At 68.1% G+C, this 57,671-nt stretch carries 47 protein-coding genes (1 of these 47 running past the window's edge); 26 read left to right on the forward strand and 21 right to left on the reverse strand.

From position 1 onward, the window contains the following. Positions 1-504 precede the first annotated feature (504 nt). On the reverse strand, positions 505-732 hold the full coding sequence (locus tag SM447_RS27520; RefSeq protein ID WP_474575788.1) for a hypothetical protein: 228 nt from the start codon (positions 730-732) through the stop codon (positions 505-507). Between the two features lie 425 nt (positions 733-1,157). Here SM447_RS27520 and SM447_RS27525 point away from each other — a divergent pair, with 425 nt between their 5' ends. Then, positions 1,158-1,463 (forward strand): hypothetical protein, encoded by a 306-nt coding sequence (locus SM447_RS27525; RefSeq protein WP_474575789.1) that lies wholly within the window; start codon positions 1,158-1,160, stop codon positions 1,461-1,463. Positions 1,464-1,890: 427 nt separating this feature from the next. On the opposite strand, the gene SM447_RS27530 is transcribed toward SM447_RS27525, so the two are convergent. The 3 genes from SM447_RS27530 to SM447_RS27540 form a co-directional block, all read right to left on the reverse strand. Beyond that, positions 1,891-2,319, reverse strand: a complete 429-nt coding sequence (locus SM447_RS27530) for a hypothetical protein (RefSeq protein WP_474575790.1) — start codon at positions 2,317-2,319, stop codon at positions 1,891-1,893. A 348-nt stretch (positions 2,320-2,667) separates the two neighbouring features. Continuing rightward, on the reverse strand, positions 2,668-3,012 hold the full coding sequence (locus SM447_RS27535; RefSeq protein WP_474575791.1) for a hypothetical protein: 345 nt from the start codon (positions 3,010-3,012) through the stop codon (positions 2,668-2,670). A 365-nt stretch (positions 3,013-3,377) separates the two neighbouring features. Then, positions 3,378-3,977 carry a hypothetical protein gene (locus SM447_RS27540; RefSeq protein WP_474575792.1) on the reverse strand — a complete coding sequence of 200 codons (600 nt, stop codon included), beginning with the start codon at positions 3,975-3,977 and terminating at the stop codon, positions 3,378-3,380. 397 nt (positions 3,978-4,374) lie between these two features. Between SM447_RS27540 and SM447_RS27545 the strand changes: the two genes are divergently transcribed. Continuing rightward, positions 4,375-5,550 (forward strand): IS110 family RNA-guided transposase, encoded by a 1,176-nt coding sequence (locus SM447_RS27545; RefSeq protein ID WP_474575793.1) that lies wholly within the window; start codon positions 4,375-4,377, stop codon positions 5,548-5,550. A gap of 183 nt (positions 5,551-5,733) precedes the next feature. Here the strand turns inward: SM447_RS27545 and SM447_RS27550 are convergent, their stop codons facing one another. Further along, entirely contained in the window at positions 5,734-6,147 is a 414-nt protein-coding gene (locus SM447_RS27550; RefSeq protein ID WP_474575794.1) for a nuclear transport factor 2 family protein, read from the reverse strand. Positions 6,148-6,213: 66 nt separating this feature from the next. Between SM447_RS27550 and SM447_RS27555 the strand changes: the two genes are divergently transcribed. Further along, a complete protein-coding gene (locus tag SM447_RS27555) occupies positions 6,214-6,750 on the forward strand; it encodes a TetR/AcrR family transcriptional regulator (RefSeq protein ID WP_474575795.1) in 537 nt (178 codons plus the stop codon). Between the two features lie 299 nt (positions 6,751-7,049). Here SM447_RS27555 and SM447_RS27560 read toward each other — a convergent pair whose 3' ends face one another. Then, a complete protein-coding gene (locus tag SM447_RS27560) occupies positions 7,050-7,286 on the reverse strand; it encodes a hypothetical protein (protein ID WP_474575796.1) in 237 nt (78 codons plus the stop codon). Positions 7,287-7,616: 330 nt separating this feature from the next. Continuing rightward, positions 7,617-8,591: a DUF4238 domain-containing protein gene (locus SM447_RS27565; protein ID WP_474575797.1), complete on the reverse strand. Its 975-nt coding sequence runs from the start codon at positions 8,589-8,591 to the stop codon at positions 7,617-7,619. A gap of 448 nt (positions 8,592-9,039) precedes the next feature. Here SM447_RS27565 and SM447_RS27570 point away from each other — a divergent pair, with 448 nt between their 5' ends. The 4 genes from SM447_RS27570 to SM447_RS27585 all read left to right on the forward strand — a co-directional run bounded on the left by SM447_RS27570 (position 9,040) and on the right by SM447_RS27585 (position 13,829). Beyond that, a complete protein-coding gene (locus SM447_RS27570) occupies positions 9,040-9,723 on the forward strand; it encodes a hypothetical protein (RefSeq protein WP_474575798.1) in 684 nt (227 codons plus the stop codon). A 413-nt stretch (positions 9,724-10,136) separates the two neighbouring features. Beyond that, positions 10,137-12,296, forward strand: a complete 2,160-nt coding sequence (locus tag SM447_RS27575) for a LysM peptidoglycan-binding domain-containing protein (RefSeq protein WP_474575799.1) — start codon at positions 10,137-10,139, stop codon at positions 12,294-12,296. An 86-nt stretch (positions 12,297-12,382) separates the two neighbouring features. Then, positions 12,383-13,009, forward strand: a complete 627-nt coding sequence (locus tag SM447_RS27580; RefSeq protein ID WP_474575800.1) for an AfsR/SARP family transcriptional regulator — start codon at positions 12,383-12,385, stop codon at positions 13,007-13,009. A 319-nt stretch (positions 13,010-13,328) separates the two neighbouring features. Beyond that, positions 13,329-13,829 (forward strand): nitroreductase/quinone reductase family protein, encoded by a 501-nt coding sequence (locus tag SM447_RS27585; RefSeq protein WP_474575801.1) that lies wholly within the window; start codon positions 13,329-13,331, stop codon positions 13,827-13,829. Between the two features lie 145 nt (positions 13,830-13,974). Here SM447_RS27585 and SM447_RS27590 read toward each other — a convergent pair whose 3' ends face one another. Beyond that, entirely contained in the window at positions 13,975-15,069 is a 1,095-nt protein-coding gene (locus tag SM447_RS27590) for a DUF3885 domain-containing protein (RefSeq protein WP_474575802.1), read from the reverse strand. A 259-nt stretch (positions 15,070-15,328) separates the two neighbouring features. On the opposite strand from SM447_RS27590, the gene SM447_RS27595 reads away from it, so the two are divergent. Beyond that, positions 15,329-16,324, forward strand: coding sequence for a DUF1152 domain-containing protein (locus tag SM447_RS27595; protein WP_474575803.1), 996 nt, complete (start codon positions 15,329-15,331; stop codon positions 16,322-16,324). A gap of 53 nt (positions 16,325-16,377) precedes the next feature. Here SM447_RS27595 and SM447_RS27600 read toward each other — a convergent pair whose 3' ends face one another. Next, positions 16,378-17,055 (reverse strand): hypothetical protein, encoded by a 678-nt coding sequence (locus SM447_RS27600; protein WP_474575804.1) that lies wholly within the window; start codon positions 17,053-17,055, stop codon positions 16,378-16,380. A gap of 191 nt (positions 17,056-17,246) precedes the next feature. Here SM447_RS27600 and SM447_RS27605 point away from each other — a divergent pair, with 191 nt between their 5' ends. The 6 genes from SM447_RS27605 to SM447_RS27630 all read left to right on the forward strand — a co-directional run bounded on the left by SM447_RS27605 (position 17,247) and on the right by SM447_RS27630 (position 22,623). Beyond that, complete coding sequence (locus SM447_RS27605) at positions 17,247-17,720, forward strand: NUDIX domain-containing protein (RefSeq protein WP_474575805.1); 474 nt, start codon at positions 17,247-17,249, stop codon at positions 17,718-17,720. A 189-nt stretch (positions 17,721-17,909) separates the two neighbouring features. Beyond that, positions 17,910-18,515, forward strand: a complete 606-nt coding sequence (locus SM447_RS27610) for a class I SAM-dependent methyltransferase (protein WP_474575806.1) — start codon at positions 17,910-17,912, stop codon at positions 18,513-18,515. A gap of 589 nt (positions 18,516-19,104) precedes the next feature. After that, positions 19,105-19,566 (forward strand): GNAT family N-acetyltransferase, encoded by a 462-nt coding sequence (locus SM447_RS27615; RefSeq protein WP_474575807.1) that lies wholly within the window; start codon positions 19,105-19,107, stop codon positions 19,564-19,566. A gap of 293 nt (positions 19,567-19,859) precedes the next feature. Continuing rightward, the gene (locus tag SM447_RS27620) at positions 19,860-20,699 is read left to right on the forward strand and encodes a hypothetical protein (protein ID WP_474575808.1); all 840 of its coding nucleotides are present in this window, start codon (positions 19,860-19,862) and stop codon (positions 20,697-20,699) included. Between the two features lie 186 nt (positions 20,700-20,885). Then, positions 20,886-21,944, forward strand: coding sequence for a hypothetical protein (locus SM447_RS27625; protein WP_474575809.1), 1,059 nt, complete (start codon positions 20,886-20,888; stop codon positions 21,942-21,944). A gap of 190 nt (positions 21,945-22,134) precedes the next feature. Beyond that, the gene (locus SM447_RS27630) at positions 22,135-22,623 is read left to right on the forward strand and encodes an NUDIX domain-containing protein (protein ID WP_474575810.1); all 489 of its coding nucleotides are present in this window, start codon (positions 22,135-22,137) and stop codon (positions 22,621-22,623) included. Positions 22,624-23,619: 996 nt separating this feature from the next. Here SM447_RS27630 and SM447_RS27635 read toward each other — a convergent pair. Both SM447_RS27635 and SM447_RS27640 read right to left on the reverse strand, forming a co-directional pair. Continuing rightward, positions 23,620-23,847: a hypothetical protein gene (locus SM447_RS27635; protein WP_474575811.1), complete on the reverse strand. Its 228-nt coding sequence runs from the start codon at positions 23,845-23,847 to the stop codon at positions 23,620-23,622. Between the two features lie 86 nt (positions 23,848-23,933). Then, positions 23,934-25,013: an ArsR/SmtB family transcription factor gene (locus tag SM447_RS27640; RefSeq protein ID WP_474575812.1), complete on the reverse strand. Its 1,080-nt coding sequence runs from the start codon at positions 25,011-25,013 to the stop codon at positions 23,934-23,936. A 436-nt stretch (positions 25,014-25,449) separates the two neighbouring features. Between SM447_RS27640 and SM447_RS27645 the strand changes: the two genes are divergently transcribed. Then, complete coding sequence (locus SM447_RS27645) at positions 25,450-27,327, forward strand: NB-ARC domain-containing protein (protein WP_474575813.1); 1,878 nt, start codon at positions 25,450-25,452, stop codon at positions 27,325-27,327. Here SM447_RS27645 and SM447_RS27650 read toward each other — a convergent pair. After that, a complete protein-coding gene (locus SM447_RS27650) occupies positions 27,230-27,967 on the reverse strand; it encodes a class I SAM-dependent methyltransferase (RefSeq protein ID WP_474575814.1) in 738 nt (245 codons plus the stop codon). The two genes, SM447_RS27645 and SM447_RS27650, sit on opposite strands and share 98 nt — an antisense overlap. 357 nt (positions 27,968-28,324) lie before the next feature. Between SM447_RS27650 and SM447_RS27655 the strand changes: the two genes are divergently transcribed. Genes SM447_RS27655 through SM447_RS27670 form a run of 4 tightly spaced genes read left to right on the forward strand, consistent with a single transcriptional unit; the run spans position 28,325 to position 32,812 of the window. After that, a complete protein-coding gene (locus SM447_RS27655; protein ID WP_474575815.1) occupies positions 28,325-29,578 on the forward strand; it encodes a glycosyltransferase in 1,254 nt (417 codons plus the stop codon). A gap of 15 nt (positions 29,579-29,593) precedes the next feature. Further along, positions 29,594-30,670 carry a sulfotransferase gene (locus SM447_RS27660; protein WP_474575816.1) on the forward strand — a complete coding sequence of 359 codons (1,077 nt, stop codon included), beginning with the start codon at positions 29,594-29,596 and terminating at the stop codon, positions 30,668-30,670. After that, positions 30,660-31,559: an SAM-dependent methyltransferase gene (locus SM447_RS27665; protein ID WP_474575817.1), complete on the forward strand. Its 900-nt coding sequence runs from the start codon at positions 30,660-30,662 to the stop codon at positions 31,557-31,559. The genes SM447_RS27660 and SM447_RS27665 overlap by 11 nt, the downstream gene beginning before the upstream one ends. Before the next feature lie 23 nt (positions 31,560-31,582). Next, positions 31,583-32,812 (forward strand): glycosyltransferase, encoded by a 1,230-nt coding sequence (locus SM447_RS27670; protein WP_474575818.1) that lies wholly within the window; start codon positions 31,583-31,585, stop codon positions 32,810-32,812. A gap of 107 nt (positions 32,813-32,919) precedes the next feature. Here the strand turns inward: SM447_RS27670 and SM447_RS27675 are convergent, their stop codons facing one another. From SM447_RS27675 to SM447_RS27685, 3 genes are all read right to left on the reverse strand, one after another. Further along, the gene (locus SM447_RS27675; RefSeq protein WP_474575819.1) at positions 32,920-34,530 is read right to left on the reverse strand and encodes a tryptophan halogenase family protein; all 1,611 of its coding nucleotides are present in this window, start codon (positions 34,528-34,530) and stop codon (positions 32,920-32,922) included. 19 nt (positions 34,531-34,549) lie between these two features. Then, the gene (locus SM447_RS27680; RefSeq protein ID WP_474575820.1) at positions 34,550-35,833 is read right to left on the reverse strand and encodes a cation:proton antiporter; all 1,284 of its coding nucleotides are present in this window, start codon (positions 35,831-35,833) and stop codon (positions 34,550-34,552) included. A 151-nt stretch (positions 35,834-35,984) separates the two neighbouring features. Then, on the reverse strand, positions 35,985-36,752 hold the full coding sequence (locus SM447_RS27685; protein WP_474575821.1) for an SDR family oxidoreductase: 768 nt from the start codon (positions 36,750-36,752) through the stop codon (positions 35,985-35,987). A 272-nt stretch (positions 36,753-37,024) separates the two neighbouring features. Between SM447_RS27685 and SM447_RS27690 the strand changes: the two genes are divergently transcribed. Continuing rightward, positions 37,025-38,176 carry a nucleotide disphospho-sugar-binding domain-containing protein gene (locus tag SM447_RS27690; RefSeq protein WP_474575822.1) on the forward strand — a complete coding sequence of 384 codons (1,152 nt, stop codon included), beginning with the start codon at positions 37,025-37,027 and terminating at the stop codon, positions 38,174-38,176. 19 nt (positions 38,177-38,195) lie between these two features. Here the strand turns inward: SM447_RS27690 and SM447_RS27695 are convergent, their stop codons facing one another. Further along, positions 38,196-38,891 (reverse strand): response regulator, encoded by a 696-nt coding sequence (locus SM447_RS27695; protein WP_474575823.1) that lies wholly within the window; start codon positions 38,889-38,891, stop codon positions 38,196-38,198. After that, entirely contained in the window at positions 38,888-40,108 is a 1,221-nt protein-coding gene (locus tag SM447_RS27700) for a sensor histidine kinase (protein WP_474575824.1), read from the reverse strand. Before SM447_RS27700 ends, SM447_RS27695 begins: the two co-directional genes overlap by 4 nt. Positions 40,109-40,219: 111 nt before the next feature. Here SM447_RS27700 and SM447_RS27705 point away from each other — a divergent pair, with 111 nt between their 5' ends. From SM447_RS27705 to SM447_RS27715, 3 genes are read left to right on the forward strand one after another with little or no spacing between them, the layout of a single operon-like run. Further along, entirely contained in the window at positions 40,220-41,134 is a 915-nt protein-coding gene (locus tag SM447_RS27705) for an ABC transporter ATP-binding protein (RefSeq protein ID WP_474575825.1), read from the forward strand. A 1-nt stretch (position 41,135) separates the two neighbouring features. Further along, the gene (locus SM447_RS27710) at positions 41,136-41,984 is read left to right on the forward strand and encodes an ABC transporter permease (protein WP_474575826.1); all 849 of its coding nucleotides are present in this window, start codon (positions 41,136-41,138) and stop codon (positions 41,982-41,984) included. Positions 41,985-42,031: 47 nt separating this feature from the next. Then, positions 42,032-42,301, forward strand: a complete 270-nt coding sequence (locus SM447_RS27715) for a hypothetical protein (RefSeq protein ID WP_474575827.1) — start codon at positions 42,032-42,034, stop codon at positions 42,299-42,301. A 121-nt stretch (positions 42,302-42,422) separates the two neighbouring features. On the opposite strand, the gene SM447_RS27720 is transcribed toward SM447_RS27715, so the two are convergent. Genes SM447_RS27720 through SM447_RS27735 form a run of 4 tightly spaced genes read right to left on the reverse strand, consistent with a single transcriptional unit; the run spans position 42,423 to position 46,118 of the window. After that, complete coding sequence (locus SM447_RS27720) at positions 42,423-43,445, reverse strand: Gfo/Idh/MocA family protein (protein WP_474575828.1); 1,023 nt, start codon at positions 43,443-43,445, stop codon at positions 42,423-42,425. Between the two features lie 12 nt (positions 43,446-43,457). Next, entirely contained in the window at positions 43,458-44,870 is a 1,413-nt protein-coding gene (locus SM447_RS27725) for an NDP-hexose 2,3-dehydratase family protein (RefSeq protein ID WP_474575829.1), read from the reverse strand. 11 nt (positions 44,871-44,881) lie between these two features. Beyond that, positions 44,882-45,526: a dTDP-4-dehydrorhamnose 3,5-epimerase family protein gene (locus tag SM447_RS27730; protein WP_474575830.1), complete on the reverse strand. Its 645-nt coding sequence runs from the start codon at positions 45,524-45,526 to the stop codon at positions 44,882-44,884. Between the two features lie 19 nt (positions 45,527-45,545). Then, positions 45,546-46,118 (reverse strand): flavin reductase family protein, encoded by a 573-nt coding sequence (locus SM447_RS27735; RefSeq protein ID WP_474575831.1) that lies wholly within the window; start codon positions 46,116-46,118, stop codon positions 45,546-45,548. A gap of 486 nt (positions 46,119-46,604) precedes the next feature. Between SM447_RS27735 and SM447_RS27740 the strand changes: the two genes are divergently transcribed. The 3 genes in view from SM447_RS27740 to SM447_RS27750 are tightly spaced (at most 42 nt apart) and all read left to right on the forward strand, a layout consistent with a single transcriptional unit that may run on beyond the window. Continuing rightward, positions 46,605-48,419 (forward strand): fatty acyl-AMP ligase, encoded by a 1,815-nt coding sequence (locus SM447_RS27740; RefSeq protein WP_474575832.1) that lies wholly within the window; start codon positions 46,605-46,607, stop codon positions 48,417-48,419. Between the two features lies 1 nt (position 48,420). Continuing rightward, positions 48,421-48,681 (forward strand): acyl carrier protein, encoded by a 261-nt coding sequence (locus tag SM447_RS27745; RefSeq protein ID WP_474575833.1) that lies wholly within the window; start codon positions 48,421-48,423, stop codon positions 48,679-48,681. Positions 48,682-48,723: 42 nt separating this feature from the next. Next, positions 48,724-57,671: the 5' portion of an amino acid adenylation domain-containing protein gene (locus SM447_RS27750; protein ID WP_474575834.1), read on the forward strand. The gene runs 5,194 nt beyond the window's last position; 8,948 of the gene's 14,142 nt are visible here — the first part of the coding sequence; it begins with the start codon at positions 48,724-48,726; the stop codon falls past the right edge of the window.

Raw genomic sequence — 57,671 nt, forward strand, 5'->3', positions numbered from 1 at the left:
CCGGGTCCGACCCGACGAAGACGCGCTGCCACCGGGACTCACCCGCGAGTGACACCCAACGCCTGACCCGCTCGCGCTACCCCAGATGGAAAGCGCTCATTGGAGTCCGGAAACGCGTCCCCGCATGAACCGAGTACAGCGTCATCGAAGCCGAAGTCCTTTCCCGGCGGTCTCGCACTGGGTGTCGTGGACGCGCACCGGAAATGGGCTGGCCCTGTGGCGATGGTAGATCCTGCTCGGGGACAGCAGTGCGCTCGGTGCCGCGCCTGACGGTTGGACGGCACTGCATGCCGGTGGCGTGCTCGGCGAGCCGGCTGAAGGGGCGACCCCAAGCCGCTGCCTGGCGCGTGAAGGGCCTGTAGGGGATCCGTACTTCCGTGTGGCGTTGACCAGCGGCGACAACGCGGCCAGTCGGATTTGGGATGATGGTGCATTGTGTCGGCATGCAGACCCCGGCATCAACTCGACCCCACGCCCCAGTCACCCCCATCCTGAAGGGCAGGGTTAGTTTTTCCGCCGCTTCTGCTCGCTATGCCGTGTGGTGGCCGCCTGCTGCCGCCATGCGGCGGAACGAAGCACGATGGCTGCGGCCTCGATCTTGCGGCGTTGCTCGTCGCATGAGCCGCGCGGTAGTCGAGCCACCAATGCCCGCGACTCCCGCAGCAGTTCCAGCGCACTCGACTCTCTGCCCTTGCGCATCGCGACGAGCAGCCTTGCTAGGTTCGATTCCAAGCGATTCCGGATATCGCGTTCGTTGGTGGGCAGAGGGGTACGAGAGGCCGGGTTACCAAGAGGGCTGCGCGGTGGACGCAGGTCCCAGGTCAGGCCGCCGGAGGTGAGGCGGACACGCCGCGATCTCATGACTCGGAGTATTGCGAGTGGATCACCGTTTGGGGCTCCTCCGTTGGGAGCGTACCCTCCGCCGTACGCCCGGATTCGAACGCTCCGCCTAGAACGGCAGCCCGCACTCCATCCTTGCCGCCCCAGCTCATGGTGGGTGATCGGATTGGGAGCAATGAGATGATCTGAACGGCGCACAACCGCTCAACGGCCTTGAACGTCAACTGGGTCGAGCCGGAGCAATAGTCGGACTTGTGGCTGAACGATCTTGGTTGGGTGGCGGTGGTGGTGATGTGGGTGGCGGGGTCGGGTGCCGGTTGTTCGACGAGCTTGCCGCGTTCGAAGCACGCGCCGGCGCGGACCAGGGCGACGGGCGGCTGCACTGGAAGATGCGCCACCTCGTTGAGTTGGCCGCGGGACGCCGGTTTCTCTGGGTCGACGACGAGATCACCGACGCCGACCGGACCTGGGTAGCGGCAGACCGCAGCGCTCCCGCGCTCCTGCATCGTGTCGACCCACGCCGTGGCCTCACCGACGCGGACTACAGCGCCATCGCTTCATGGCTGTGCAGGACGCCTCTATCACGTAGCGGCCAAACGGACATCGCGCGCACCTCAACGTAGGCTATGCGCAGGGATGAAGAGAGAGGGAAGCAGAACCAGAATCCGCAAAACGCTGAGAAGGCGGCGCCCCACGAACTGCTCCACCACGTAGGTGTCGAGAGTGGAGCACCGCCGAACGATCAGCCGCTATAGCAACGGGATTGACGCTGACAGCGTCGGACCCGGTTGGGTTTTGGTTTGTGTTGCCCCCGACACACACCCGATGCCAACACGCCAGGTCAAGCTCGATTTCGAGGTGGTGACCTTCGAGGCGACTCGAACCCCAACGCTGCACGCGTCGTCGCAATCGCGAGAGGGCGGTCGGGCAGACGCGGAGCCGTTGGGAAGGGCGGGGCCGTCGGCGGTGGTGGGGGATGGGTCCGGCAAATCCGGGTGCCGTCTTGGTTTGATTCATGGCTGTCGGCCGACTATGCGCTCCCGCCAGGTTTCAGCAGATCCAACAGTAGAGCGAGCTCTTTGTTCGTGCTGTGTTCGCTGCCAAGGCGGCGATCTCACCGACAAGTTCACGGGCGAGGTCGTTGTCGATGGCTTCGCCTTCCTGGGATCGCGTCTCGATCCATCGCTCGGTAGCCCTGTCCAGCGTCTCGTCACCAGCGTCGGCCAGTGCCTTCGTGAGTTCGGAAGGGACGAGCGGGACCAGAGGGGCGTCGGCGCCGCTGACGACGTCGGGGCCGCTGCCGGCTGCGAGTTCATCGACGTCGCGATCGGTCAGGAGGCCCTCCCACTCCTCAAGCGCCGACCAGACGTCAAAGTTGCCGTACGTCGCCGAGGCAAAGGCTGGCCCAGGACTGCTATCCGCTACGCCGGCTGCAGCGGCACTATCGGCAGCAACGAAGAACTTAATGATCGAGCTCACGGACCGGTTGTGCTACACGCCCAGCTGACCGGACTCAGAGGCGCTGTTCAACTGCACCTTCATCGGCCCGATCGTGCGTACCAGCCAGACGGACATTCAGACAACCGGCGTATGCCGCACAGCACGCGGAACGCGTTAAATCCGTGCACCGCGGGCAGCCCAAACACAGTCCGGCGTCGGATCGAAAGTAAACGCTGCTTCGCCGGCTATCGGCGTACGGGCCAGGGCACCGGCGGGCCCTATCGCCGCAAGTCAGCCGCGTAGGGAGCTTTGTCCCGTCCGGAGAGGCTGGACGGTCTGCGACTGCCCGACGAGGAGATCCGCCTTCAACCAAGCGGCCGCCAACGCCTACTTTGCTACCCCCGGCAGGTACCACAACCCGGACTGTTGACCGTCGCGCAGCCAGCTGACCCGGGATGCCTCATCGGGTCGAGGCGGCCAATCGCGGTAGGGCAGGAAGGCTACCCGCCATGCGATCACCACGAAGATGTAGAGGCCGAAGCCGCCAGCGAGCCACCACAGTGCGTCGCGGCGACGGTAGGAGGCACGCGGCGCAAGCCAGGCCGTGGCCGCCATCGGAACTGCGATCCAGCCGAGATCCGCGAGCGGGCCACTGCCCATCGCGCCCTCGATCAGTTCACGGATGATGACGGATGGCACCACCACGCCGAACACCAGCAGCGCGGCGATCAACGTACGGGTCGTTGGCCTGAGTGGTGGGCGCGAGCTGAGCGGACCATCGGGCATGGCCCGCAGGATACGAGGAAGCAGCAATCGCCAACGCAGGGCAGCCGTCACCTCTACAAGTCCGAGGCTGCGCCGGGCCATCCACGGCCAGTACTCGGAAACGCGGCGATCACGAGTGCTTCAGCAGGTCTAAGCCTCGCCTGCCGAAGGCCCCGTCCAGCATCCGCAACTCGGCACGTCCGGACGGCACCTGTGCCGGCTCGGTGGACGCTGCGCAGCGCGCGGCTCACGGCATGTCCCGGTAGGCGGTTCTGGGCAGAATCCGCAAGTGGCGGCGACCCGAGGCCCCTGGTGCGTCTGCGGCTGCCCCCTCAGCCTTCACCCTTCACCAGGTCAGCAAGGTGCGCACAGGGCCGCTCGACCTCACGATGCCAGGCGCTGCCGATCACGGCTACGAGGTAGCTGACCTCCCTGACCCTCCCGTCAGCAGTCTCCACCGCAAACCGCATCGGCAACGGCTCGCTGTCGAACGGGATCGAGCAGTCGATGCGGACCTCGACGTCGATCCAGCCGGTGCCGCCGGGACGCAGCAGCCGAGACTGTCCGGTACCCCGGACCCGGATACCCGGCAGCTGACCGGTCGCCGCACTGGCAGTGACCGGTGCCGGCCCAGCATTGATCACCGCCAGTTGTCCTGCCAATTGATAGACGCCCCCGCTGCCCCCGCCCCCGCTGCCGCCGGACGCAACGAAGGCCACGAGGGAGATCGACCTACCTCGCTCTCGTTCCTCCCGTGCATCCCTCAGCTCGCTGACCGCAACACCGCCAAGCGCCACGCCGACCACAAAGGCAGCGACGAGCCGCACGTGCACTTTCCGTCTGGCCATAACGCGGTCAGGAGCGGAACTGCCCGAGGGCACCGATCGGTGATCGTGGTCACCCAGGTCAATTACCTCGTGCTCCGCCCACATGGCGTCAGCCTAGAGAACGCGATCTGCAGCCATCACCGATCTACACCCGCAGACCCGGGTGCCTGAGCATCCAGGGTTCGGCAGACGGGCGGGGAGCGAGCCAAGGCGGGCAGAAGGACCGATATACAGAAGGGGACGGTCACCGACACGACGCAACGCGCGGTCGGCGGCTACTTGTTTCATTGACCTGCGACCGTTGCCCGGCCAGGCTTCGGTCGAGGCGCCCGGGCTGTCGCTCTCTTTGCGGCTGCCCACGCTGGTCGTGTGGCTCTCATCTGGCCTGCGCGGCCCGGGCGTCGCCTAGGGCGGGGAGAGGCTCAAGAGGGGTTTGCTCGGCTCGAAGTAGCGTTGCCCTCCCGGCTCGATGAACCAGGTAGATCGAGCATCGGAGGACTTGTTGAGCATCACGCCGGATCGTGTGGTCATCGGGATGGACCCGCACAAGCGCTCGGCAACGATCGAGGTCATGGCCGGCGACGAGACCGTCGTCGGCGGCGGCCGGTTCGACACCGACCGCGACGGCTACACGGCGATGCGAAGGTACGCCAACCAGTGGCCGAACCGGGTCTGGGCGATCGAGGGCTGCCAAGGGATAGGCCGGCACATCGCCAACCGGCTCCTGGCCGACGGTGAACAGGTCGTCGACGTGCCACCGAAGCTGTCCGCCAGGGCGCGGGTGTTCGCCACCGGGCAGGGCCGCAAGACCGACGCCACCGACGCCCACTCCATCGCCCTGGTCGGCACCCGCATGACCGGACTTCGCCCGGTGGTCAACGACGAACAGTTGGCCCTGCTGCGAATTCTGGTCGACCGGCGCCGCTCCCTCGGCGAGGACCACACCCGGATGGTCTCCCAGCTGCACCAACTGCTGCTGGAACTGATCCCCGGTGGAGCGAAGAAGAGCCTTTCCGCCGCCCAAGCCAAGACGTTGCTGGCCACCGTCCGGCCCCGAGACGCGGTCGGCAAGGCCCGACGCCGGGTCGCCGCGGAACTGATCGCCGACCTCGAACGCATCTACCGACGCTCCAAGGAAGCCGACAAGGAACTCAAGGAACTCCTCGCCTCCACCGGCACCACGCTGATGGACCTGCACGGCATCGGACCATCCGGCGCCGCCCGGCTGCTCGTCGAGGTCGGCGACATCACCCGATTCCCGAACCGGGCCCACTTCGCCTCCTGGAACGGCACCGCCCCCATCGACGCCTCCTCCGGCGAGCAGATGCGACACCGGCTCTCCCGAGCCGGCAACCGGCAAATCAACCGGGTGCTGCACATCATGGCCACCGTCCAGCTGCGCAACCCCACCGAAGGACGCGCCTACTTCGACCGGAAGAAAGCCGGCGGCAAGACCTCGATGGAAGCCATGCGTGCGCTGAAACGACGCCTGTCCGACATCGTCTACCGCAACATGACCAACGACGCCGTGGGCACGGCGGCGAGCCCGGGAGGACAACGGGGAACGGCAACTGGCTCCAGCGCGACCGACTCGCATCCCCCAGCCGGCTCTTCGGAGAAGTCACTTCCCGGACCCGCCGCCACCCAGGATAGAACTCTCCTCCCGGCGGTGTCTTGACACAGAGGGGAGCCAGAAGCGTGCGCACGATCAAGGCCGACCGCGAAGCGGGGCAGCCCCTGAACGCCGACTCCCGCACACGGCGAATCGCCGGTCACTTCCATCTTCGAAGCCGGGTGCATGGTCGCAGTGCTGGGTCTGCCGGCTGGTTCCTCGTTGCCATCACCATCGGTGGTCTGACCCTCATGAGCCCTGGGCGTGACCGACGGCCTGAGCGATGGCGAGAGTGTGCTGGTACTCGCGCCAGTGGGCCAGTTTGCCGTCTCGCGTCCGCAGCACCGCGATGAAGGGCGCCGAGGCGGTTACCCCGGTCGCGGTGTGCGTGCCAACCAGTTCGTACTCGATCACGATCGTCTCGGGGTCGGCGGTCTCGTGCACGACCACGTTGCGGCAGTCGTCGAATCGGACGGGGAACGCCGCCTGGCTGGCTCGCGTGTACTCAAGAACTCGCTGCTTGCCCTCCGTGCGTGTCGGGCGGCCGGGCGCGGCGAACGGCGTCTCGATCACGACGTCGTCGGCGAGCACATCAGCCTCGTAGGTGGGCTGGTTCGCGAGCCACTGGGCACGCATGCTGTCGAAGACCGCTCTTGGTGTCACGATGACCCCTCCCCGATAATGAGTCAGCACTCGACTTGCGTCGAGGATAGTGAGTGGAGGCTCATTTTGGTAGGGGGCACGCCACTGCGCGCCGACGCGCAGCGCAACCGCGCACGCATTCTGGACGCCGCCGAGGCGGTCTTCGCCGAGTTTGGCCCCCGTGGCTCCACTGAGGAGGTCGCCCGGCGAGCCGGTGTCGCCATCGGCACGGTCTTTCGCCACTTCCCCACGAAGGACGACCTGCTCGCCGCGATCATGAAGCGGTTGCTGGCGCAGCTTGTCGAGGAGGCTGAACAACGGGACCTGTTCGATTTCTTCACCCACATGGTGGCGCAGGCAGCAGCGAAGAAGACAGTCGTCGACCTGCTCGCCGGCTCCGGGGTCGACATCCGACTGCCCGACGCGGTCAGCCACGTGGAGGACGCAGTCGACAGGCTGCTGCAACAAGCCCGAGCCGCCGGAGACGTCGGGGCGACGGTACGACTACCCGAGGTGATGGCACTCCTTGCCAGCGTGTGCCAAGGAGCCCTGCATGGTGGGTGGGACGAGCAGCTGCAGACCCGTACGCTCGCGGTCATCTTCGCCGGCCTGGCACACGACTGACCACCACCCGGCGAAGCGGACCATGCCTGACCGCAGCTAGAAGGCTGCCCAAGGCAGCTACCGCTGCTTGACCGAGCATCCGCACATCGGCTGCGATCGGACGCAGGGCATCCACGGTCTTCGTCATGTTGGGTAGCGCCCGATCCGCGCATGAGCGGATACCTACGTGCGTGGATCTGGCTGCGGTCGTGGTCGACTGCCGCGACAGCAGCTACCGCATGCGGCAACGGGCGTGCCGCGAATTCGCGGTGAGTCCACGCCCGAGCGCGTCGTTTCGGTCGGGCCGATGCAGCCGCTCGCTAGTCTGCCGCCTCGGTATCATCCTGCGTCTCCTCGGGATCGGTCCGTCCGCTCGCAGGGCCGGTGTAGCCCATCGCGAGTAGGTGGCTGTCAAGGATCTCGTACATGAAATGATCCTTGCCAACCCATAGTCGGCGCGTGCTGCCATCGGCTCGCGCCACGACAAAATGGATCTTGTCGGCCTGGTTCTTGTGTCGCCGGGCGCGTAGCACCACGCGATGTGCGATGACCGGCACGGTAGATCCTCTCTGTAGACGTGGGAGAGTGCCACGACTCGATCCAAGATCGGTACCGGCCGGGAAGCCGATGAGTCTGACCACACGGCGGCTGTCGCATCATGTCGGCCCCCTTGCCGCGTGTACCTCCGACGCTAGGAGAGAGGACATGAGGTCGGGCAAATTGCGAGCCGCCGCCGCGCTGACCATCAGATACGGACGCTTATGGCCGACGGCCAGCAGCATCAGGCACGCACAGTTTACGGCATGTCCGAGTCCACGGTCGTTCGCTGGCGGCTTCGTTGTCAACAGAGTTTCACAGTCCGGCGAGCGTGACCAACGACCGATCAGTCACAGCGACTCACTGCTCAACTCGCCGCCAACGACGTCTGCGCCGAACCGTACGGTCCGCACAAAGTCTTCAAGACCACTGGCGGGGTGCACGAAGACGTATTCGTGGGCCGCACGAACCTGGAAGGCGTTCAACTCCGCCACGACCTCGGCAGGCACCACGCCGGTGGCTGAAGGACCGAAGGCGATCAGCGTTCGTGGGGTCAACGGCATGAGTATCTGAATTGCGTCACCGATTGCTACGCCATTCTCTGGTCCGAGTCGGCCGAGGTGATCGACGGAGATCACCGGCGAATCACCGATGAGGAACATTCCGCCCTCCGGATGCAGCAACTGCACCGGTTTCTCGACCATCCACTGACGACATCGCATGAACATACGCTCTACACTCGCCCTGAACAGCAGGCCGGAGCGGAAATCCGAGTCGGCCTTTCGGGCTAGCACCTCAAAATAGGCATCATGGTCTTCATCATCACGTAGCGCCCGGTGGAACTGACGACGAAAACCCTGCTCATATCCTGACATGTTTCGGGCGTTCCGCCGTAGCTCCGCCCGGATCTGCTCATACCCGCGCTTATGAATCGTCAACAGACTGCGATTCCGGACGTAGTGCAACGCCACTGCATCCCGGACAACCGCGACCGCAGCTGGATCGTCGTGCAGGCGATCCTGTTGGCATAGCTTGATAACTCGCGGTATAAGGTTCTCGGTCCTACCCCACAGTTCCTCGGCCGACCTCGACGCCTGCGGTACGAAGTTGGGCACCTTGCCCACGCCACGGGGGCCTTTTATGAGGGTCCTTGCGTCGCGATCGATGACACTGACCGCATGAAGGAGGTGTCTATCGTCAGTAAACTGCTTCAAGATTACTCTTGATAGAACGTGTTGCTCTTCGATATTGTTGCTTGCTTCGGCTCGGAGTTCTTCAACCCGACGGGCTAGGGCACTCCGATTAAGGGGATCCAGGGCGCTCACGCATACATTGTCGCAGCCTTGTCAAAGGCAATCTGCGACGTGGCTCGACAGCCGTTAAGAGCGCGATGACCGGCAACCTTGCACAGATCATCGTCGTGGCGCTCTATTGCGAGAACCGAATGGTGCTGCCACGGGGGACCACTCCTCACCCCAGGCGTCCGCTTACCTGCATTTCCGGGAGCGGGGCGGCGGAACTCGTCATGACGTTCCGTAGCGCACGGATCGCGGCATGTGAGTAAGTAGTTCCGAACTCACCGTTGATCGCATGAAGGAAATACGCACGAGCAATCAAGATCGATTAGCTGATCCTTGCATCGCGTTGATACGATGGCGGACCCACCCTTACGAGGCGCGTTTGGGACCAAGTCTCCGCAGTTGATGATGAGTAACCGAACAGGAAGCACTAATGGCTGTGGGAAATCCGGTAACGAGTAATCCTTTTGGACAGATGGAGCAACGGGCGCGAGAGTTCTTCGAGCCGAAACTGAAAGCCCTTGGTCTCGGCGTCGCCGAAATCGAGAAGCAGTCCCTTCCTGAACTTGAGGACGCGCTCGAGCGCATAGCCGATGCGGCTCGCCATCCCGACCAATTCGGCGTCCTCCGACTCAAGGTGACCGCCGAGAGTGGCGTCGTGGTTGTTCAGGCGAAGTCTGAATCGATCATTGAAGTCGGCATCCTTCCCACCCTGCTGGAACGCAAAAGGCTGGTCTTGGACCGCATCAAGACAATCAAGCCACAGGATCAGCTGGAATCGCTCCGAGAGCAGATCGCAAAGTCTGTCGATGACTCTGCGATGCGAGAGAACCTTCTCCGCATCTTGGACCGTCAGCAAGACGAACAGCGGGAATTTTCACAACGCATAGAGAAAGAATCGCAAGAGCTTGGCGTAGCCATTCAGGGAGAGCGTTACGCGATTCAAGGCTCAATAACAATGGCAAAAATGGAGGTAAAACTGGAGGCCCTCGATACGGCCTTCCGGTCCAGTTCGGACAGCTTCGAGAAGGCGCTCGGCAAGCTGGAAGACAAGGCGGTCAGCAAATTTGACGTAGTCAGCACAGTATTCCTGATCCTAGCCTCGCTCGGTGGGCTCGTCGGCATGATTGCTGCGCTCCTAAAGTGGTTAAACCCATGAGGCCGCAATTCCGGCATCGTACGCATGGCCCCAGCAGGACAGTGCCGACACAGTAGATCCGCATCGGTAAGGCGCGCACTCAATTCGGCAGATCTGCGCGCGTCCCCGACGGGTTATGCCCGCCGTCGCCGGGTGTAGCCGAGATTCAGGCGCGGAGCGTCTCTGCCGTCGCCGATTGCCCAGACGTACTGCCGATGGTGGTGGTTTGTCATGTCCGTGCTGGCGTGCACGGCGCTGCAACGGAATTCGTGCGCCGACATCGTGCCCCAGACACCGAACTGGGTGTGACCTGCGGTTGTAAGGGTGTGTAAGGCCGTGTGAGGTGTTGTCAGCATCGACACCGGCGCCTCCGTGTTCCTCCGCTCCTACCGTCGGTTCCACACACAGGACCCGCACGGCGAGGAGACCAGGGCATGCCACGATCAACTGCTGCTGCAACCGTTGTCGCCGCGGGCGGCGCTGTCCTGATCGCGGCGGCACCGCCGGTCACGTTGTTCCTGACCGGCTGGCTGTCCATCACGGCACCGTCACCGGAGCAGCTGCGCGCATGGCTGCAGCAGCCTCTCACTACCGGCTTCGTGGCCGCGCTTTTCCAGTTCAGCGCGTGGCTGCTGTGGACACTGCTCACCGCCATCGTGTCCCGGCGCGTCTACCGCCACCTGGCCCGTCGTATCCGGTGGCGGTTTGCTCTTCGGTTGCCCAGCCCTCTGCAGGGCCTGACGGCAGCGTTTCTTGGCGCCACCGCTGTCACCACGACCGCCGCCGTGCCCGCGGTCGCGCACACCACCTCCAGCGCGGACACCGTCCCACCAGACATTCCATCCCAGCCCGCCGAAAGGGTTTTCGAAGACGAGGAGTCGGGTGAACCGGCGACGTCAACGTACACCGTGCGTCGGGGTGACACCCTGTCCGCCATCGCCGACCGCTTCCTCGACGACCCGGACCGGTGGCCGGAGATCTACAACCTCAACCGCGGCACCCGCTACCCCCAGATCGGCGGCACCCTGACAGACCCGAACCTGATCCGCCCCGGCTGGACCCTCGACCTACCCGAAGCAGAGGCCGAAACACCATCCACACCGCGCCCGCCCGACCGGCCGGCTCCGACCAGCCCGTCGACTCCGGACAACCCACCACCGCGTGACCACTGTGCTGCCGCGCCATCACCCACCCAGCCACACACGCCGAACCAGTCAGCACCAACGTCCACCGCCCAACCTCAGGCCACACCAGGTACGGCATCACCCGCTCCGGGATCTGCGGTAGCGCCATCAACGCCGGCCACCCCCGACCCCGACTCCGTCATCGAACCTCCGCCAGCCACCATCGCGTCTGCCGCTACGACCTCCCCGACGACCACACCGGCCCCGAGCAACACCACACCGACCGCCTCCCCAACGTCCGAGGACCGGGCAAACGACGACACCCACGGGGTCAGCCTTCCCGGAGGTTGGGCACCCATCGGACTGGCAACGGCGCTGGCTGCCGCAGCATCCGTGGTCTGGCTGCGACGCCGCAGCCGCTACAACCCCATCGCCGATCCCGACCCGGCCAACGATCCGACCCTGCAACCTTTGCCCGCCGTCATCAGCCGGCTGCGCCGAGTGGCCCGCGAGCAGGCACCCGACCTGGTCACCCCACCGGTCCCGCAGCCCACCGTCCGCGACATCGTCGAAGGCACACCACCGACGCCGACCCCGACCGGCCCGTCCGGCCCGCAACTCGCCGGCCTGCCAGAGCATCCCGCCGACGGACTCGGGCTCACCGGAGCAGGCGGACCCGACGCGATCCGCGCGATGCTCGTCGCCACACTGTCCTCCGGCAGCCCCGACGACCCCGACGCCCGCGGCCACATCGTCATCCCCGCCACCGCGCTGGCCGACCTGCTTGGCGGCACCGCCATCACCGACCTCGTCGGCGTTATTCCCCGACTCCACGTCGCCGCCGGCCTCGATCACGCTCTCGCCTACATCGAAGCCCAGATCATCCACCGCACCCGCGCCGTCACCGACGCCGACGTCACCAGCCTCGACGACCTCCACCAAGCCGACCCGCACCACGAACCGCTCCCGCCGGTCATCCTGATCACCGATGTGCCGGACACCGCGATCCGAGCCCGGCTCTGCACCGCCCTGCACCTGGGCCACCCCCTCGGCATCACCGCCCTCATCGCCGGCGACTGGCCCCTCGGCACCACCCTCACCGTCGCCCCGGACGGCACCACCACACACAAGGACACCCGACCCGGACCCAAACTGGCCGTCCTGGACAGCGACACCACCCTGCAACTGCTCACCGTCCTCACAGAGGCCCACACCGGCGACCCCGCCGACCCACCGCCCCCGTCGAATCCGCAACACGAGCAGACCGCCCCTGCGGCGGGAACCGGAGCCGCCACCGACCACGCAGCGCCCGTCACCGCTGAAACCAGCACCAACCAGCCGGACATTGCCCGCCAGCCGCCGACCGACAGCCCCGAGTCGCCAAACCCGCGGCGACCCGTACGCAGCCGAAGGTCCGCGTCCGGATCCTCGGCAACCCCGCGATCATCGGCGCCGACGGAACCCCGGTAACGGGCGTCCGACGGGCCAGCTACGAACTGCTCACCTACCTCGCGGTCCACCGCGACGGCGCCGACATCACCGACATCGAAGTCGCCATGACCCCCGACGTCACACCCCGCCGCGCCCGCGACCGCCTCTCCACCAACGTCGCCAACCTTCGCAACCGGCTCACCACCGCCGCCGGACTCACCCCAGGCGACAACACCCACACCTTCAAACCGGTGGTCAACCCCGGCGGCCGCTACTACCTCGACCCCCAACTCCTCGACATCGACTGGTGGCGAGTCCTCGACGCCACCAGCCGCGCCGGACGCACCACTGACCCACAAGCCCAACGGGAGGCGCTCGAGGAAGCCGTCAGCAACTGGGGCGGCCTGCTCCACCACGACTTCGAATGGTCCGACGGCCCGCAACACACCTGCCGACAAGTCGGCGTCAACATCCACGCCCGCCTCGCCGTCCTGGTCGCCGACACAGATCCCGCCCGCGCCCGCCACCTCTTCGACACGGCATGCACCATCGACCCCATCAACGAGGAGATCGCCCGCCTCGCGATGACCGCCCACGGCCAGACCGGCGACACCGCAGCCGTGCGAACACGACTCACCGCACTCACCCAGGCGCTACAGACCATCGACGAAGAACCGTCCGACGAAACCCACCGACTGGCCCGCCGCCTGCTGCACCCCACATCACCACGAACGGACAAACGGTCGACGTAGCTCGCCGGCCTCCGGCACGTTGCGCAGCACCAACAGCTGGTGTCGGTGTCCTCGTTCCCGCGCGGAGCCAGGTACGCCCGACGTACACAGGCCGGGATGTCCGCCACTTCGGCTCCGTCGGCGGCTGCGGACGCAGCGGCCTCTCGCCACAGCTCACGCTGGGCTATCAAGTAGACCCGAGTCGATGCGCTCGGATCGCGGCTACGAGCGGACGTTGACTGGATAGGGTGGGCAGGCCGGCTGTCAGCAGAGCCGTTCGGCGCTACCGGCCTGCCGCTGGCTGCCGTTCATGCGTGACAGCGGCCAATACGATGGGCAAGTGACCGAGTCGGAGCTGGGCCCTGCGAAGAAGCCGTGGTTGCCGCCCCGTTGGTTCATTCGGCTGTTCTGGTCGGCTCATCGGGGCGTGTTCCGGCGTTCCGGCGGCCGGGTCGGACTGTCGCGTCCGCGCGGCAACCGGTACGGGATGCTGCGCCTGACCACCGTCGGGCGTCGCACCGGCCAGCAGCGCAGCGTGATCCTCGGGTACTTCGAGGACGACGGGAATCTGGTCTCGCTGGCCATGAACGGGTGGGGAGAGCCCGAGCCGGCCTGGTGGCTCAATCTGCAGGCGCACCCGGACGCGACCGTTGACCTGGTCGACGGGCCGCGGCCGGTGCGTGGGCGTGCTGCGACAGGCGACGAACGGTCGCGGCTGTGGGCCCGCTGGCGTGAGATCGACAAGAACCTCGATGGCTACGCAGCGCGGCGGTCATCCGAAACCGCGGTTGTGGTCCTGGTACCCCGGCCCGGCACGTCGGAGGCGTCGCGGGGCACCTGATCGACTGGCTCTTGCTGGATGGGCTGATCAATCAGGTGTTCATGGACGTTGGATACCAGCGGCCGGCGCACACCGCCGCCTTTAGTGACGAGCGCTTTCGCGGCATGACAATACGTCCGATGGGTGGCCGAGCGGCTGGTGGGGGTCAGAGTCCGGCGGGGTGGCGTGACAGCCATTGGCGATGACGGTGACGTAGGACGTCGCGTTGTGCGGTGTTCGCCAGCAGCGCGTCCGCGCCACCGTCGTAGGGCGCGTAGAGCCAGGCCAGGTCGGGCGGCGCGATGATCACATGAGCGATCCGGTCGTCAGCGACTTCACGAAGCAGTCGATCGAGGCGACCGGGCTTCCAGGCGACGCGGTTGACGTAGGTGTGGGCGAAGGCAAGTTCGGGATCGAGGTCTGGCCAGGACAGCACCGACCAGCATTCGCCGTCCGGTAGCAGATCATGCAGGATCGGCGTTCGACGTCGTGGCACTGGCGTGAACGCTACTTCCAGCGTGATCACGAGCAGGTCAGTGGTATCGCCGCGAAGTTCATCGAGAATGGTGTTGTGCCGGTGCAGGATGGTGGCGTACTCGGACTCGCTTTCGGCGTAGCGCTTTGAATCAGGCAGGCTATGCAATCGCACCCACTGGTCATCCAGCCGCTTGAGGTGATGACTGATGGGTGCGACCTGCGGCCAACGGGTCTCCCAGACCTGCTGCAGACGATGCCCGTCAGTGCCTGGTGTGGGCCACACTCGGACCTCGCCGGAGGGCACCGACTGCCGGCCCGACAGGACCACCTCCCGCAACGCGATCACATAGGGATCGTCGCTCGGTGCATCCGGGTCGGCGTCGAAGACCACGATCAGCGGATCGTCGTCCCACTCCCAGCCCTGGATCTCACGCCAGATCCGCAGGTTCGGATGCTCGACCTCCCGGCATGCCTCGGCCGGCGCCAACATCCCGATCGCCTCCGCAAGCTGCGCCTGCCCCAGCCGCACCGAGCCGCTGCCACCACGCCAACCCGTGACCGTGGCCAGCACTGCAGCCGACAGCACGTCCTCTCGCGCGTTGACCCGCACGAACCCGATCTCCCGCTCTAGAACGACGGAGGCGATCGTCGCGTCCAAGCCGTGCTCGATGACGCGAGGAATGAAGCCGACGCCATGCAGCACCGGCCTCTCCCAGCCCAGATCCTGCTCACATCGCACCAGCGCTTCCTCGATTTCCCGAAGCGTCGACCACCTCTGCGACATGCCGAGATCATCCCAAACACGATGACCCCCCGGCTGCTGGCCCAAGCGCCGACAACCGTCCACGGCAACCGAAGATGACCAACCACCATTAGATCCAAAGGGGACCGCTCGGGGAGCCCGCTCCGCCCGGCCCAGCTGCCCGCAGCGACCACCCTGATCGCAGAACGCGGATGGCGGCATGTGCGTGCACCCGGTCGCTGTTGCCGGTCGCGGTGGGCCAGGTGGCTTGGACAGTACGGGCGTGGTTGATCATTGAGCGGTGCTGAACCCTGCCGTGCTGCCGGGCGACCCGGGTGTGTTCTCGTTGGCCGTTCCGCCGCTGTTTGCCGCCCTGGCTCCGGCGCGGAGCATCCTCATCGCCGGAGCGGGCGGTGGGTTCGACGTGTACGCCGGCCTGCCCTTGGCGTTCGCTCTGTGGCACCGCGGCGCGCAGGTGCACCTGGCCAACCTGTCCTTCTCCCAGCTGGAGTTGATCGACCGTGACGCGTGGGTAGCGGAGCACGTCGCGGCAGTGCAGCCGGACACCACCAGCCCGGACTGGTACTTCCCCGAACGGACGCTCGCCCGGTGGCTGGCGGCTCAGGAGCTGCCGTCGACCGTGTACGCCTTTCCGCCGCTCGGTGTCCAGCCGTTGCGGGCGGCGTACCGATACCTGGTCGAACACCTCAACATCGATGCGGTGGTGCTGGTCGATGGCGGCACCGATGTCCTGCTACGCGGCGACGAGGGCGATCTCGGCACCCCGGTGGAGGACATCACCAGTCTGGCCGCCGTGGCCGCGCTGGACGTGCCGGTCAAGCTGGTGGCCAGTCTCGGCTTCGGTATCGACGCCTACGACGGCGTCAACCACGTTCAAGTGCTGGAGAACCTCGCCGCACTCGACCGTGACGGCGGCTACCTCGGTGCCCTGTCCATCCCCGGATCGAGCCGGGAGGCGACGCTGTACCGCGATGCTGTCGCCGACGCCCAGGCCGCCACCCCGGACCGGCCCAGCATCGTCCAAGGACAGATCGCCGCCGCCACCAGCGGCGCGTTCGGAGACGTCCGCTTCACCCGGCGCACCGGCGGCGGCGACCTGTTCGTCAACCCGCTGATGGCGATCTACTTCACCGTCAGCCTCGACAAACTCGCCGCCCGATGCCTCTACCTCGACCGCATCGAGAACACCGTCGGCAGGCGACAGGTCATCACGCGCATCCAAACGTTCCGCGACGAACTCCTCAGCGCGCGCGTCCCCCGCGCGTTCCCCCACTGAACACCCCGACGACGGCAGATCCGGACCTGTACGGCTTGTTGCTCTGCGAGTCGTTACAGCAGGTCCAGCAGAGTCTCTATCCGGGTGGCCAGGACCAGGTCCATGGTGCCTTCGATGCGGACACTGACCACTGCGCTACCCGGTGGCTGCGCCAGCCGGATGACCAGCGGGGGCGTGCCTGCCAGCGGGTAGTCGAACCAGCCGTCGGCCGCCTCGTCGTTCGTGTCATCGAGCGCGCCGGTCAGTGCTGCCTCGTCCAGGTCGTCATATGTGTAGCCGATGTAGGAGCTGATCTGCCGGAGCAGTTGCACGACGTGTTCCTCGGTCACCCATCCCTCGACCTGCGCCATAACCTCGTTTCGGACCGTGCTGTCCTGCGGCAGCGGCCGCGCCGTCAGCAACTGTTCCGATTGCGGGTCGTACGAGTCGAGCCCGTACGCACCGGCCAGAAACGGCAGTGCGCTGGTGCCGTGCCAACCGTGGGGCAGAGTCACCCCGACAAATCGATCGGCGAGGTCAGTACGGCCCCATGGCTGCCGCCAACCCAGGTCGTGGTGCCATGGAGCGATCATGTCGGCAAGGTCCGGCCAGCGGCGTAGCAGCTCGGCGCGGAAAGCCAGAACGCGCTCGTCCGCTACCAGGGCGTCGGCCTTCTCGTCCGCGAGCCGATCAGCCAGCCGGCGGGGATTCTCTGTCGCCCCGGACGGCCAGAAGTACAGGTCGTAGCTCACTCACAGGAGCGTAACGACCTCGAGATCGACGCATCCTCCTCGGCAGAGCCGAACGTCCGCCCGGCGAGGCTCGGTTACCGGTGGCGACGGTACGCAGCCTGCCTACACGCTTGAAGCGGCAGACATCCGGACGTGTGTGCATCCCCTTCGGCCGGAGCGGGTTCGTCCTCCCCTTGTGCTCTAATCCCGGCATGCATGTCGTCGTCTGCGGCGCGCTCGTGGAGAACCGCGCGGTCCTGCTGGTGCATCGCAGTCCGATGCGCCGGGCATACCCGGATCTCTGGGATCTGCCCGGGGGGCATGTCGAAGCGGGTGAGTCGGAACTACAGGCCCTCGCACGTGAGATGCACGAGGAAATCGGTGTCCGGATTGTGGCGGAGTCCTCGTCACGGTTGGGCGACCTGCACGCCGGCAGCGGTGCAGACGCCGTTCACGTCAGCGTCTGGCACATCAGAGACTGGGTTGGCTCTCCCACCAACCGTGCACCGGACGAGCATGACGACATCGCATGGGTCGGGATCAACGAGCTGGGCGGCCTTCCGCTCGTGAACGGCGACCTGACGGCGTTGCTTCCTTGCCCGCCTGAGCCTGACCGGCTGCCTCGTCGCGACGAAGCACGGACAACCGCATCGCCGAGCGGCCCGTCGAGCATCGCGGCTCGGTGATTTCGTGTGATTGAATCCGCTGCGTCCCGCTCATCGGCAAGCCGCGAGCGCTGGCTGTGCGTCGAGGGGTTCTGCAGGCGGCGGGGGAGTAGCTGGGGTGTCGGTCGAGTTCGTACGGGCTCGTCCTCCGCGCGAGGTGCCGTACTCAACCGTGCTTGAGCATCGGTGCGCCGGGCCTAAGGTGTCGCCGTGAGCAACCAGCCGGTACGTGATGCCTATTCGTCCATGTCAGCCCGGTACATCGCGCTGTTCGATGGTGGCTGGCAGGCCCCCGGCGACGCGGCGCTCATCCGGGGCCACCTCGCCGGCCTGGACGGCACGGTGCTCGACCTCGGTTGCGGTCCTGGCCACTGGGCCGCCTACCTGCATTCGCTCGGCGCCGACGTGACCGGCGTCGACCTGGTCCCCGAGTTCATCGACCACGCCCGCGCGAACTTCCCCGGAGCGGCGTTCCGGCTCGGCTCGATGACCGAACTGGACGTCCCCGACCATTCGGTGGCCGGCGTCCTCTCCTGGTACTCGACAATTCATCTGCCGCCACCGGAACTCGGCCGCGTGCTGACCGAGTTCCGTCGGATGCTGACCCCGTCCGGGAGGTTGGTGATCGGCTTCTTCGACAGCGACGACGAGGTGGCCGAGTTCGACCACAAGGTCCTCACCGCGTACCGCTGGCCGGCTGACGAGTTCTCCGCCCGCCTGACCAAGGCCGGTTTCACCGAACTCCAGCGCCTGCAACAGCAATTCCCGGACCGCCCGGACCGCAGGTACGCGGCCATCGCCGCAACCGCTGCCTGAGTCCGCTGCGCAGAGCCCTCCATCCGGACGATGCCAACGGTTGAGCCGGCCTTGATCATGGCCAGGTCCCGAGAAACGAATCGAACCGGCGGGAGAGGGCGGCAGTCGTGGCGGCACTACAACACGGAATGCGCGACCGACGTCAACCGCACCACAACTCGGCTGAGCGCTGGTTCTGCCCTCCCTGGCCACGTACGGTGGCGACCGGTCAGCGGATGAGGATGGGCAAAACGGCTTGTCGGACACGGTGCGCCGATGAGATCGTCCGTCGTGATGCTGACTCGTAGCGAACTTCTCGCCTTGCATGACCGGCAGGTGCGGGGCACCATCGCTTCGCGGCTGCCGAACAGGTGGAAGCCGTCATGGGACGGACCGGTCCTGCAGGTCGCCACCCCCGGCCGAGGGTTCGCCTTCGCTGCGGACCTCGACGGACTCACTGTCGAGGAACTGGAGGCGCTCATCGGTCGAGTGCGCGACCGCAGCGCCGCGCGCGGCCAGGCGGACGTACGGCCACGACCGGCGGGATCTCACCGAGCGGCTACGACTGGCCGGATTCGCGCCGGAGAACGAGGAAACCGTCGTCATCGGGGTGACAACCAACCTGACTGCTGCCGGTGAAGCCACCGACGGCATCACGGTCCGCGCGACGACGGAACTGGCCGACCTGCATCGGATCGCGGCCATGGAGTCCGAGGTCTGGGACACCGACTGGTCCTGGCTGGCCGATGACCTGGCTGACCGCATCTCCTCGACCCCGGAGAACATCGTCGTGCTCCTCGCAGAGGCCGCAGGCGAAGTCGTATCGGCGGCCTGGCTGGTTATTTTTCCCGGTACGGAGTTCGCCGCCCTGTGGGGCGGCTCGACGCTCAGACAATGGCGAGGCAAGGGCATCTACCGCGCTCTGGTCGCCCGCCGCGCGCAGATCGCCGCCGACCGGGGGATCACCTACCTCCTGGTCGACGCGTCCAAGGACAGCCGACCCATCCTCCAGCGTCTGGGTCTACAACCGGTCACTACCGCCACCCCATGGGTATGGAGCCCGACCACCTAAGCGAGCGCCACAGGGGCAACGGCCAACGGCACACCATCGGCGGCAGATCCGGGTAGCTGCGGACGCCGAGTCTAGGCTGGGCGGACCACATGAACGGTCGTATCTGATCGTTACGATCATCGGCCATGACTCGCACTACGTCACCGCGGCCGCTGGACATTGCGGAGCTCTTCCCTGAGTTGAAGGAGCACTCGGCGACGGCCACGCGGCTGCATCCCCGGCCTGGTAGGCCGACGGTCGCCGATAGTTCGGTGGGTGGCCCGCTGCTCTGGCCGGCCGATGAGGCGTGGCCAGTGTGCACAGATGGCGACGCCCACTACATTTTCCGGCTCCAGACGCCGTCGACGACCCGCCGCAGCCGGGAGATCTACGCGGCAGCGCAGGCCCGTGCCGACGCGACGGGCACTCGTTACGCCCTGACTGACGAGGAGCGAGCTCAGCTGCCAGGACTCGACTCCTCCGAGCCGCACAGCCTGGTGGACCAGCCGATCTCGCTGGTTCCGGTGACGCAGCTGTACCGCCGGGACGTTCCCGACTTCGCCGGCCCGGACGACGCCGATCTGTTGCAGGTGCTGTGGTGCCCGCTGGACCACCCCGAGGAGGGCTACAACCCGCGGGTACGGCTGTACTGGCGGCGCAGCGCCGACGTCAAACGGCCCTTGGCCACGGCTCCCGAACCCCCCGTCGTCAACGACTCCTATCTGGCGACTCCCTGCAACGTGTACCCGGAACAGATTCGCGAGTACCAGTACGGCGGACTGCTGCCCGAGGAACTCGACGCCCGAATCACCACCTGGGAGGAGGAGACCGAAGAGGGAGCTGACGACCAGGAGGGAATCAACTATCAGTTCGACCTGTCACTGGCGCCGGGCTGGAAGGTGGGCGGCTTCGCGAACTGGTCGCTGACCGACCCGCATCCGGTGAGCTGCACGGAATGTGGCACCGCGATGACGCTGCTGGTCACCGTCGACTCCAGCGAGTGGCACGGGTCGGGCGGCAGCTGGCGGCCGATGGAAGAACCGGCGCAGGCTTCACCCAACCCCACCGACGTTTCCATCGGCCGGGGCTATGCCCTGTACATCTTCCGCTGCCCGGTCTCGTTCGATCACCCACCAACCACCGCCATGCAGTGATCTCTTCGAACGTTGGCATCCGAAGCGGCGCACTACTTTCGGCACGACCACGCCTGTCGCCACCGTTCCCCGTACGACGCCCTGACGGCGGCATGTGCGGATGCGCATGCGTGACGGGCCGGAGATCGGTCGTTGGGTGGCCGTTTGGTGTTTGCGTCGCGGCGGTTGCTTGGTCACGCTTGCCGGGTGGCTGATCTGGACTTCTTCGTCGATGTGGTCGTCAGTGGCGCCGTGCTCGGAGTGGGCGTGATCGACTCGCCGGACGGCGTAGCTCACGCGATCGGTACTGACTTCGTCGAGGACCGCGGCCGCGCGGTGATGCGGCGTGACTACGGTCTGGTGGAGTTCTCTTGGGCGCGTCGGTCCGGATCCGATCCCTGGCATGCGACGGGCTTCACCGTGCACGTGCACCGCTTGGCGTCTGTCGATGTCACCGGGGGCCTCGTCCAACGGTACGGGCCGTTCGGTCGACACCTGGGGTTCGCGCGCCTGAACGCCGAATTGGAGCGGCTCGGCTATCGACTCGACGAGATCACTCAAGAGTCTGACGGCGACTTCCGGCGGTACTGGCTTGCCGAGTCGCGGGTGTCCCTCGTGGTCGCCCCCACTCCAGACGGGGAGGTGATCGACGCTGGCGACGTCTGGTCGATCAGTGGGCGGCAACCTCCCGAGGCCGTAGCGGCCGCGGGTCTCGGTGCGCAGCGTCAGGCCATCACTAATGGGCTGGCTCATCTGCTGCGGCTCGACGACAACCAGCGTAGGGACTGGCTGGACCGCCGCCAGCCGGCATCGAGCGCACGGGTCAACTGGTGGCTGTATCTGCTGCTGGTCATCGACCAACTCCTTCGCCACCAACCAGGTCGCCGGGCCGACTGGGTGGAGCTGAGGCTATGGCTGCTGCGCCAGGGACAGGCCCGGGGTGTCTTCACCCGAGCCGAAAGCGCCGAGAAGGTGGCCTACTTCACGGCTGACATGCGACGCGCGGGGGCCGACTTTCCGGATCTGCTGCCGTCCGCTGATGACATCGTCCGGGCCTGCCTTGACGCCATCCCGGTTGGTCGGGACCAGGTGCCCATGCTCGACGCCCGCCGAGACCTACACGGACTCGACCCAACGCAGATACGCCTATCCCGCCTTGCGAAAAACCTGGTCAATGCTGCTCAATGGCATCTGGACGAGGTCCAGGATGAACGGCTCGCCGACCAACTGCGCGAATGGATCGCGGTCAAGCCCGGCCTCGTGTAGAAGCTCGCTTCACCGCGCGGCCAGCACCACCCCTGCCTCGGCGCAACGCACGCTCATCGGCACGAACGTGCCCCCCTGTCCGTCGTTCCTTCGTCACGTGCTGTGACGCCCGGACGGCGGCAGAGCCGGATGTCTGCGCGTGCCCTCTGGCTGGAGCGAGCTTGTCCTATCCCTGTGCTCCAATCCCGTCATGCATGTCGTCGTTTGCGGCGCACTCGTGAAGAACGGCGTGGTCCTGCTGGTACACCGCAGCCCGACCCGCCGGGCATACCCGGACCTCTGGGATCTGCCCGGGGGGCACGTCGAAGCGGGTGAGTCGGAACTACAGGCCCTCGCGCGTGAGATGCACGAGGAGCTAGGGGTGCACATTGTGGCGGAGTCCTCGTCACGGTTGGGCGACCTGCATGCCGGCAGTGGCGAGGACGCCGTCCACGTGGGCGTCTGGCAAATCAGAGACTGGGTCGGCTCTCCCACCAACCGCGCACCTGAGGAGCATGACGACATCGCATGGGTCGGGATCAGCGAGTTGGGCGGCCTTCTGCTCGTGTTTGGCGCATTGCCGGCATTGTTTCATTCCCTGCCTGAGCCTGACCGGCTGCCTCGTCGCGACGAAGCACCGACAACCGCATCGCCGAGCGGCCCGTACATCCGTCGCTGCTCGGCACTTCCGTCCGGTTGAATCCCCTACATCCGGTCATCGGCATGAGGGCGCACCGCGTCGGGTCGTGGAGGTGCGTCCGGCTGAGGGGGCTCGCGCGTAAAGACGGGTCCCGAGCGCCTGGCTCGGGACCCGTCAGTAGGCTGATCTTCAGTCGAGTGGGATAGCACCGGTAAGCCGAATCCCACGTTGAGTATCGGTTTGTGTCGATCCTCGGACACAGATTTTCCGCATCGGTGCGCCATCGAGTGCGCATGCGCTGATACTGCAGCCTGTTGGTACGGGCAGCTGGGCGTGCACCCGTGGGTCCGAGTTCCGCATCGATACATTGGCCATCTGCGGCGCAGTTCGATCGGCGCTTACCATGACCGCCGTGGGCGTGCTGGCCTGAGTCAGTCCCTGCGGGATGGGGCGAGCCTTAGCTACGCCGAAAAGCGGCCGACCGGCCCGGAGCTGGGCGTCGGGTCGCCGGTGGGGTGGGTGAGCGCGCCGTTGGCCGCCTGCGGTGACGTGCTCGCATACGGTGCGCGGCCGATAGCTGCCGGGAGTGTCGGTGCCGATGGTGTTCCAGAAGGGCGGGGAGCCGTCGATGTGCCCGCCCCAGGGTGTGCCAGGTGAAGCTGGGGTTCTCCTCGCGTAGTGCTGCCATGCCTGCGGCGGAGAGGCCATGCCACCGGTAGGCGGGCTGGGTGTGGGGCTGCTCCACCCAGCCGATCCGGCATCGACGGCACAGCTGGTAGTCGACGGCGAAGGCGAATTCGTCGCGATCGAGGCCGTCGTCGGTGCGGCCGCGTAGGTTCGCCGCTCGCATCCGCCAGCCGGGCCGCTCCGCCGAGACGGTGTCCTGCCACGGCGTAGCCAGCCGCGGCACAACCGGCCAACCGCGTCGCTGCGGCCACCGGTTGCCTGCAGCCGGAGCAGAACGGTTCGCTGCCGGAGACCCGCCCGACCTGCCCGGTGCTGGCGATCAGTTTCCGGATCGCCTCGTCGTGTTCGTGGCCGGGGCTCATTGCCGTGTCAGTCCTCGTCGTCGGCTTCGGCATCGGCCTGGTCTGCCTGTTCGACCAGCGCGTTGGTCAGATCACGCAGCCCGGCGACGACGTTCCGTTCTGGCCGGATCGCCGGGTTCAGGCCACGGGCCTTCGCCTGCTCCCAGATCGCTGAGTTGAGCCGGCGGAGCAGGACGTCGAGCGGCAGGTTGATGTGGACCTCTTGCCGGCACAGCTGTCGGATCCTGCCCGTCACGGACCTCACGGCCTTGCGTGACGGGTGATATCAGGATGCTGTGCTGGGACTCGCCTCGCTGCGGATGAGCCTTCTCACGCAGGCTCTCAAGCAAGGCCGTTCCGTGGTTGCACCGACATCGTGACGGCTGCGGGGCCGGCGGGAGCGTTTTCGAGCGACGAGCCGCGGTTGACGAGCGCCGCGCCCAGCGGGGTCAGAGTGTGCCGCACGGTGTTCTGTCGCCGGTGGGTGGTGATGAGGCCAGCCTCGCGCAGGACACCGGTGTGCTGGCTGACCGAGGCAGCGGACACGCTGAGGCGCCGACCGAGCTCGGTGGTGGTCGGGCTGCCGGCCAGAGCCGCCAGAAGCTTGCTGCGCGTCCGGCCAAGCAGCGCGGCCAGGGCGCGCTCCTTGTGGGCCCCGGTGTCCCACAAGCGGTTGGCCACCTCTGACGAGATGGGTGGCGTGTAGACCAGCACCGGCGGACTGGGGTCGTCGATGGAACTGGGTTCGAAGACATCAGGCCGACCGAAGTAGAAGACCGAGGGCGTCACCAGGAGGCCCTGCTCGTCGATCCGGATCGTGCGGTCGGAGCCGTTGGGAATCTCGAGGACGGGGAACTGCCAGGACACGAGTGGATGCAGGCTGCGGAGGAAGCCGTCCACACCGTGCCCGAGGATGATGCTTGCGCGGGTCGCCCGGTCGTCCTCCAGGAAGCTGGAGAGGGCTTGCCGGTACGGGGCCATGGCTGTGTCGTGGAATCGCCGCAGCAGGGTGCTCACCGCCGGGGCTGACTCGCCTGGGTGGTGCACGGCTGCGGCGCTCGTATCGAACTCGTTGACCGGCAGCCGAAACAGTTCGGCGGACGGTTGCATCGAATGCGCCACCGAGCCGACCAGGTTCATGCGGTGCCCAACCTTGATCCGCACCGACCGTCGCCAGACGTCAAATACTGCGGCCTCGACATGCCGATTGAACAATCGCGCGGCGAACAGTGTCTCGGAAACAGGGCTGTGGGCGCCGAGCAGCCGCACGCGCGCTAAGCCCTTGGCCGAAAATACAATTCGCATGGCTTCCCCCGTTGCGTCGCGCTGATCGTGGGCACGGTGGCGGCGGCCACCACACAGTTGTGACTGATCGTGGTCCTCGATACCGCCTGCTGATATCGAACCGGCTTTGCCGAACACAGTCTGCTATGAAGCGGTCGGACGGCCACCGGCAGGTGAGCCGTCCCTTCGCACGTCCAGAAAGAGCAGGAACAAGCTGGGAGCTATAGACCAATGTCAGCACGGTGTGCGGCGTCGTTCAAGAACGGCAGTGTGTTCCGAACAAACTCGAACACAGGCGTTCGCTGACCGGGCTCTGCATCGGCGGTGGGCGTCGGGCGGGATGGATGGCAGCGCAACGCTTCGGCGATCATCCACAGTGGTCTGACCCGACAGTCAGGGTGATCGGGTAGCATCGATGTCGTCAGGGCGAGGTCGGGGTCTGGGCCGGTCAATGACGGGGGGCGCGGATGGCGCAGGCGAGCCGCAGGGCGACAGTAGATCGCGATGACCTGGCGTCGCGGCGTTCGGGGTTATGCCAAACACGCGGTGGCGCACGGGGCCTTCGAGGTCGGCCATGAAAGCTCGTGGCGCCCCGCCGACGCCGGACGAAGCGACCTCACCGATCGAGTTTGTCGCCGCGTTGAAGGCGCTGCGTTTGTGGTCGGGAATGACCTTCCGGCAACTCGCCGCGAACGCGGTGCGGGCAGGGCGCCCACTGCCAGCAAGCACCATCGGTTCCGTTTTGAGCCGGTCAAAGCTGCCACGCCGGGATTTCGTCGCACCATTCGTGCTCGCCTGTGGACTCGATGACGTACAGGCCGGGGAGTGGACCGCGGCTCGTGACGCGCTGGCCGCGCGGACGGCGAGCACCGGCGATGAACCGGGCCAGCCAGCCCCGACGGACCGGCTCGTGCAGCCGGAGCAGGATGCGATCTGGCCCAACCCGCTCGCCAACTGGCCGACTCCGACCATGCTGCCGCTTGATCTTGCGGATTTCACCGGCCGGACGGCAGAGGTGCGTCTCCTGACCGACCATCTCACCCGCGGTGAGCACCACGAAGGAGCCGGCCGGCCGCTTCCGATCTTGGCGATCTGCGGCATGGCCGGAATCGGCAAGACAGCGCTCGCCACACACGTCGCTCACCTTGCCGCACCGTCCTATCCGGACGGCCAACTGTGGGTCAATCTGGGTGGTGCAGAGGCGAGCCCACTTGATCCCGCCGACGTGTTGAGTCGCTTCCTGCGTGCCCTCGGCATGCATGGTCGGGCGATTCCCGACGACCCGGACGAACGAGCCGAGGTGTATCGGATGCGACTAGCCGGGAGGCGGGTCCTAGTCGTGCTCGACAACGCCCGGTCCGAGGAGCAGGTCCGGCCGCTGCTACCCGGTGTCGGGACATGCGCGGTCGTGGTCACGGGCCGCGCGCGGCTGGCCGGACTCGAAGGCGCGCGGCACGTCGAGCTCGGCATGCTCTCGCGCCTGGACGCGCTCCGCATGCTCGGCAGTGTCAGCGGCCAGCGCAGGGTGGACAGCCAGTCCGGGGAGGCCACCAAGATCGCCGACCTCTGCGGGAACCTGCCGCTTGCGGTCCGCGTCGCCGCTGCGCGGCTGGCGGCCCGACCGTCGTGGCCGCTCGCGCACCTCGCCGCGATGCTCGGCGATGAAGCCCAGCGGCTGGATCAGCTGTCCGCTGGTGACCTCGCCGTCCGATCGTCGCTCGAGTTGAGCTATCGAGACCTTGAAGATGAGCAGGGACAGCTGTTCCGACTGCTCGGCCTCTTGGAGGTACCCGACTTCCCGGTGTGGGTGGCCGCCACTGTGCTCGGTTGCCCACCCGAGCGCGCTGCCGAGCAGACAGAGGCATTGGTCGACGCCCAACTGCTGGCCACCGCCGGCACCGACTCGATCGGGCAGGCCCGTTACCGCTTCCATGATCTGGTACGGCTGTTCGCGCTCGAACGCGCCCAGGTCGAGGAGCCCGCGGACCGCCGCATGCACGCACTTTCCCAGGGCCTCCGTGGCTGGCTCGCCCTCGCCGAGCGGATGGCTGAACGCATTCCAGGCTCCCGTCGTGAGCCGACCGATGGTCCCGCACCCCGCGGTCCGGTGGACTGGATGCTTGCCCAGTTCGGGGAGATCGATGCTCTGGACTGGTTCCACGCCGAACGCGCCACCCTCTGCGCGGCGGTTCGGCAGGCATACCGGCTGGACCTTGATGATCTGGTCTTCGACCTGGCGGGCCGGTTGGCGAAGCACTTCGACCTATGGGCCGAGTACGCGGACTGGGGTCAGCCTCAACACCGAGATGATCGCGGTCTGCAGGCGCATATCGGCGATCGGCTCGGCGAGGAAGTCATTCCGCACCGGCTGAGCTGCTGGGTTGGCGGCCGAGGCGAGTGTACTCGACCATCCGTTGCCCTCGGGGATGCCCCCAGTCGCCGATGTACCTGAAGGACCAGGGGGCGCGGCTGGCCGCCCAGCGCAGATCGTCCTGGTAGTACCAGTAGGCGTTGCGCTCAGTGAACAGCCGGCCGGACCAGGAGACTTTGTCGAGCGGGAAGGTTTCGGGTTGCTCGAAGAACGTCACGTAGAAGCGGCCACCCGGTCGCATGGCCTTCGCCATCCGGTACAGGCACAGCCGCATCCAGTTGAGCGAGACGTGGGTGAAGACCGACTGGGCGATCGCCATGTCGAACTCGACACCGAAGTCGGCGTCGAACCTGTCCGTGGCCCGAAGGTTGGCCCTCGGTAGCCGCGTCCGGCCCGCGTCGTCGAGTTCGTGGTCATACCCCGCCACAAGCAGGCTGCGGTTGATGTCGATGCCGTAGTAGTTGCCCGGGTCGAGATAGGTGGCGATCAGGCGGCCGGCGCGCAACGAGCCGCATCCCACGTCGAGGAACCGGTGATCTGATCTGAGCCCCTGTTGCTTGAGGAACTCGAGCTGAAGCTCACCGAGTTCGTCCCAGTACCCGCCCACAGCTTCCCGGTGGATTCTGCGGGCCAGAAGGTCTGGCTTGCCGAAGTCTACGTTCTGGTATGCCGCGTCCTGAAATGCCGCGGCCTCGGTCCGGACCTGTATCTCAGTGCTCATGGTTTCTCCTGACTGTGGCACGGCACCTGGATGCAGCGTTTCCCGACACTACTCGGCGAACGACGGTGAACCGGACGTTTTTAGTGGTGGCCAAAAGAGCGGTCCGGGTGCCGGTGCATTGGCCCCGGTGGGTGGCACCCACTTTCAGCTCTAACCAAAAGACGGGGATGGTCTCGGAAGTCGTCGAAGGTCTTCGCCGTCGCCGGACCTCAATGTTAAACCGGAGCCCAAAACGGAGGTACGCTTTCTCCTCCCGCCTCCGCGCTTGACCTCATGAATCGGTCTCGTTACCGTGGCACTGCCGATCGTCAATGAGATTCTTTTCTTTGCCGGCTCCGCTCGGAATGGGGAAATCGCGTGCGCGTACTGCTGACGACGATTGGATCGCGAGGTGACGTCCAACCGTTGGTGGCGCTGGCGACGCAGGTGAGGGCGCTTGGTCACGAGGTACGGATGTGTGTGCCGCCCGACTTCCAGGACTGGCTCGGTGAGCTCGGCTTCGAGGCCACTCCCATCGGCCCTCCGATGCGTAGGGCCATGGTTCCACCGCAGGTCCCCTTCACCGTCGAGCAGCTGCGGCCAATGGCAGCGGCGCAGGTGGCTGCCCAGTTCGAGAAGCTGCCGGAGGCTGCTCGCGGCTGTGACATCGTGGTCTCGGCCAACCCGCAGCTGACGGCGGTCAGCTCGGTGGCGGAGATGGTGGGAATTCCCTACGTCTTCGCGGTGTACAGCCCCAACATGCTGCCGTCGCCGCACCACGCTCCGCCGCCACAGCCACTGCCAGTCCACGTATCGCTGGATACCGAGGCAGACCCCCGTGAGCTGTGGGCTCGTGACGCGGAGCACCTGAACGACATGTACCGCGCTGTGCTGAACTCCCACCGGGCGGCAGCGGGGCTGGCTGCGCTGGACGACGTACGCAGCCATGTCTTCACCGCACGGCCCTGGTTGCCCGCTGACCCGACGCTGGTGCCGTGGCCCGACCCTGCGGACGAGACGGTGTTTCAGCCCGGCGCGTGGATCCTGCCGGACGAGCGTCCGCTCTCTGCTGAGCTGGAGGAGTTCCTCGACGCCGGTGAACCGCCCATCTACTTCGGCTTCGGCAGCAGCCTCGGTGTCCAGGACGACCTCGGCCCGGTGATCGTCCAGACCACTTGTGCGCTCGGCCGCCGCGCGGTCGTCTCGCGCGGCTGGGCCGGGTTGGAGCTGCCGGATGGCGGGCCTGACTACCTGACCATCGGTGAAACCAACGTGCAGGCACTGTTCCGGCGGGTAGCGGCCGTCGTGCATGTCGGCAGCGCGGGCACCACGACTCTGGCCGCCCTGGCCGGCGCCCCTCAGGTAGTCGTACCGCAGATGTACGACCAGCACTACTGGGCACGACGCGTCGACGAACTCGGCGTCGGAACCGGGCACGCGTCCAGGACGCCGATGACCACCGGTTCGCTGACGCGCGCGCTCGACCGAGCCCTCCAGCCCGAGGTGGCCGAGCGTGCCCGATGCCTCGCCCCGGTGGTCCGCCGCGACGGCGCTCAGGTCGCTGCTGCCCGCCTGACGAGCGTCGACCTGTCGGAGACCAATGGGCGACCTCGGACGTATGAGCGACCGTAGCCCCGAGGAGGAACGATGTCCCTGACCCTCGTCGTGGGTACCGGCCGATGCGGCTCGACGATGCTGAGCGGGGCCTTGAGCGCCCATCCGGATGTCCTGAGCCTCAGCGAGCTGTTCGCCTCGTTGAGTAACCGGGCCTTCCCGGCCGAACCGCTCGACGGACGTCAGTTCTGGCACCTGCTCAGTGCACCCGATCCCAAGGTCGACGCGATGGTGCGGAACGGGTTGCGGACGCCGGAGCAGCGCTACCCCTACGAGACTGGGCGGTTCGACCCGGCTTCCGGCGTGCCCGCCATCTGCCACATGACCCTACCGGCGCTCACCGACGAGCCCGACCTGTTGTTCGACGAACTGGAGAGCGAGCTTCCGTCCTGGCCACGACGTCCCGTCGTGCGGCACTACCGGGACCTGTTCGCCTGGCTCGCCGATCGGTTCGGCCGCAGCGTCGTCGTCGAGCGATCCGGCACCTCACTGCGCTACGTGCACCGCATGCGGACGATGTTCCCGGAGGCTCGGTTCGTCCACATGTTCCGCGACGGCGCAGACTGCGCGCTGTCCATGAGTCGCCACTACGGATTCCGCTTGATGATGCTGCCCCGGGTGGCCGCTCGGGTGGCCGGAGTGCCGGTGCCCGGTCTGGTCAGGAACCATCTCACCCGGTTGCCCCCTGAGTATCAGCGGTTCTTCCGTAGAGACTTCAGACCCGAGTCGATCATGAGCGTGGACCTGCCGCTGCGCGACTTCGGCGAGTTCTGGTCCGAGATGATCCGACACGGCGTCCTTGAACTGTCCGAGGTAGATCAGAGGGATCGGCTCGACGTGCGCTATGAGCACCTGCTCGCCGATCCCCGTGCCGAGTTCAGCAGGCTGGCGTCCTACCTCGGGGTGGCGGCCGACCGGCGGTGGCTCGACCAGGCCAGCGGAGTCGTCGACGCCACCCGCGCCGGGGCGGCGCGACGGCTGGACCCACCAGCACGCGACGAACTGAAGGCGGCCTGCGCAGCCGGTGAACTGGCCCTGCGCTGCGCGAGGGCCGCACGGAGCACGGCAGATCCCGACGAGCAGGAAGCGGTGAACAGCGATGAGCGTTGACTTCAAGGTGCCGACGCCGGAGTCCGTCGGGGCGTTCTACGATCAGGTGAACGCTATCCTCGCCCAGGTCCAGGGTGGCGCGATGCACTACGGCTACTGGACCGGGCCGGACGATGACAGCGACTTCGAGACGGCCAGCGTCCGACTGACCGACATGATGATCGAGCGGGTCGCCGCGAGCCCGGGCGAGCGGGTGCTGGACGTCGGCTGCGGTCCGGGCCGCCCGGGCGTACGACTGGCCAAGGTCAGTGGTGCCGAGCTCGTCGGGGTCTCGATCAGCGAGCAGGACGTGCGTCTGGCCAACGACCGGGCCCGCGTCGAGGCGGTGTCCGATCGGGTGAGCTTCCAGCGGGCCGACATGCTCGTGATGCCGTTCCCCGACGACTCCTTCGACCACGCTATGGCCCTGGAGTCGATCGTCCACGTGCACGACCGGGTAGGGGCGCTGCGGGAGATCGCCCGGGTGGTACGCCCCGGCGGGCGCATCGTACTGACCGACTTCACGGCCAAGGACGGGCCGCACGGGCGTCCTGACCAGACCTTGATCAACGTGTACGACTCCTGGCGGTCCGCCGCTCCGATCCGGGCCGCGGACTACGAGGCGTTCGCGTCGCAGGCCGGAATCGTGCTCGACGAACTTACCGACATCACCGACCACGTGAAGTACACCGGCATGTGGACCTACCTCGAATTGCGGCGGTACGCCCGCGAACACCCGGTGCCGCCGGAAGTGGAGCAGATCCTCGGCGTCTTCGGGCCGATCCTCAACGGCACCACGGAGGCGCCGGGCCTCACCGATGCGCAACTCGAACAGGGCTGGCGGCGGATGCTGGCCCAGGAACAGGCACAAGGGATGATCATCGTCGTCGCGCACACCCCGTCCTCCTGAGGCCCTGACAAAGAGGGGTGCCCATGCGTGTGTTGCTGACGACGATCGGCTCGCGAGGCGACGTTCAGCCCTTGCTGGCGCTGGCGATGCAGGTGAGAGCTCTCGGCCATGCGGTGCGCATGTGCGTACCCCCCGACTTCGAGGCCTGGATCGATCGGCTCGGTTTCGAGCTGACGACCATCGGTCCCCGGATGCGCAAGGCCCTCGGCGCGCCGGGTCCGCAGGTCGCGCTCTCCGCCGATGAGCTGCGGGAGCGCACCGAAGCGCAGGTCGCGGCCCAGTTCGACAAGCTCGCGGCGGCGGCCGAGGACTGCGATGCGATCGTCGTGGCGACTCCCTTGTTGCTGGCCGCCCGCTCGGTGGCGGAGCAGCTCGGAATCGCCTATGTCTTCGCCGTCTACAGCCCCAACATGCTGCCATCGTCGTACCACGCACCGCCCCCGCTGCCGATGCCGGGACACGCGCCGGCCGCCGCGGCCGCCGACCCCGGCAAGCTCTGGGCTCGAGACGCGGCCCGCCTGAACGACTTGTTCCGTGGTCCGCTGAACTCCTGCCGGGCGTCGGTGGGCCTGGCAGCGCTCGACGACGTGCGCAGCCACGTCTTCACCGACCTCCCATGGCTGCACGCCGATCCGACGCTGGGACCATGGCCTGATCCGGCGGAAACAGCGGTCTTTCAGCCCGGCGCGTGGATCCTGCCCGACGAGCGGCCGCTCCCGCGGAAGCTGGCGACGTTCCTCGACAACGGCGAACCGCCCATCTACTTCGGCTTCGGCAGCATGCACGTGCCGCCCGGCCTCGGCGCGGTGATGGTCCAGACCGCACGCGCGCTGGGCCGTCGCGCCGTCCTCGCACGCGGATGGGCCGGCCTGGAACTGCCGGACGACGGATCCGACTGCATCGCCATCGGCGAGGTCAACGAGCAGGCGCTGTTTCACCGTGTCGCTGCCGTCGTCCACCATGGCGGCTCGGGCACCACCACGTCGGTGGCGCTCGCCGGCGTGCCACATGTGATCGTCCCGCAGATGTATGATCAGCACTACTGGGCGCAACGGATTGATGAGCTCGGCATCGGAGCAGCGCACGCGTCCGGAACGTCGGTGACTGCGGGCTCGCTGACGGGCGCGCTCGACCGGGTACTTCACCCGGATGTGGCCGCCCGTGCGCTGGCGATCGCGCCCACGATCCGCCGTGACGGTGCCCAGGTCGCCGCGCAACGGCTGACTGCCGTCGGCGCGTTGTCCGAGCTCTGAACCACCCCGACCCCTGCACCTCCGCGCCTGAACGCGGTCGCGTACGGGCGAGGGCGCGACGGCCGGTCCAGCGGGTGACCAGCCGTCGCGCCCGAGGCGCACGATCTTCAGCCTGCCGGTTCCAGACCGCGCAGGTGGGCGAAGTACTCGTACTGCGTTGGCAACCGCGCGACCAGATCCTTGGCTTGGTCACGCACCCGGTCGAGTTCCTTCTGGGCATTGACCGGATCAAGCAGCCGCAGCGCGGGCGGAGCCTGTGTCGGTACGCCACCGAGACCCAGCAGCATCGAGGTGTACGAGTAGGGCTCGAATCCGTGGTACCACGGGAAGACACTGTCAGAGTCGGGCAGCCGCACCTGCCACTGCTCCAGCCGCTCGGCGAGGCCGTCCGGAATGGTCCGTGTCTTGGCGTCACGCCAGTACTGGTTGTCCCGCCGTGCCGCGGCGTAGTAATGCAGCACCAGGAACTCCCGGACGCCGTCCATCACCTGGCCGACCTGCCGGTTGTAGGCCGTCCGCAGGCGATCGTCCCAGTTCGCGGCCGGGAAGTGCTTCACCAACTGCTCCACGGCGTTCTGGATGAAGAAGATCCCGGTCGACTCCAGGGGCTCGACGAACCCGCTCGACAGCCCGATCGCCACACAGTTGTTGACCCACGATTGCGAGCTGCGGCCGATCCGCATCCGGATGTGGTTGGCGGTGAGGCCATCGGCCTCCGGCCCGACGAAGCTCCGAAGCGTGCGTTCCGCCTCCTCCGCCGTGCAATAGTCCTGGGCGTAGACGTATCCGGTGCCGATCCGACCGAACAGCGGGATGGTCCAGATCCAGCCGGCGTCCCGGGCGGTGGCCGTGGTGCACGGGCGGATGCCCCGATGTGCCATGTCCACCGGCACCTGCAGGGCGACGGCGCTGTCGTTCGGCAGACTGTCCTGATAGGACACGAACGGGGTACCCAGCGCCTTGCCCAGCAGGATCGACCGGAAGCCCGAGCAGTCGATGAACAGGTCGCCGGTCAGGGCCCCGTGCTCCCGCGTGTTCACGTGGCTGATCCAGCCGCGCTCGTCGAGAGCCACCTCGACCACGTCGTCCAACACGTGCCGCACCCCACGGTCGGTGCCGTAGCGGGTCAGGTAGGCGGCGAGCATCGCGGCGTCGAAATGGTACGCGTAGGGGAACTGAGTGTCCTGCTCGGACAACGTGGTGCGGTACTGCGGCCGGTACGGCTCCTCACGGAAGCTCTGCTCGAACATCGTGTGGTCGAGGTACCGCGGCGACTTGAGGTTGTCGCACAGCGAGGCGATGACGAAACAGTCGCGGTCGAACCGGTCACCGCTACCCAGATGCATCCACCAGTCCGTGAGGTTGAACCCGTCGACCACCCGCAGCCGCTCGAACGGGTGGTAGAAGTGGTGACCCGGGCGACGCCAGTCCTCGAACCGGATCGCGAGTTTGTACGTCGCCTGGCAGGCGGGCATCCAGTCCCGTTCGCGCAGGCCCAGATACTCGAAAAAGTGCCGGACGGTGCTGAACGTCGCCTCGCCGACGCCGATGGTGGGAACGTTCTTCGACTCGACCAGCGTCACATTCACCGCGTCGCCGAACGCGGCGCGCAGGTAGGAGGCGGTCATCCAGCCGGAGGTGCCGCCTCCCACGATGACGACGTTCTTGACGACCTCGGTGGGCGTGTGGTCCGTAGCGGGATCCCGTGTTGTCACCATTCTCCGCTTCTCCGAATCCTCAATATCGTTTTCGTAGCGATGCCCGTGCGCCTGCGGCGGTGCCGGTACTGCCGGAGCCCTCCCTTGGACGGCGACTGGCGCGGCGGCGTTCGTGCCGCTCGACGAGGGTGTAGGCCGGACCGGTCAGGGCCGTCGTGAACAGCGCCATGATGAGCAGCGCCAGGAAGAGTTCCGAGGTCAGAATCCCGGCGGTGTAGCCGGCTTGGAGAACCACCAGCTCGGTGAGACCGCGGGTGTTGAGCAGGATGCCGAGTCGGATGCCCGTGTCCGCGCGCAGCCCTCCCAGCCGTGCGCCCAGGTAGGTCCCACCCAGCTTGCCGACGACTGCGCAGACGATGGCGAGCCCGGTAGCCATCCAGGGAACCCCCGTGAAGTCCTGGACGAAGACGGTGAGCCCGGTGGTGAAGAAGAAGACGGGCAGCAGGACCCAGCCGGCCCGCGCCACCCGCCGCACCGCTTCGGTGAGCGGTCCGCCTTCGGGACGTGAGGGCAGCGCGACACCGACGATCGTCGCTCCCACGATCTCGGACAGACCGCCGGCCCGCAGCTGGCTGGCGACCACGATCGCGACTGTCCCGATGAGGACCGTGGTGGCCCACGGATAGCGCGCGGCGAACCGGCTCGGCGCGGCCCGGTCCAACAGCCGGCGCAGCACCAGGGCCCCGATGACCCCCGCGCCGAACAGCGCTACCGGCCCGACGATCCGCTCCATCCGGCCGTCGGTGAGGCTCACTGCGGCAGCCAGCAGTACCCAGGCGACGCCGTCGAGCAGCACCGCCACGGTCATCGCCTGGCGCCCGACCGGTGTGCCCAGCGCCTGCCGGTCGGCGAGCATCCGGGCCAGCACCGGCACCGCGGAGACGGACAGTGCGACGGCGAGCAGCAGCAGCAGGGCCGCAGCATGAGCCTCGCCGCGCAGCGAGGGATCATCCCGGAGGAGCACCCAGCCGGCGAACGCGCTTCCGAATGCCAGCGGCACGACCAGCGAACCGGCGGCCACCCAGCCGACGGCGGAGTGGGCCACCGAACCGGTGCGGGACAACAGTTCGTGCCCCACGCCCACCAGGAACAGCATCAACGCGACATGGCCGGTCCAGTGGAGGGCGTCCGACACATGGTCCGGCAGGAGGATACCGACGAACTGGGCGTCGCCCGTGGCGGCCAAGAGCACGGGAACTGCGGCGAGGCCGGCGGTCAGTTCACCGATCACCGGCGGTTGCCGGAGCCGGAGCGCCAGTCGCCGGCCGGCGCAGGCGAGCGCGATTATCACCGCGATGGCCATGGCGATATGTGCCGCGGCACCGAGCGTAGCCCAGGAAAAAATAGTCAAACCGTTCCTCCCGGCCGATCGGAACAATGGCGTGGAGAATTCCCGCGTGAGGTGAATTTGGGTCGGAGAAGGCACCTGCCCCCGTACCTATTTTCGGGCAATCTCACAAGCGGGCGCCGCCGGTGGCGTCGAGACATTGACCGGTGACCCACCGGGCGTCGTCGCAGGCGAGGAAGGCCACCACGTCGGCGATGTCGGTGGGCCGGCCGACCCGACCGAACGGGGAGAATGAACCCCAGTAGGCGAGTTGTTTCGGGTTGTCCCGCAGCCAGCGCGCGTTGCTGTCGACGTCGGTGACGCCGGGCGCCACCGAGTTGACCGTGATCCCACGCGCGCCGAGTTGCTTGGCCAGCGTGAAGCTGAGCGTATTGATCGCGCCCTTGGTCAGCGAGTAGGTGACCATCCCGGGGGCGGCGACGCGAGTGGTGGCGGAGGAGATGTTGATGACCCGGCCGTTGTCGCGCAGCCGGTGCAGGGCCTGTTGAAGGATGAAGAACGGTGCCTTCACGTTGACCGCGAAGATCTTGTCGAACTCGGCTTCGTCCGTGTTGGCCAGGTTGTTGGAGTTGGTGATGCCGGCGTTGTTGACAAGGATGTCGACACCGGGCTCGGTTGCGGTTTCGGCGAGGCCGGCGTCGAAGGCGGACCACAGGGTCTGGGCGTCGCCGGGCACACCCAGCTCGGCACCGACGCTGAACGCGTGACCGCCGGCTGCGGTGATCGCCGCGACTGTCTCCTTCGCGGCTGCCTCGTTGGTTCCGTAGTGGACGGCGACTAGGGCGCCGTCCGCCGCGAGTCGGGTGGCGATTGCCCGGCCGATGCCTCGGCTGCCGCCGGTGACCAGGGCGGTCTTGCCGCTCAATTTCGCCATGATTCCGTACGCCTTTCGGGGCTTGACCGCGTCGCATCCCGAATTGGACAGGACGACGGTTAGCGAACAATAGCATCGGCGGCGGATGGGGTCACCGTTATTCAGTCCGTACCGAAACACGGAGACAGCCCAGTGGTCCGACGTTAGGATCGCAGTCCGGTGCTCCAGCGTGCGGTGTTGCTTTGTCCGAAACAACGTCACATGTCGATGTATCCTGGAGGGGGGCCGTCATGGCTCGTTACCTATTTCTGCCGTTTCCGTTGCATGGGCACGTGAATCCACTGATTCCGCTCGTGACCGAGCTGATCGGCCGCGGTGAGAAGGTGTTCGTGGCGATCAGCGCACCGTATGCGGAGCTGTTTCGGGAAGCGGGCTGCGACGTTACCCAGATGGACATGATCGTCCCGAAGACGTTTCCGGAAGATCCGACGGACGAAGAGCGGAAGCAGATGCGGCAGCTGGGCGTCGCGATGATCCGCCAGCGACCCCGGATCGTCGAGGAGTTGCGACGCAACTGGGCTTCGTGGCGTCCGGACGTGGTCGTCGCGGATCTGTCGGCCAGGTGGGGTGCGAAAGCGGCCCGGAAGGAGCACGCCCGACTCGCATCGTTCTGTCCGTCCTACGCGCTCAGCGAGCAGATGGTCCTGGAGAGCGCACGCCGCCGGCGCGGTCCATTGATCACCGGGTTGGTGCACCGGCTCGGGTTGCTGCGTCAGATGCATCCCGCGCTGCTGGACCGGGCTGAGGTGGCGCTGGTGAACACGCCTCCCGAGGTGCAGCCGGACCGGGAGACGTTCGACGACCGCTTCCGGTTCGTCGGGCCGCTGCTGAAGGACACCAGCGGGTACGGCACGGACGATCTGCCGTGGGAGCGCCTCGAGAGAGCTCGGACGCTGTTCGTCTCCCCGGGCACCCTGTGGGGTGCCAGCCCTCGGTTCTTCCGCGGCATCGCCGACGCCTTCGGCGGCACCTCCTGGAACGTGGTGATGGCGACCGCGCAGGTTGATCCGGCCGAACTGGGCGAGCTGCCGGAGAACGTGATCGCGCGCCGGTACGTCCCGCAGACACCGGTGCTCGCCCGCACCGACGTCTTCGTGACCCGTACCGGTATGAACTCCGCCATGGAGGCCGTGGTCCGGGGCGTGCCGATGATCTCGGTGCCCCGGGCGTACGACCAGAAGGCGATCGCGGCCAAGCTGGCCGAACTCGGCGTGGGCGTCACGGTCCAGCCGACCGCCGACGGAATGGTGTTCCGAGAGGCCGCCGAGCGCCTGGTCGGGGACGAGTCGGTGCGCGCCGCGCTCACCCGGCTCAGCGATTCGATCAAGCGATACAACCCGGCATCGGATGCCGCGGACGCGTTGCAAGAACTGGCCGCCGGCACGTCGCGGCCCTCCCGAACCGCAACGGGGAGCACCGGTTGAGATCCACCGGCGGCGGAGTTCAGCGCAGCTTCGGCCGCACCAGGCCGGTCTCGTAGGCAGCGATGACGAGTTGCGCCCGGTCTCGGGCGCCCAGCTTGCCGAGGATGCGGCCGATGTGCGTCTTGACCGTGCCGAGTGACACGTGCAGCTCCTGCGCGATCTCGGTGTTCGACCGGCCCAGTGCGATCAGGGTCAGCACCTCGCGTTCCCGGTCGGTGAGGACCTCCAGCCCGGGCGGTGCGGTCGTCGGTGGGGTCTGCCTGGCGAACGCGGCGATCAGCCGCCGGGTCACGCCCGGTGCCAGCAGCGCCTCGCCGGAGGCGACGACCCGGACGCCCGCCAGCAGTTCGGCCGCGGTGGCGTCCTTGATGAGGAACCCACTGGCCCCTGCCTGCAACGCCGCATAGACGTATTCGTCGAGGTCGAACGTGGTCAGGATGAGCACCCGCACCGAGGCGGTCTCCGGTGCCGCGCAGATCTGTCGGGTCGCCTCGATGCCGTCCATGACGGGCATCCGGACGTCCATCAGCACCACGTCCGGCTGGTGCTCCCGAGCCAGCCGCACAGCGTCGGCCCCCGTGCCGGCCTCGGCCACCGTGACGAAGCCGGGCGACGCGTCGAACAGGGCCCGGAAGCTCTCCCGCATGAGGGCGAGATCCTCCGCGAGGAGTACGCGGATGTCCGACGAGAACGGTGCGGAGGGCTCGTCCGTCATGCGGTCTCCTTCGCGGTGTACGGAATGTCGACGATCACCTGGAACCCGCCTTCCGGCCGCTGTCCCGTGGTCAGCGTGCCGCCGTACATCATCACCCGTTCGCGCATGCCGATGAGTCCCTGCCGGTCCTCGGGGCGCCGGCCGGACGGCCGTGGTCCACGGCCGTCGTCCACGACGCTGATGTGTACGCCGCCGTCGCCAGCCTGAACGGTGACCCGGCAGTGCGCGGCGTCCGCATGCTTCATCACGTTGGTGAGTGCCTCCTGGACGATCCGGTAGACGGTCAGGTCGACGCCCTTGGGCAGGTCGTCGACGCCGTCTACGGTCAGCTCGACCCGCAGGCCCGCGGACCGCAGCCGGTCGGCGAGCTCCGGCAGCTCAGCGGCACCCGGCGACGGGCTGAGATCGGCGGCCGGATCCGTGTCCGACCGCAGGACATTGAGCAACCGACGGATCTCGGTGAGGGCGGCCCGGCTGGTGCGCTCGATGGTGGCGAGAGCGACCTGTGCCTCGGCGGGCCGCTCGTGAGCGATGTGGTTGGCCACGGTGGCCTTGACGGCGATCAGGCTCATGCTGTGGCCGATTATGTCGTGCAGCTCCCGGGCGATCCGCAGCCGCTCCGCCGCCACGGCATCCTGGGCCAGCCTTGCGGCGTAGTCGGCCCGCACGACTCGACGCCACCGGACCACCCAACCGGCGGCCCAGACTGCGGTGATCATCACCGCGACCACCCCGAGCTCCACCTGCCACCACAGCGGCGCCTCGCTGCCCGCCGCGTCGGCCGAGCTGATCCTGGTGGAGTGGTAGAACCAGGGGATGGCGGCGGTCGGCGCGGCGAGACTGCCGGCCAGGGCCGCCGCCGCGCGCCCGGTGCGCACCGTGGCCGCCACCCGGTAGAGCACCGCCGCGACCGGGACGTACGACACCCAGATCACTCCGGCGCCGACCACGCCGAACGCGGTCGCCGCCAAGGCCACCAGCACCACCCAGCCGAGTACCGGCAGCGGCCAGCGTCCCCGGACCGACACCGGAAGCGCGAGGGCGGCGCTGGTCAGCCAGACGACCCAGGCAGGTCCGGCGAAGGCCGGACCGGGCGGGTCGAGGGACGCATTGGCCGCCAGCAACGCCAGCGCAACGGCGGCTGCGGTGTCCACGGCGGCGCTGCGCGGCTCGAACCCGAGGGCCCACCTGGGAACCCGGTCATGGGCAGAACGCATGGCTCAAACGCTATAGCGGCGGGCGTGCGTCCGTGTACGACCCAGGTCGGACTTCAAGTTCCGTACCGTGGTCAGACGCACCGGACGCCGACTCGCTGAAACCATTGGCCAATGATCGCAGTGCGCGAGCTGACAAAGCGTTACGGACCGAAGCTGGCTCTCGACCGGCTCTCGTTCGAGGTCCGCCCCGGCCTCGTGACCGGCTTCCTGGGCCCCAACGGCGCCGGCAAGTCGACGACTCTTCGGATCATCCTTGGCCTGCACCATCCCACTTCCGGTGAGGCGCTGATCGGTGAGCGCCGCTATGACCGGATCCGTCGGCCGATGCACGAGGTGGGTGCGGTACTGGACGCCGACGCCGCCCACCCGGGCCGGACCGCGTACCAGCATGTCTGGTGCCTGGCTCGCAGCAATGGTATCGGCCGGGCCCGGGTGGCCGCGGTGCTCGACCAGGTCGGGCTGGCCGACGTGGCCCACAAGCGAGTGGGCGGCTTCTCGTTGGGCATGCGGCAGCGCCTCGGCATCGCCGGTGCGCTACTTGGGGACCCGGCGGTGATCCTTCTCGACGAGCCGGTCAACGGGCTGGACGCGGCCGGCATCCGATGGATCCGCTCGACCCTGCGCTCACTGGCTGCCGAAGGACGCACGGTGCTGCTCTCCAGCCACCTGATGAGCGAGATGGCGGTGACGGTCGACCATGTGCTGATCATCGGACGTGGCCGGCTCATCGAGGAGTCCTCAATGGCCGACATGCGGAAACGGTCCGAGCGTGACGTGCTCGTCGAATCCCCGCGGGCCGACGAACTGGCCACGATCCTTGGCAAGCTCGGCGGGACCGTCAAGCGCGAACCCGACGGTCGGTTGATCGTGACCGGCCTGGACAACGCCGCCATCGGCGACGCTGCTCTGGCGGCATCGATCCCTGTTCACGGGCTCACGGCCCGCAGTGCCACCCTCGAAGACGTCTACCTGGAGCTGACCGGAGAGGCGATTGAGTACCGGGCCGCCACGGAGGGGACAGCCTGACATGACGACATTGCAGAACCGACCGGCCACGACCGACGGCACCGAGGCTTCGAACGACCCGGCGAGCTGGTCGCGGGTATTCCGGGACGCCGCCGCCGCAGAGTGGGCCAAGCTGCGGACCATCCGGTCGACGTACGGATTCCTCGCCGGTGGCCTGGCGGCGACAGCCGTCGGACTGCTCATCATGTTCTTCGTGATTCAGGCGTACGACGCGGCTGCCCCGGCCGACAAGGAGAACTTCGAGACCGCCGACCCGACCGTGGTGATCATGCCGTTCGTGGCGTTCTTCGTCGGTGCGATCGGCGCTATGTCGATCACGACGGAGTTCACCAGCGGCTCGATGGGTCCGACCCTGGTGGCGGTGCCGCAGCGCCGGATGCTGCTGGCCGCGAAGGCCGCCGTGGTCGGCGCGGTGTCGCTGCTGGGCGGGTTGGGCTTCGCGCTGCTGGCGTTCGCTGGCGCCACCCTGCTGATGGGTGACCGTCCAGCGCCGATCAACCCCTGGCCGAACTGGACCGATGCGATCCCGTCGGTGCTCAGCGCGGCGCTCTTCGTCCTCGCCACCGGGCTGGTGGCACTCGGTCTCGGAGCCGTGCTGCGCTCTACCGCGGCCGCGCTGGTGTCGGTGGCCGGTCTGGTCCTGGTGGCGCCGATCTTCGCGCATTTCCTGCCGGGGGAGTGGCACCTGCGGGTCGCCTCGATCCTGCTTCCGAACCTGCCGCCGCAGGTGGTCAACACCAACTATCCCTACCTGTTCTCGCCGGCGGGAGCGTCCGCCGTGATGATCCTTTACGTGGTGCTCGCGCTCGGCGTGGGGGCGTTCAGCTTCAGCCGCCGTGACGCCACCTGACCGGACCTTTCGAAGACCTCCGTGAACGTCACCCTAAGGAGACAGTCATGTCCAGCTCCGACAGCATCGGCCGCGTGATCGCTGCCAGTGACACCGGAACGACGATCGCCGGGATCGCCTTCTGGGTCGCCATCGTCGTCGCCTACACGATCCTGATCCTGCTTACGTTGCGCAGCATCATCCGGGCGCCGCTGAGCACGAGCTCCCGCACTCGCTGGGTCTGGCTGGTCGTTCTGGCTCCGCTGCTCGGCATCGTCATCTGGTACGGGCACGGTCGCTCAGCGGCCGGGCGGCGGGAGAGCACTGATCCCGTGTAGGCCACCACCGGTCTCGCGTGGAGTCGTCTTCCCGGCGCCGATCCCCCGTAGGACGTCGGGGAAGCCGCGGGGGCCCTGCCTTCAGGCGGGGCCCCCGTCGGGGGTGTGGTGACGGGTCGAGCTACCGGGAGACGTGGGCGCCTTCGTCCGTGGTGGCGGTCGGCTTCCTGACGGCGGTCCTGTTGATCCGGTCCATCGTCTCGGCGAGGCGGACGGTGGCCGCGGAGAGTTCCGCGAGATCGTCCTGCGTCGCGACGGCGTTGGTGAACAGCCGGACCACGTTGCGGAACTGGTCGTCTGCGGGCAACGTGATCTGCTCGCGATGGTCCTGCCGGTCGATCCGGATGACCGGCTGGAAGGTCGGTGGCGGCGTGAAGGCACGATCCAGCAGCAGCCTGCCCGTGCTTCCGATGAGCTCGTAGCTGCTGCGGTACGAGTGCTCCATGCCGAAGTGCGCGTGGGCCGGCACTCCGTCCGGTGTGTGCAGCAGGACGGTACCGGAGACGACGACTCCGTGCGCGGGATCCTCGCGAAGCACGGCGCCCGTCACCGCCACGTCGCCGGAGAGGTAGTGCAGCGCACAGCGCACCGGATAGACACCGATGTCGTCGAGCGCCCCACCGCCCACCTCAGGCTGGTAGCGGATGTCGCCGAGTGGCTTGGGCGGGATGGTGAACGTACTGGTGAACCCCCGTAGTTCGCCGATGGCTCCGTCGGTCACCAGCTTGGCCACTGCGGCGTGCTGCGAGTGGTGCAGGAACATGAAGTTCTCGAACAGGACGAGCCCACGCTGCCGGGCCAGCGCGAACAGGTTCCGGGTCTGCGTCAGGTCCGTGGTCAGCGGCTTCTCGGCGAGTACGTGCTTGCCGGCTCGCAGCGCGGCGTCGATCCACCCGGCGTGCAGCACGGCCGGCAGTGGGACGTACACCGCGTCGACGTCATCGCGCTCGAGCAGCCGTGCGTACCCCTGCACGGGCGCGCCGCCGAACCGGTCGGTGAGCCTGCTGGCCCGCGCGAGGTCACGGCTGGCCACGGCGGTGACGGTCGCGTACGGCTCGGCCTCGAGCGCGGGCAGCATGCGGCGCTGAGCGATGTCAGCGGAACCCATGATGCCGAAGCGGAGCGGACGTACCGGGGATACCATCGCCGTCTCCCGTCACTGCAGGGCGTGGACGCCGGCCAGCAGGCTGCGCAGTTCCACGTTGAGGTAGTTGTAGTGCCGCAACAGACCGGAGAGCTGCCGGAAGGTGACCCACCGGTAGTACTCGCCCGGGTCGGTGGCGAAGTCCCCCGCGACCTCAACGACCAGGTAGCGGTTGCGGGCGTGGTAGAACCTGCCGCCCTCCTCGGTGTGTACCACGTCGTAGCGAATGCGGCGCGGATCGGCCCGCAGTGCCTCGTCGAGATACCGCGGGGCGAAACGTGCCGGAACGTCGCGGTAGTTGCCAGGCTGACAGTTCACCGTGGGCGCCAACTCGGCCACGTTCGTCACCCCGGCGTCGATGCGCGCCTGCACCAGAGCGTGCAGCACGCCGTGGATCGACTTGACGAGTAGGGCCACGACACCCTCCTCGGGCGGTGCGAACAGCGGCTGACGCCACGACCGAACCTCACGGTCGCCGGCCTGCACGTCGACGCCGATGACGGTGAAGTACTTCCCGTCCTCGTGGGCTATCTCGTCGGTGCTCAGCCGCCAACCGTGCCCCGCCGTGGCCCACAGCGGCACGAGTTGCTGGACCAGCCGCCGTCGCGCGCGGATGTCGGTCAGCCAGCTCAGCAGCTCCCATGTGGGGGTGGCCGGCTGACCGTGTCCGACCAGCGATGCGCCGACCAGCTTGCCGAACGGCTGCGCGTCCTGGTCGCCGCCTCGGACGGCCTCGGACGGCGGCAGGCAGGCGAGCACCGTCCGAGTGTCCATGTTGACCAGATGGTCCCGGTGCAGGAGCCGCCGGACCTGGTTGAGGGTGAGCCAGCAGAACCCTTCCCGTTCCTCGACCGGGCCGGTGACCTCCACGATCATGTTTCGGTTGCGCTTGTGCAGATACCACGCCGCCTGCTCTGACTGCAGCACGTCGACGACGACCCGGCCGCGGTGCGGGCCGAGGAAGTGCGCCAGGTAGGGGACGGTTCGGCCGCCGTGGACACCTGTGTAGTTGCTCCAGGTCGCCTGCACGGTGGGGGAGAGCTGGATGCCGTTGACGTTGCCCGGTTCCATCTTGGCCTGCATCAGCAGATGCGGCACGCCACCAAACCGCCGGACCAGGATGCCGAGGATCCCGACCTCGGGCTGCACGATGATCGGTTGCCGCCAGTGTGCGGCCCATTCCCGGTCGGTCCGCACGTCGAGCCCTTCGACGGAGAAGAACCGGCCGCTGGCGTGCACCAGATTTCCGGTGTCCGGTTCGCGGCTCCATCCGTCGAGTTCAGCGAGCGGTACGCGGGTCACGCGGTACGGCTGGGCGCGACGGCGGCCCGCCAGCCAGGCGTCGAAGTCTGACAATGACAGGAGCGGATCGTCCGGATGCGCTGCGAAGACCCCGGGTACGTTCTCGCGGTCGAGCTCGTTCACGTCCTGGGACATCATGTCGCCGCGGTCTTCGCCGGCATGTGGTCTCCGCCGGTCGCGGCCAGTCGGTCGCCGCGTGCGAGCGCGCGGCATTGCTCGTACGTGGGCAGCAGACCGCCAGCCGCCGCCTCGGCGAGAGTCGGCGCTACCGCGTCCTTGTCGGACATGACCGGCGGCGCAGTCAGGTTCCAAGGGATGCCGATCTCGGGATCGAGCGCCTGGACATCGACCATGGTGCCCGGCACGTACTCGGTGGTGCAGAGGTAGTTCATGCACACGTCATCGGTCAGGGCCAGGAACGCGTGGCCCAGGCCCTCGCCCATGTAGACCCCGATACCGGACTCGGCCTCCTGCAGGGTGACCTCGAACTGGCTATAGGTGGGGGATCCGAGTCGCATGTCCACCACGACGTCCAGGGCGGCGCCACGCACGCAGGTGACGAGTTTGGCCTGGCCCGGAGGGGTGATCGTGCCGTGGATGCCGCGTAGCGTGTGGCGTACGGACACCGAGAAGTTGACCTGCCTGACCACGAACGGTCGGTCGATGGCCTTCGTCAGCGCATCCGCGCGCCACGCCTCGTGGAAGGTTCCGCGTCGATCGTCGTGGTGCTGCGGGTGGATGCGGAACACGTCGGGAAGCTCCGTTCCAATGATCTTCATCAGAACGGCCTCCGGGCACTCAGACAGTGGGCCACGCGGCGAACCTCCGGAGTCCATACAGTAGGGGCTGCGGCTGAGCGTGATCGCCGAATACCCGGCCCACTCGGCCCAGTACGATCACGTGATCACCGACCGGCACGGTGCCGGTCACCTGACAGTCGGCGATGGCATGGGCGTCGTCGGTCAGGTGAGGTCCGGCCTCCGAGCCGGTGTTGCGGATCCGCACCCGGGTGAACCGCTCGGGATCAGCCGACGCGAAAAGTGCGGCGGTCGGCTCGGCGTTGCGGTGCAGCAGGTTCACTGCGAACGTGCGACGGCGCAGTAGGGCGTGCAGCGTCGGGCTCTGCTCGCGGATGCACACCAGCAGGGTCGGTGGGTCCAGCGTGACGCTGCAGATCGAGGAGCAGGTGGCACCCCAGGGCCGACCATCCAGATCGACTGTCGTCACTACAGCGACGCCCGTGGGGAAGGTGGCCATCAGGCCGCGGTAAACGCCGGCGCTCACCGTCGGCATGACGGCTGATGACGGTTCCGGTGGCGTCACCGAGATGGTGCCGGAAGTGGGTGTCCGGTCACTGGTCAGTTCGGACATCGAAGATTCGCCCCTTTCCGGCGCAATCATCGTTCGCCTCGCAGGTGCGTGGAATCCGTCGGGGAGTCTCGTCCAAATGGTGCGCGTGCCCCGGTGACGGCTCCGGGAAGGTTCAGTGCGAGCAATGTCGCTTGTCTGCCTTCGCACCGTAACACCGGCGCGGCGGGGTGGCATCGACTTTCAGCGCTGCACGAAAGACGCAGCAGAATTCTTAGAGGCAGCCGAAAGATTGCTCTCCGGGGGGCTACCTCAATGTTCAACCGGTGGCTAAGGAAGCCCTCATTCTGACGCGAACTCATTGCTTGACCGGATCAATTCTGCTCGTTACGGTGGCGCTGCCGAACGTCGATGAATGAGATTGTTCGCCAATCCGGCCTTCAGATCAACGAAATGGATAGACGCGCGCGTCACTGGCCCGGCGGACACCCGTACGTGACGGCGAGGTGCGACACGTCAGATGGCCACGATCGCGGCGGGGAGATCGAGATGACACAGCCAGGTGGGGACGTCGGTACCGAGATCCTCGACCAGCCGGACGCGGTTCGGGCGGTACGGCGCTGGGCGGCCAGCCGGCCGACGGCCGACGCGATCATCTGGGCCGAGGAGCCCGGGGGACAGCACGCTGAGACGCTGACCTACGCGCAACTCGACGAGCGGGCCCGCGCCGTCGCGACGCAGCTGCTGCGGCGTCACCCGGTCGGATCGCGGATCATGCTGATGTACTCGCCGGTCCGGTTCATCGTCGGCTTTCTCGGTTGTCTGTACGCCGGCATGGTGGCGGTGCCCGCCCCGCTGCCCGGCCGCTACCGGCACGAGAAGCGCCGCGTCCACGGCATCGCGGCCGACGCTGGTGTCTCCGCCATCCTCACCGAGACCGCTCACCTGGCCGAGGTGCGGGATTCCGTCGCGTCCACAGCACTGGCCGGTCTCGATGTTCAGGCGACCGACGGAGTCCTCGACGCGGAGCCGGGCGCTTGGGCGCCGCCACCTGTGGACCGCACCAGCCTGGCGCTGCTGCAGTACACCTCCGGGTCGACCGGTGCTCCCAAGGGCGTGATGGTGACCCACGGTAACCTTCTCGTCAACAGCGCCACCCTGCTCGACACGTTGCGGGTGTCGCCCGCGGTCCGCTTCGGCGGCTGGGCGCCGCACTATCACGACATGGGCCTCATGGCGCAGACCCTGCCGGCCCTGTTCGGTGGCAGCGCCTGCGTCCTGATGGACCCGACCACCTTCCTCAAGCGACCGCACACCTGGCTGCGGATGATCGACCGGTACGACGTCGGTTGGTCGCCGGCACCGAATTTCGCCTACGAGTACTGCGTCAAGCGGGTGACCGACGACCAGTTGAGGGACCTGGACCTGTCGCGGTGGCGCTACGCGGTCAACGGCTCGGAACCGGTCCGCGCTGCCACCATGCGCGCGTTCGCGCGGCGATTCGCGCCGGCGGGTTTCTCGGCCGAGGCGTGCTGCCCGTGCTATGGCCTCGCGGAGGCGACCGTGTTCGTCTCCGGCGCGCCGCCACGACCCATGGTCACCAGCCGGGTGGATGCGGCCCGGCTCGAAAGCGGCGGCTTCCGGCCCACCTCCGATCCGGTCGCGGTTCGCGAACTGCCCAGCAACGGCGTCGCCTCCGGCTACCAGGTCCGCATCGTCGATCCACTGACCCGCGTGGTGCTGAAGCCCGGCCAGATCGGCGAGATCTGGCTGCGCGGCGCCAGCGTCGGCGCGGGCTACTGGCGTCGTCCGGACGCCACGGCAGAGGTGTTCGGGGCGGTCACCGCAGACGGCGACGGGGGATATCTACGGACCGGGGACCTTGGCACGGTGCACGACGACGAGCTCTACGTGACGGGACGCCGCAAGGAGATGGTCATCGTTCGGGGTCGCAACCTCTACCCACAGGACATCGAGGACGATCTGCGCGCCAGACACGCTGGACTGGGCAACGTCGGCGCCGTGTTCACCATTCCGGCGCCTGACGACGCGACGGACGATCTGCTGGTCGTGGTGCACGAGGTGGCCGACCCGCGTGACCAGGCCGGCCTGGCCCGGCTGGCCGCCGAGATGAGACGCACCATCTCGCGCGAGTTCGGTATCGGCGACTGCGCCGTCGTGCTGCTGCGGCGCGGCGGAGTACGGCGGACGACCAGCGGGAAGATCGAGCGGACGACCATGCGTGAGCTGGTTCGGGCGGGCGACCTGGTGGCCGAACACGTCGACGTGGACGAACGCTGGCGCCCGATGATCGGGGTCAGGCCAGCGTCTGCGGATGTCCCCCGCGACCGGGAGCTGGTGTGACGTGGCTGAGTCCGTTACCGACCTGTCCGCCTGGCTCGTGAACCGGGCGGCGGTGCTGCTGGACGTGCCACCGGACCGCCTCCACACGGATCTGGCCCTGGCCGAGCAGGGGCTCGACTCGGTGTCCGCGGTCGCGCTGGTCGCCGAGATCGAGGACCGGCTGCGCGTCGACCTGGATCCCGACCTGCTGTGGGACCACCCGTCGGTCGATGACCTGGTCAGCTTTCTGGCCCGGAACCCCAATGCCGTCGACGCCCGCTGAGGCCTTCTGGCCCGCGCTGCCGCGACCTCAGGAGAGTGCACATTGATCACGGCTGAAGTGGAACACTCCAGGCATCACCTCTCCGCCGCGCAGCGCGGCGTGTGGGTGGCGCAGCAGCTGCAACCCGGCGAACCGCTGTACCACTGCGGTGTCTGTTTCGACCTGCCCGGCCCGGTCGACGCGAACATGCTGTCCCGAGCCGTCGCCCGGGCGCTGGAGGAGACACCCGCGCTGCGGGCCAGCTTCCGCGACGACGGGGAGAGGATCTGGCAGACGTTCGCCCCCGTACCGAAGGAACCCCTGCGGATCGTCGACGTCCGGGACGCAGCCGCCGCCGACGCGTGGATGCGCGCCGACCTGGCCACGCCGGCCGATCTGGCGGAGGGTCCGCTCTACACCCACGCCCTGATCCGGGTGGCGCCGGACCGCGACGTCTTCTACCTCCGCTACCACCACATCCTGTTGGACGGGTGGGGCCAGACGCTGTACTGCCGGCGGGTGGCCGACCTCTACAACTGCCAGCTGGCGGGTGCGGCGGCAACCCCGTCTCCGTTCGGCAGCCTCACCGATCTCCTCGCCCGTGAGGAGGCATACCGAGCGTCCGGCCGGTACCAGCGAGACCGGGCCTACTGGCTCGCCGAGGTCGGGAACGTCGACGAGCCGAGCCTGCTGTCGTCGCCAGCCGCACCGGGGCACAGTGACCTCCGGGCCACCGTCATGCTGACCGCCACCCGGCTCGCCCGGCTGCGCGAGGTCGCCCAGGCGGCCGCGACCCGGTGGAGCACTGTACTCGTCGCCGCCTTCGCCGCGTACGTGCAGCGGATGACCGCGGGCGACGAGGTGGTGCTCGGCCTACCAGTGTCGGCAAGAACCGACGCGGCGGCGCTCCGCACACCCGGGATGGTCTCCAACGAGGTACCTCTGCGGCTGACCGGGTCGGTGGCGACCAGCTTCCGGACGCTCGTCCGGGACACGGCCAGCAAGCTCGCCCTCGCCGTACGGCACCAGCGCTACCGAGGCGAGGACCTGCACGCGGCCCTCGGCCGCTCCGGCGACACCACCATGACCGGCCCGGTGGTCAACCTCATCACGTTCGACCAGACCGTCGACTTCGGGGGCCACCGGGTCGTCGCCCGCCAGCTTTCCACCGGTCGGGTCAAGGACCTCTCGGTGCACGTCTACGGCACCCCCGACGGCGGCAGCGGCGTCCGGCTGGACTTCGACGGCAACCCGACGCGCTACCCGCTGGAGGCGGTCCGTCGGCACCGGGACAGCTTCCTCGCCCTGCTGGACGAGCTGCTGGACGACCTGGAGCGCCCGGTCGGCCGTGCCGGCACCGTGCCTGCGGACGACCGGCCCCGGCTGCTCGCCGGATCCACCGGCCCCGTCGGCGACGACGGAACTGCCGCTCTGCTGCCGCAGATGTTTTCCGCGCAGGCGCGCGCGAGCGCCGATGCCGTTGCGGTGGCCGACGACGACCGTGCACTGAGCTACGCCGACCTTTCGGCCCACGCGAACCGGCTCGCCCGCCACCTGATCGCCCGCGGGGCGGTCGCCGAGTCGTTCGTCGCGGTGGCCATGCCGCGCTCCACCGACCTTGCCGCCGCACTGCTGGCGGTCCTCGGGTCGGGCGCAGCCTACCTGCCGATCGACCTGCGGCTGCCGGACGAGCGGATCGCCCTGCTGCTCGCGGACGCCCGCCCGGCGCTCGTGCTCACCACTGCGAACACCACGGCCCGGCTTCCCGCTGGCCTACCCACCGTCGTGGTCGACGACCCAGGTGAACGGGCGCAGATCGACTGCTGCCCGGCCGAAGCGGTCACCGACGCGGATCGGTCCACCCCGCTGAGAGCCGCGCATCCCGCCTACCTCATCTACACCTCGGGTTCGACCGGTCGCCCCAAGGGCGTGGTCGTCGAGCATCGATCCCTGGCCGGTTACCTGCACCGATCCCGCAGCGCCTACCCAGCAGCAGCCGGACAAGCGCTGTTGCATTCGCCGGTCTCCTTCGACCTCACCGTCACCGCGCTCTACACGACCCTGGTCAGCGGCGGGTGTGTGCGGATCGCCGAGCTCACCGAGGACGGCGTACGGGCGGCCGGCACGAGCACCTTCGCCAAGTTCACCCCGAGCCACCTCGAGTTGCTCGACGCGCTGCCCGTCGAGGCGTCACCCACGGAGTGTCTGGTCCTGGGTGGTGAGGCGCTGCACGGCAGCGCGTTGCAGCGGTGGCGCGACCGGCACCCGGACACGGTGGTGGTGAACGCCTACGGGCCGACCGAGGCGACCGTGAACTGCCTGGACTACCAGATCGAACCGGGCCAACCGGTGCCCGCCGGCCCGGTCCCGGTCGGCCGGCCGTTCCGCGGCAGCCGGGCCTACGTTCTGGACGCCGGGCTGAACCTGCTTCCCGAGGGGGCCGTCGGCGAGCTCTACATCGCCGGCACGGTACTGGCCCGCGGCTACCGCCACCGGCCCGACCTGACCGCGGAGCGGTTCGTGGCCGATCTCCACGGTCCGCCCGGCACGCGGATGTACCGCACCGGTGACCTGGCCCGGTGGACCTCCGGAGGAGTGCTCGAGTTCGTCGGCCGGGCGGACGAGCAGGTCAAGATTCGTGGCCACCGCGTGGAGCCGGCCGAGGTTGTGGCCGCGCTGACGGAACTCGCGGAGGTGGCCCGGGCCGTGGTCGTGCTCCGCGAGGATCAGCCGGGCGACCACCGCCTGGTCGGGTACGTGACCCTGGCGGAGGGTGCCGCACCGTCGCCCGCCGCGCTGCGCGAGGCGCTCGCCGCGACCCTTCCCGAGTACCTGGTGCCAGCCGCCGTGATGGTCCTCGACGAGATTCCGCTGACCCCCAACGGTAAGGCGGACCATCGCCTGCTGCCGGCCCCCGACTACGGTGCCGAGGGCGCCGACCGGGGCCCGCATACCCTCGCCGAGGAGGCGCTGTGCGGACTGTTCGCGGAGGTGCTCGGGGTCGAGCAGGTGGGCGTGCGGGACGACTTCTTCGGCCTCGGCGGGCACTCGTTGCTCGCGGCCCGGCTGGCCGCGCGGATCCGGGCGACGTTCGCGGTGGACCTGCCGATCCGACAGCTCTTCGACACCCCGACGGTGGCCGGCGTGGCCGCCATGCTGCTCGGCGGCGCGGCCGCGCTGCCCCGCCTCGAGCCGGCGCCTCGTCCGGATCCGATTCCCGCCTCGTTCGCCCAGCACCGGTGGTGGTTCCTGGACCGGATCGACGAGACCAACGCCACGTACAACATTCCGGCGGCGCTGCGACTCACCGGTGACCTGGACCGGTCGGCGCTGCGGCGGGCAATCGACGACGTGCTCCGCCGCCACGAGGCCCTGCGTACCCTGCTCGTGGGCGAGGCCGACGACCTGCGGCAGGTGATCGTGCCACCGGACGAGGCGACCGTCGAGCTGACGGTCGGCGCGGTCGCCCCGCAGCGTCTTGAGGACGAGCTCGCACGGGCCGTGCGCTACCGCTACGACCTGTCCGAAGACCTGCCGCTGCGGGTGACCCTGTACCCGGTCGGTGAGCGGGAGCACGTGCTGCTCCTGCTTGTGCATCATGTCGCCGGCGACGGTTGGTCCATGGAGCGGCTCGTCGGTGACCTTGCCGTCGCCTACGCCGCGCGCCGGGACGGCCGGCAGCCGGACTGGAGACCGCTCGCCGTCCAGTACGCCGACTTCACGCTCTGGCAGCGCGCCGCGTTCGGCGACGAGGCGGACCCGGACAGCCCGATGGCCCGGCAGTTCGAGTTCTGGCGGTCGGCGCTGGACGGCCTGCCGGAGGAACTCGTCCTGCCCACCGACCGGCCCCGACCGTCGGTCGCCTCCCGCCGGGGTCGGCGCCTGGCGGTGGAACTGCCGGCGGACCTGCACGCCGACGTCGACCGACTGGCCGGCCAGACCCGCACCAGCGTGTTCATGGTGTTGCAGGCGGCCCTGGCGGTGCTGCTCACGCGGGTCGGTGCGGGCACCGATATCCCGATCGGGTCCCCGGTGGCCGGGCGCGGCGACGACCTCGTGGAAGACCTCGTCGGCGCCTTCGTCAACACGGTGGTGCTGCGCACCGACACCTCCGGCGACCCGACCTTTGGTGAACTGCTGAATCGGGTCCGCGAGACCGACCTGCGGGCGTACTCCCACCAGGACGTGCCGTTCGAGCGTCTGGTGGACGTCCTGCGGCCGGAGCGGTCCCTGGCCAGGCATCCCTTGTTCCAGGTCATGTTGAGCTACCAGAACACGTTCCGGCAGGACGGGCTGCGGATGGTCGGTGACGTCACCGGGCTCGGCGTCGAGCTGCTCGACACCGACACCGGCGGCGCCGAGTTCGACCTCTCCATCGACCTGGGGGAGCAGTTCACCCGGGACGGGACACCCGAGGGCATCACGGGCGGCATCAGATTCGCCGCGGACCTGTTCGACGCGGAGACCGCACTGTCCCTCGTCGGACGACTCGAGCGGGTGCTGCGGCAGGTGGTGGCCGACCCGACGGTGCGGCTCAGCCAAGTGGACGTGACGGACGAGGCCGAGCGCGCCCTGCTCCTGCACTCCTGGAACGCCACCGGCGACGAGGTGCCCGACGCCGTCCTGCCGGACATGTTCGAGGAGCAGGTGCGGCGCACGCCGTGGTTGACCGCGGTGGAACACGGCGACGTCACGCTGTCCTATCTGGAACTCGACCGACTGGTCAATCGGTTGGCGCACCGCCTCGTGGCGGTCGGGGTAGGGCCGGAAACCGTGGTGGCCATCGCACTGCCACGGTCCGCCGACCTCATCGTCGGTCTGCTGGCGATCCTGAAGGCCGGGGGCGCCTACCTGCCGATCGACCCCGAATATCCCGTCGAACGCACCCGGATGGTGTTCGAGGACGCCGCGCCCGTCGCCGTGCTGACCGACCGTGAGACGGCTGCGAGGCTGCCGGAACAGGCCGCCGTCCAAGTGCTGCTCGACCCCGCCGGCGGCGCGGACGGGCCTGGCGGCACAGAGCTGCCCGCCCCGGAACGACGGGGGATGCTCCGTCCCGAACATGCCGCATACGTGATCTACACCTCCGGGTCGACGGGCCGACCCAAGGGCGTGGTCGTCACCCACGCAGGACTGCCCAGCCTGCTGAAGACCCAGGTGACGGCCTTCCGGGTACGGCCAGGCGACCGGGTACTGCAGTTCGCCTCGGTCGGCTTCGACGCCTCGGTCTCTGAAATCTGCATGGCCCTGCTGTCCGGTGCCACGCTTGTGGTGCCCTCGGCCCACGAGCGGGAACCGGGCGAACCGCTGGCGCGGTTCCTGACCACCCGCGCCATCACCCACGCCACCCTGCCGCCCGCCGCATTGGCGGTCATGAACCCGGCCGGTGTCCCGGCCGATCTGACCCTGGTCGTGGCCGGTGAGGCCGCCGCCCCCGACCTCATCCGGACCTGGGCGGCCGGGCGACTGATGTACAACGCCTACGGACCGAGCGAGACCACGGTGGACGCCACGAGCTGGCGCTGCGATGCCCGCCGCACCGACGTGGTGCCCATCGGACGGCCGTCACTGAACACCCGTGTCTACGTGCTGGACGAGCGGCTGCGCCCGGTGCCGCTCGGCGCGCCCGGCGAGCTGTACGTGGCGGGCATCGGGCTCGCCCGCGGATACCTCGGCCGCCCCGACCTGACCGCGGAGCGGTTCATCGCCAACCCGTTCGACCCAGGCGGCTCGCGGCTGTACCGCACGGGTGACCGGGTGCGCTGGCACCGCAGCGGCGAACTGGAGTTCCTTGGTCGCTCCGATGACCAGGTGAAGCTGCGCGGCTTCCGGATCGAGCTGGGTGAGATCGGGTCCGCGCTGACCGCGCACCCGGCGGTCCGCCAGGCCGCCGTCGTGCTGCGCGAGGACCGGCCCGGCGCGAAGCAACTGGTCGCGTACGTCGTGCCGGGAGACCGCCCGGTCGAGCCCGGCGAGCTGCGGGCGCATCTGGCCCGGCTGCTGCCGGATCACATGGTGCCGCCCGTGTACGTGCGTCTCGACGAGCTGCCGGTCAACTTCAGCGGCAAGGTGGACCGCCGGCTGCTGCCGGCGCCGGAGCAGGAGACCCGAGAGACACGAGCCGCGACGAGCCCGCAGGAGGAGATTCTGTGCGGCATGTTCGCAGAGGTGCTCGGCGTGCCCTCGGTTGATCCCGACGACAACTTTTTCGAGCTGGGCGGGCACTCTCTGCTCGGTACGAGCCTCGCATCCCGGGTTCGGGCGATGTTCCGGGTCGAGGTCACCATCCGGCAGCTGTTCAAGACGCCGACTCCGGCGGGCCTGGCCAGCATGCTGTCGGCGCATACGGCCGGGGAGCGCCCACGGCTGACGCCGGTGGCCCGCCCGGACCGGCTGCCGCTGTCCTTCGCCCAACGGCGGCTGTGGTTCCTGCACCGGCTGGAGGAGAACAGCAGCCCGTACAACATGCCCTTGGCCTTGACCCTCGACGGCGAGCTCCATCGACCGGCCCTGGAAGCGGCCCTCGCCGACGTGGTGGCCCGGCACGAGTCGCTGCGCACCCGGTTCGTCGAGGATGCCGACGGGCCACACCAGGTGGTGGTCGACGCCGCTCAGGCGCGACCGGCGCTGCCGCTCGAGATCCTCACCGCGGACGAACTCGCCGGGCGGCTCACCGAGGCGACCGGGCACCGGTTCGACCTGGCTGCCGACATCCCGATCGTCGCGCGCCTGTTCCAGGTCGCGCCGCAGCGCCACGTCCTGCTGCTCCTGATGCACCATATCGCTGGCGACGGCTGGTCGGTGCCGCTACTCGCGCGCGACCTGGCCAGCGCGTACGCCGCGCGGCGGGAGAACCGGGAACCCGGCTGGGTGGCCCCGCCGGTGCAGTACGCCGACTACAGCCTGTGGCAGCGCCGGCTGCTGGGCGACGACGGCCGGCCGGACTCGCTGGGCGCCGAGCAGCTGCGCTACTGGCGTGGCGCACTGGCCGGGCTGCCAGAGCAGCTCGACCTGCCGACCGACCGGCCGCGACCCGCGATCGCCTCCTATCGCGGGGAACGCATCACGTACGAGCTCCCGCCGGAGTTGCACGAGGCCCTACTCGGGCTCGCCCGGCAGCAGCACGTCACCTTGTTCATGGTGGTGCAGGCCGCCCTGGCCACCGTCCTGTACCGGCTGGGCGCCGGCACGGACGTGCCCCTCGGGTCGCCGATCGCCGGACGTGTCGACGACGCCGTCGAGGACCTCGTCGGATTCTTCGTCAACACGCTCGTCCTGCGGAACGACCTGTCCGGCAAGCCGTCCTTCGCTGAGCTGCTCGACCGGGTACGGGAGACGGATCTGGCCGCATACGGTCACCAGGACCTCCCGTTCGAGCGGCTGGTCGAGGTGCTCAGCCCGCAGCGGTCGATGGCTCGACATCCGCTGTTCCAGGTGGCGCTCGCCTTCGACAACTCGGCGCAGGAACTGGCGGCCGAGCGGGTCGGGCAGCTCATGGGGCTCACCGTCGCCCCGTACGACGTGGGCAGCGGGGTGGCCAAGTTCGACCTGCTGTTCGGTGTCGGTGAGCGCCGAGACGCCGCCGGCGCCCCGGCCGGCCTGCGCGGTGCTCTGCTGTACAGCACCGATCTGTACGACCGGTCGACCGCTCAAGGCATGGTCGACTGCCTGGTCCGGGTACTGCGCGCGGTGGCCACCGATGCGCAGCGATCGATAGCCGACATCGACATTCTGGGTGCGGCCGGGCGCAGACGTGTACTGGCGTGGGGGGACGCCACTTCCGCAGGCCCGGCGCCCGGGACCCTTCTGGATTCCTTCGCGGCCCAGGTCCGGGCCCGGCCCGACGCCGTTGCCGTTGTTCAGGGCGACGAAGAGACCACGTATGCCGAGCTCGACGCGCGGTCGAACCGATTGGCGCGCCGCCTGATCGAGCGGCGCGTAGGCCCTGAGTCGCGGGTCGTGCTGGCGGTGCCGCGGTCGACCGAACTCGTCGTTGCGCTGCTCGCCGTCGTCAAGGCCGGCGGCGTCTACGTGCCCGTTGATCCCGAGTACCCGGCCGAGCGGATCCGGCTGATCGTCGCCGACGCGCGTCCCGTGCTCGTGCTGGCCGCGGCCGAGGTCGCAGACCGGCTCCCGGACACAGAGGCGCCGGTTGTCGTGCTCAACGGCGCGGATCTGGACAAGGGCTCGGCAGCACCGGTCGGCGACGCGGAGCGGACCGGCCGGTTGCGGCCCGCGCATCCCGCCTACGTCATCTACACGTCCGGTTCCACCGGCCGGCCAAAGGGCGTCGTCGTGACGCACGGCAACGTCGAGCGGCTGTTCACCGAGACCGACCGGGAGTTCGGCTTCGGTCCGCAGGACGTGTGGACGTTGTTCCACTCGTACGCCTTCGACTTCTCAGTCTGGGAGTTGTGGGGCGCACTGCGTCACGGCGGAAAGCTCGTCGTCGTGTCCCAGTCGGACAGCCGGGATCCCGAGGAGTTCCGGCGATTGCTCGCCAGCGAGCGGGTCACCGTGCTCAACCAGACACCGACGGCGTTCGCCGAGTTGATGCGGGCCGACGCCCGGCGCACCGACGAGGATCTGGAGCACCGGCTGACGCTGCGGTACGTCATCTTCGGCGGCGAGGCGCTCGACCTGGCCAGCCTGCGCCCGTGGCTGGACCGGCACCCGACCGTGCAGATGGTCAACATGTACGGCATCACCGAGACCACGGTGCACGTGACACACCTGCGGGTGGACCGTGCGACCGCCGAGGGAGCCCGCGCCCGCAGCCTGGTCGGTCGGCCGATCGCCGATCTCACGGTGCGCGTACTCGACGACCGGCTCCGGCCGGTGCCGCCGGGTGTCAGCGGCGAGATCTACGTGGGCGGCACCGGCGTGGCCCGCGGCTACCTGAACCGGCCGGACCTGTCCGCCATCCGATTTGTCGCCGACCCGTACGGGCCGGCCGGCGGCAGGCTCTACCGCTCGGGCGACGTGGGCCGATGGACATCCGACGGCATTCT

Source organism: Micromonospora aridisoli, from assembly GCF_056150025.1.

Coding starts and splice junctions, on each gene's coding strand:
- SM447_RS27540 (WP_474575792.1), bottom strand. CDS start 3,977: ATGTGGGCGGAGCACGAGGTAATTGACCTGGGTGACCACGATCACCGA.
- SM447_RS27570 (WP_474575798.1), top strand. CDS start 9,040: ATGGAGCAACGGGCGCGAGAGTTCTTCGAGCCGAAACTGAAAGCCCTT.
- SM447_RS27575 (WP_474575799.1), top strand. CDS start 10,137: ATGCCACGATCAACTGCTGCTGCAACCGTTGTCGCCGCGGGCGGCGCT.
- SM447_RS27580 (WP_474575800.1), top strand. CDS start 12,383: ATGACCCCCGACGTCACACCCCGCCGCGCCCGCGACCGCCTCTCCACC.
- SM447_RS27590 (WP_474575802.1), bottom strand. CDS start 15,069: ATGTCGCAGAGGTGGTCGACGCTTCGGGAAATCGAGGAAGCGCTGGTG.
- SM447_RS27605 (WP_474575805.1), top strand. CDS start 17,247: ATGCATGTCGTCGTCTGCGGCGCGCTCGTGGAGAACCGCGCGGTCCTG.
- SM447_RS27630 (WP_474575810.1), top strand. CDS start 22,135: ATGCATGTCGTCGTTTGCGGCGCACTCGTGAAGAACGGCGTGGTCCTG.
- SM447_RS27645 (WP_474575813.1), top strand. CDS start 25,450: ATGAAAGCTCGTGGCGCCCCGCCGACGCCGGACGAAGCGACCTCACCG.
- SM447_RS27650 (WP_474575814.1), bottom strand. CDS start 27,967: ATGAGCACTGAGATACAGGTCCGGACCGAGGCCGCGGCATTTCAGGAC.
- SM447_RS27660 (WP_474575816.1), top strand. CDS start 29,594: ATGTCCCTGACCCTCGTCGTGGGTACCGGCCGATGCGGCTCGACGATG.
- SM447_RS27665 (WP_474575817.1), top strand. CDS start 30,660: ATGAGCGTTGACTTCAAGGTGCCGACGCCGGAGTCCGTCGGGGCGTTC.
- SM447_RS27670 (WP_474575818.1), top strand. CDS start 31,583: ATGCGTGTGTTGCTGACGACGATCGGCTCGCGAGGCGACGTTCAGCCC.
- SM447_RS27675 (WP_474575819.1), bottom strand. CDS start 34,530: ATGGTGACAACACGGGATCCCGCTACGGACCACACGCCCACCGAGGTC.
- SM447_RS27680 (WP_474575820.1), bottom strand. CDS start 35,833: ATGGCCATCGCGGTGATAATCGCGCTCGCCTGCGCCGGCCGGCGACTG.
- SM447_RS27685 (WP_474575821.1), bottom strand. CDS start 36,752: ATGGCGAAATTGAGCGGCAAGACCGCCCTGGTCACCGGCGGCAGCCGA.
- SM447_RS27695 (WP_474575823.1), bottom strand. CDS start 38,891: ATGACGGACGAGCCCTCCGCACCGTTCTCGTCGGACATCCGCGTACTC.
- SM447_RS27700 (WP_474575824.1), bottom strand. CDS start 40,108: ATGCGTTCTGCCCATGACCGGGTTCCCAGGTGGGCCCTCGGGTTCGAG.
- SM447_RS27705 (WP_474575825.1), top strand. CDS start 40,220: ATGATCGCAGTGCGCGAGCTGACAAAGCGTTACGGACCGAAGCTGGCT.
- SM447_RS27710 (WP_474575826.1), top strand. CDS start 41,136: ATGACGACATTGCAGAACCGACCGGCCACGACCGACGGCACCGAGGCT.
- SM447_RS27715 (WP_474575827.1), top strand. CDS start 42,032: ATGTCCAGCTCCGACAGCATCGGCCGCGTGATCGCTGCCAGTGACACC.
- SM447_RS27720 (WP_474575828.1), bottom strand. CDS start 43,445: ATGGTATCCCCGGTACGTCCGCTCCGCTTCGGCATCATGGGTTCCGCT.
- SM447_RS27730 (WP_474575830.1), bottom strand. CDS start 45,526: ATGAAGATCATTGGAACGGAGCTTCCCGACGTGTTCCGCATCCACCCG.
- SM447_RS27735 (WP_474575831.1), bottom strand. CDS start 46,118: ATGTCCGAACTGACCAGTGACCGGACACCCACTTCCGGCACCATCTCG.
- SM447_RS27740 (WP_474575832.1), top strand. CDS start 46,605: ATGACACAGCCAGGTGGGGACGTCGGTACCGAGATCCTCGACCAGCCG.